The 56,144-nt window shown below is 60.2% G+C and carries 54 protein-coding genes and 1 tRNA gene (2 of these 55 cut by a window edge); 37 read left to right on the top strand and 18 right to left on the bottom strand.

All coding sequences use genetic code 11. The features are described from left to right. The 4 genes from gacA to VSQ83_RS10510 all read left to right on the top strand — a co-directional run. Positions 1-434 carry the 3' portion of a response regulator transcription factor GacA gene (gene gacA, locus VSQ83_RS10495; RefSeq protein ID WP_019826343.1) on the top strand. 205 nt of this gene lie to the left of the window's left edge, so the window shows 434 of its 639 coding nt (coding positions 206-639); its start codon lies off the left edge, out of view; its stop codon occupies positions 432-434. Between the two features lie 2 nt (positions 435-436). Then, positions 437-2,260: an excinuclease ABC subunit UvrC gene (gene uvrC, locus VSQ83_RS10500; RefSeq protein ID WP_219263131.1), complete on the top strand. Its 1,824-nt coding sequence runs from the start codon at positions 437-439 to the stop codon at positions 2,258-2,260. A gap of 32 nt (positions 2,261-2,292) precedes the next feature. Then, positions 2,293-2,850: a CDP-diacylglycerol--glycerol-3-phosphate 3-phosphatidyltransferase gene (gene pgsA, locus VSQ83_RS10505; protein ID WP_048361487.1), complete on the top strand. Its 558-nt coding sequence runs from the start codon at positions 2,293-2,295 to the stop codon at positions 2,848-2,850. 66 nt (positions 2,851-2,916) lie between these two features. Next, a tRNA-Gly gene (locus VSQ83_RS10510) sits at positions 2,917-2,992 on the top strand. A gap of 314 nt (positions 2,993-3,306) precedes the next feature. Here the strand turns inward: VSQ83_RS10510 and VSQ83_RS10515 are convergent. After that, a complete protein-coding gene (locus VSQ83_RS10515; protein WP_326426557.1) occupies positions 3,307-4,722 on the bottom strand; it encodes a purine-cytosine permease family protein in 1,416 nt (471 codons plus the stop codon). A gap of 249 nt (positions 4,723-4,971) precedes the next feature. Between VSQ83_RS10515 and VSQ83_RS10520 the strand changes: the two genes are divergently transcribed. Continuing rightward, positions 4,972-5,883 (top strand): LysR substrate-binding domain-containing protein, encoded by a 912-nt coding sequence (locus VSQ83_RS10520; protein ID WP_019826348.1) that lies wholly within the window; start codon positions 4,972-4,974, stop codon positions 5,881-5,883. A gap of 56 nt (positions 5,884-5,939) precedes the next feature. Here VSQ83_RS10520 and argE read toward each other — a convergent pair whose 3' ends face one another. Genes argE through VSQ83_RS10540 form a run of 4 tightly spaced genes read right to left on the bottom strand, consistent with a single transcriptional unit; the run spans position 5,940 to position 9,536 of the window. After that, on the bottom strand, positions 5,940-7,085 hold the full coding sequence (gene argE, locus VSQ83_RS10525; RefSeq protein WP_326426559.1) for an acetylornithine deacetylase: 1,146 nt from the start codon (positions 7,083-7,085) through the stop codon (positions 5,940-5,942). Continuing rightward, positions 7,082-7,759: a DUF1028 domain-containing protein gene (locus VSQ83_RS10530; protein WP_019826351.1), complete on the bottom strand. Its 678-nt coding sequence runs from the start codon at positions 7,757-7,759 to the stop codon at positions 7,082-7,084. The genes argE and VSQ83_RS10530 overlap by 4 nt, the downstream gene beginning before the upstream one ends. Before the next feature lie 11 nt (positions 7,760-7,770). Then, on the bottom strand, positions 7,771-8,181 hold the full coding sequence (locus VSQ83_RS10535; protein WP_133076929.1) for a RidA family protein: 411 nt from the start codon (positions 8,179-8,181) through the stop codon (positions 7,771-7,773). A 23-nt stretch (positions 8,182-8,204) separates the two neighbouring features. Beyond that, positions 8,205-9,536, bottom strand: coding sequence for a flavin-containing monooxygenase (locus VSQ83_RS10540; RefSeq protein WP_219263126.1), 1,332 nt, complete (start codon positions 9,534-9,536; stop codon positions 8,205-8,207). A gap of 359 nt (positions 9,537-9,895) precedes the next feature. On the opposite strand from VSQ83_RS10540, the gene VSQ83_RS10545 reads away from it, so the two are divergent. The 4 genes from VSQ83_RS10545 (at position 9,896) to VSQ83_RS10560 (ending at position 15,174) form a co-directional block, all read left to right on the top strand. Further along, positions 9,896-10,693, top strand: coding sequence for a helix-turn-helix domain-containing protein (locus VSQ83_RS10545; RefSeq protein ID WP_219263124.1), 798 nt, complete (start codon positions 9,896-9,898; stop codon positions 10,691-10,693). Positions 10,694-10,738: 45 nt separating this feature from the next. Then, the gene (locus tag VSQ83_RS10550; protein WP_019826355.1) at positions 10,739-12,121 is read left to right on the top strand and encodes an aspartate aminotransferase family protein; all 1,383 of its coding nucleotides are present in this window, start codon (positions 10,739-10,741) and stop codon (positions 12,119-12,121) included. A gap of 152 nt (positions 12,122-12,273) precedes the next feature. Then, complete coding sequence (locus VSQ83_RS10555; RefSeq protein WP_219263122.1) at positions 12,274-13,653, top strand: APC family permease; 1,380 nt, start codon at positions 12,274-12,276, stop codon at positions 13,651-13,653. Positions 13,654-13,683: 30 nt separating this feature from the next. After that, complete coding sequence (locus VSQ83_RS10560; RefSeq protein WP_219263120.1) at positions 13,684-15,174, top strand: aldehyde dehydrogenase; 1,491 nt, start codon at positions 13,684-13,686, stop codon at positions 15,172-15,174. On the opposite strand, the gene VSQ83_RS10565 is transcribed toward VSQ83_RS10560, so the two are convergent. Further along, on the bottom strand, positions 15,171-16,112 hold the full coding sequence (locus tag VSQ83_RS10565; RefSeq protein ID WP_219263118.1) for a LysR family transcriptional regulator: 942 nt from the start codon (positions 16,110-16,112) through the stop codon (positions 15,171-15,173). The two genes, VSQ83_RS10560 and VSQ83_RS10565, sit on opposite strands and share 4 nt — an antisense overlap. A gap of 143 nt (positions 16,113-16,255) precedes the next feature. Between VSQ83_RS10565 and VSQ83_RS10570 the strand changes: the two genes are divergently transcribed. The 10 genes from VSQ83_RS10570 to VSQ83_RS10615 all read left to right on the top strand — a co-directional run bounded on the left by VSQ83_RS10570 (position 16,256) and on the right by VSQ83_RS10615 (position 26,890). Further along, positions 16,256-17,083 carry an FAS1-like dehydratase domain-containing protein gene (locus VSQ83_RS10570; RefSeq protein WP_326426565.1) on the top strand — a complete coding sequence of 276 codons (828 nt, stop codon included), beginning with the start codon at positions 16,256-16,258 and terminating at the stop codon, positions 17,081-17,083. A gap of 22 nt (positions 17,084-17,105) precedes the next feature. Next, positions 17,106-18,269, top strand: a complete 1,164-nt coding sequence (locus VSQ83_RS10575; RefSeq protein ID WP_219263116.1) for an acyl-CoA dehydrogenase family protein — start codon at positions 17,106-17,108, stop codon at positions 18,267-18,269. Between the two features lie 44 nt (positions 18,270-18,313). After that, entirely contained in the window at positions 18,314-18,706 is a 393-nt protein-coding gene (locus VSQ83_RS10580; protein WP_219263115.1) for a VOC family protein, read from the top strand. Beyond that, a complete protein-coding gene (locus VSQ83_RS10585) occupies positions 18,703-20,085 on the top strand; it encodes an MmgE/PrpD family protein (RefSeq protein WP_326426567.1) in 1,383 nt (460 codons plus the stop codon). The genes VSQ83_RS10580 and VSQ83_RS10585 overlap by 4 nt, the downstream gene beginning before the upstream one ends. Continuing rightward, positions 20,082-21,287: a CaiB/BaiF CoA transferase family protein gene (locus VSQ83_RS10590; RefSeq protein ID WP_326426569.1), complete on the top strand. Its 1,206-nt coding sequence runs from the start codon at positions 20,082-20,084 to the stop codon at positions 21,285-21,287. Before VSQ83_RS10585 ends, VSQ83_RS10590 begins: the two co-directional genes overlap by 4 nt. A 50-nt stretch (positions 21,288-21,337) precedes the next feature. Further along, on the top strand, positions 21,338-22,165 hold the full coding sequence (locus tag VSQ83_RS10595) for an HpcH/HpaI aldolase/citrate lyase family protein (protein WP_326427701.1): 828 nt from the start codon (positions 21,338-21,340) through the stop codon (positions 22,163-22,165). A gap of 63 nt (positions 22,166-22,228) precedes the next feature. Further along, positions 22,229-23,221, top strand: a complete 993-nt coding sequence (locus VSQ83_RS10600; RefSeq protein ID WP_133076916.1) for a TRAP transporter substrate-binding protein — start codon at positions 22,229-22,231, stop codon at positions 23,219-23,221. Between the two features lie 96 nt (positions 23,222-23,317). Further along, positions 23,318-23,956, top strand: coding sequence for a TRAP transporter small permease (locus tag VSQ83_RS10605; protein ID WP_326426571.1), 639 nt, complete (start codon positions 23,318-23,320; stop codon positions 23,954-23,956). Continuing rightward, positions 23,953-25,233 (top strand): C4-dicarboxylate TRAP transporter large permease protein DctM, encoded by a 1,281-nt coding sequence (gene dctM, locus VSQ83_RS10610; protein WP_219263110.1) that lies wholly within the window; start codon positions 23,953-23,955, stop codon positions 25,231-25,233. The genes VSQ83_RS10605 and dctM overlap by 4 nt, the downstream gene beginning before the upstream one ends. A gap of 445 nt (positions 25,234-25,678) precedes the next feature. After that, positions 25,679-26,890: a YeeE/YedE family protein gene (locus VSQ83_RS10615; protein WP_326426574.1), complete on the top strand. Its 1,212-nt coding sequence runs from the start codon at positions 25,679-25,681 to the stop codon at positions 26,888-26,890. 96 nt (positions 26,891-26,986) lie between these two features. Here VSQ83_RS10615 and VSQ83_RS10620 read toward each other — a convergent pair whose 3' ends face one another. Next, on the bottom strand, positions 26,987-28,501 hold the full coding sequence (locus tag VSQ83_RS10620) for a nucleobase:cation symporter-2 family protein (protein WP_326426576.1): 1,515 nt from the start codon (positions 28,499-28,501) through the stop codon (positions 26,987-26,989). 126 nt (positions 28,502-28,627) lie between these two features. Next, a complete protein-coding gene (locus VSQ83_RS10625) occupies positions 28,628-29,986 on the bottom strand; it encodes an 8-oxoguanine deaminase (RefSeq protein ID WP_219263105.1) in 1,359 nt (452 codons plus the stop codon). 334 nt (positions 29,987-30,320) lie between these two features. Here VSQ83_RS10625 and VSQ83_RS10630 point away from each other — a divergent pair, with 334 nt between their 5' ends. Next, the gene (locus VSQ83_RS10630) at positions 30,321-31,184 is read left to right on the top strand and encodes a sensor domain-containing diguanylate cyclase (RefSeq protein ID WP_326426579.1); all 864 of its coding nucleotides are present in this window, start codon (positions 30,321-30,323) and stop codon (positions 31,182-31,184) included. Positions 31,185-31,543: 359 nt separating this feature from the next. Beyond that, on the top strand, positions 31,544-32,836 hold the full coding sequence (locus VSQ83_RS10635; RefSeq protein WP_219263103.1) for an MFS transporter: 1,293 nt from the start codon (positions 31,544-31,546) through the stop codon (positions 32,834-32,836). 51 nt (positions 32,837-32,887) lie between these two features. On the opposite strand, the gene VSQ83_RS10640 is transcribed toward VSQ83_RS10635, so the two are convergent. Next, positions 32,888-33,427, bottom strand: coding sequence for a DUF1523 family protein (locus tag VSQ83_RS10640; RefSeq protein ID WP_133076908.1), 540 nt, complete (start codon positions 33,425-33,427; stop codon positions 32,888-32,890). A 370-nt stretch (positions 33,428-33,797) separates the two neighbouring features. On the opposite strand from VSQ83_RS10640, the gene VSQ83_RS10645 reads away from it, so the two are divergent. Then, complete coding sequence (locus tag VSQ83_RS10645) at positions 33,798-34,823, top strand: GlxA family transcriptional regulator (protein WP_219263101.1); 1,026 nt, start codon at positions 33,798-33,800, stop codon at positions 34,821-34,823. A 110-nt stretch (positions 34,824-34,933) separates the two neighbouring features. After that, complete coding sequence (locus tag VSQ83_RS10650) at positions 34,934-35,590, top strand: MgtC/SapB family protein (protein WP_326426582.1); 657 nt, start codon at positions 34,934-34,936, stop codon at positions 35,588-35,590. A gap of 15 nt (positions 35,591-35,605) precedes the next feature. On the opposite strand, the gene VSQ83_RS10655 is transcribed toward VSQ83_RS10650, so the two are convergent. Next, a complete protein-coding gene (locus VSQ83_RS10655) occupies positions 35,606-36,814 on the bottom strand; it encodes an MFS transporter (RefSeq protein WP_326427702.1) in 1,209 nt (402 codons plus the stop codon). A 164-nt stretch (positions 36,815-36,978) separates the two neighbouring features. On the opposite strand from VSQ83_RS10655, the gene VSQ83_RS10660 reads away from it, so the two are divergent. Continuing rightward, positions 36,979-37,428, top strand: coding sequence for a winged helix-turn-helix transcriptional regulator (locus VSQ83_RS10660; protein WP_133076904.1), 450 nt, complete (start codon positions 36,979-36,981; stop codon positions 37,426-37,428). 64 nt (positions 37,429-37,492) lie between these two features. Here VSQ83_RS10660 and VSQ83_RS10665 read toward each other — a convergent pair whose 3' ends face one another. Continuing rightward, a complete protein-coding gene (locus VSQ83_RS10665; protein ID WP_219263100.1) occupies positions 37,493-38,152 on the bottom strand; it encodes a CoA transferase subunit B in 660 nt (219 codons plus the stop codon). 40 nt (positions 38,153-38,192) lie between these two features. After that, entirely contained in the window at positions 38,193-38,891 is a 699-nt protein-coding gene (locus tag VSQ83_RS10670) for a CoA transferase subunit A (RefSeq protein WP_219263099.1), read from the bottom strand. A 133-nt stretch (positions 38,892-39,024) separates the two neighbouring features. Between VSQ83_RS10670 and VSQ83_RS10675 the strand changes: the two genes are divergently transcribed. Further along, on the top strand, positions 39,025-39,966 hold the full coding sequence (locus VSQ83_RS10675) for a LysR family transcriptional regulator (RefSeq protein WP_219263098.1): 942 nt from the start codon (positions 39,025-39,027) through the stop codon (positions 39,964-39,966). 172 nt (positions 39,967-40,138) lie between these two features. On the opposite strand, the gene VSQ83_RS10680 is transcribed toward VSQ83_RS10675, so the two are convergent. Both VSQ83_RS10680 and VSQ83_RS10685 read right to left on the bottom strand, forming a co-directional pair. Beyond that, complete coding sequence (locus VSQ83_RS10680) at positions 40,139-40,966, bottom strand: alpha/beta fold hydrolase (RefSeq protein ID WP_219263097.1); 828 nt, start codon at positions 40,964-40,966, stop codon at positions 40,139-40,141. A gap of 17 nt (positions 40,967-40,983) precedes the next feature. After that, a complete protein-coding gene (locus tag VSQ83_RS10685) occupies positions 40,984-42,315 on the bottom strand; it encodes a spinster family MFS transporter (RefSeq protein ID WP_326426588.1) in 1,332 nt (443 codons plus the stop codon). Positions 42,316-43,062: 747 nt separating this feature from the next. Here VSQ83_RS10685 and VSQ83_RS10690 point away from each other — a divergent pair. The 10 genes from VSQ83_RS10690 (at position 43,063) to VSQ83_RS10735 (ending at position 51,340) form a co-directional block, all read left to right on the top strand. After that, positions 43,063-43,797 carry an SDR family NAD(P)-dependent oxidoreductase gene (locus tag VSQ83_RS10690; RefSeq protein ID WP_326426590.1) on the top strand — a complete coding sequence of 245 codons (735 nt, stop codon included), beginning with the start codon at positions 43,063-43,065 and terminating at the stop codon, positions 43,795-43,797. A 30-nt stretch (positions 43,798-43,827) separates the two neighbouring features. Next, the gene (locus VSQ83_RS10695) at positions 43,828-44,601 is read left to right on the top strand and encodes an SDR family NAD(P)-dependent oxidoreductase (RefSeq protein WP_133076896.1); all 774 of its coding nucleotides are present in this window, start codon (positions 43,828-43,830) and stop codon (positions 44,599-44,601) included. Positions 44,602-44,611: 10 nt separating this feature from the next. After that, positions 44,612-45,241, top strand: coding sequence for a nuclear transport factor 2 family protein (locus VSQ83_RS10700; RefSeq protein ID WP_019826411.1), 630 nt, complete (start codon positions 44,612-44,614; stop codon positions 45,239-45,241). A 9-nt stretch (positions 45,242-45,250) separates the two neighbouring features. Continuing rightward, positions 45,251-46,324 carry an alkene reductase gene (locus VSQ83_RS10705; RefSeq protein WP_133076895.1) on the top strand — a complete coding sequence of 358 codons (1,074 nt, stop codon included), beginning with the start codon at positions 45,251-45,253 and terminating at the stop codon, positions 46,322-46,324. Positions 46,325-46,354: 30 nt separating this feature from the next. Then, entirely contained in the window at positions 46,355-46,498 is a 144-nt protein-coding gene (locus VSQ83_RS10710; RefSeq protein WP_326426592.1) for a hypothetical protein, read from the top strand. A 241-nt stretch (positions 46,499-46,739) separates the two neighbouring features. Continuing rightward, the gene (locus tag VSQ83_RS10715) at positions 46,740-47,633 is read left to right on the top strand and encodes a VOC family protein (RefSeq protein ID WP_133076888.1); all 894 of its coding nucleotides are present in this window, start codon (positions 46,740-46,742) and stop codon (positions 47,631-47,633) included. A gap of 10 nt (positions 47,634-47,643) precedes the next feature. Beyond that, positions 47,644-48,519, top strand: a complete 876-nt coding sequence (locus VSQ83_RS10720) for a CoA transferase subunit A (protein WP_326426595.1) — start codon at positions 47,644-47,646, stop codon at positions 48,517-48,519. Positions 48,520-48,530: 11 nt separating this feature from the next. Then, on the top strand, positions 48,531-49,328 hold the full coding sequence (locus tag VSQ83_RS10725) for a CoA-transferase subunit beta (RefSeq protein WP_326426597.1): 798 nt from the start codon (positions 48,531-48,533) through the stop codon (positions 49,326-49,328). Positions 49,329-49,343: 15 nt separating this feature from the next. Further along, on the top strand, positions 49,344-50,249 hold the full coding sequence (locus VSQ83_RS10730) for an enoyl-CoA hydratase (RefSeq protein WP_219263090.1): 906 nt from the start codon (positions 49,344-49,346) through the stop codon (positions 50,247-50,249). Further along, positions 50,246-51,340 carry an NAD(P)H-dependent flavin oxidoreductase gene (locus VSQ83_RS10735; protein WP_326426599.1) on the top strand — a complete coding sequence of 365 codons (1,095 nt, stop codon included), beginning with the start codon at positions 50,246-50,248 and terminating at the stop codon, positions 51,338-51,340. Before VSQ83_RS10730 ends, VSQ83_RS10735 begins: the two co-directional genes overlap by 4 nt. Positions 51,341-51,433: 93 nt before the next feature. Here VSQ83_RS10735 and VSQ83_RS10740 read toward each other — a convergent pair whose 3' ends face one another. From VSQ83_RS10740 to VSQ83_RS10755, 4 genes are all read right to left on the bottom strand, one after another. Next, the gene (locus VSQ83_RS10740) at positions 51,434-52,201 is read right to left on the bottom strand and encodes an SDR family oxidoreductase (protein ID WP_219263087.1); all 768 of its coding nucleotides are present in this window, start codon (positions 52,199-52,201) and stop codon (positions 51,434-51,436) included. 23 nt (positions 52,202-52,224) lie between these two features. Then, entirely contained in the window at positions 52,225-53,292 is a 1,068-nt protein-coding gene (locus tag VSQ83_RS10745; RefSeq protein ID WP_219263082.1) for a phosphotransferase family protein, read from the bottom strand. 190 nt (positions 53,293-53,482) lie between these two features. After that, entirely contained in the window at positions 53,483-53,797 is a 315-nt protein-coding gene (locus tag VSQ83_RS10750) for an SCP2 sterol-binding domain-containing protein (protein WP_095000408.1), read from the bottom strand. Between the two features lie 57 nt (positions 53,798-53,854). Further along, positions 53,855-54,565, bottom strand: a complete 711-nt coding sequence (locus VSQ83_RS10755) for a histidine phosphatase family protein (protein ID WP_133076882.1) — start codon at positions 54,563-54,565, stop codon at positions 53,855-53,857. A 205-nt stretch (positions 54,566-54,770) separates the two neighbouring features. On the opposite strand from VSQ83_RS10755, the gene sohB reads away from it, so the two are divergent. Together sohB and VSQ83_RS10765 are read left to right on the top strand one after the other, a co-directional pair. Further along, positions 54,771-55,790 carry a protease SohB gene (gene sohB, locus VSQ83_RS10760; RefSeq protein ID WP_326426602.1) on the top strand — a complete coding sequence of 340 codons (1,020 nt, stop codon included), beginning with the start codon at positions 54,771-54,773 and terminating at the stop codon, positions 55,788-55,790. A 196-nt stretch (positions 55,791-55,986) separates the two neighbouring features. Continuing rightward, positions 55,987-56,144 carry the beginning of an NEL-type E3 ubiquitin ligase domain-containing protein gene (locus tag VSQ83_RS10765; protein ID WP_326426604.1) on the top strand. The gene runs 4,924 nt beyond the window's last position, so only the first 158 of its 5,082 coding nucleotides appear in the window; the start codon lies at positions 55,987-55,989; its stop codon lies off the right edge, out of view.

Genomic DNA, 56,144 nt, shown 5'->3' on the forward strand with positions numbered 1-56,144 from the left:
TGATGCGCAGCCACCCCGACATCAAGGTTGTCGCCGTGACGGTGTGTGAAGAAGACCCTTTTCCGACGCGCTTGCTGCAGGCAGGCGCCGCAGGCTACATGACCAAGGGCGCTGGTCTGGCCGAGATGGTCCAGGCAATCAGGCTGGTATTCGCCGGTCAGCGCTACATCAGCCCGCAAGTCGCACAGCAATTGGCACTCAAATCCTTTCAGCCTGCAAGTGACTCTCCGTTTGATGCCCTGTCCGAGCGCGAAATTCAGATCGCGCTGATGATTGTGGGCTGTCAGAAGGTCCAGGTCATTTCAGACAAACTTTGCCTGTCGCCCAAGACGGTCAATACCTACCGCTACCGCATTTACGAGAAGCTCTCGGTCAAAAGCGATGTTGAACTGGCCTTGCTGGCTGTTCGTCACGGCATGGTCGATGCTGGTTAACGATGACTGACGTGTTTGACGCAAGTGCGTTTCTTTCGACCTGCAGCGGTCGTCCTGGCGTGTATCGCATGTTTGACGGCGATGCACGGCTGCTTTACGTGGGTAAGGCCAAGAACCTGAAAAAGCGTCTGGCCAGCTACTTTCGCAAAACCGGTCTGGCGCCTAAAACAGCTGCCCTCGTGGCACGTATCGCGCAAATAGAAACCACCATTACCGCCAATGAAACCGAGGCGTTGCTGCTTGAGCAGACGCTTATCAAGGAATGGCGCCCGCCGTACAACATTCTGTTGCGCGACGATAAGTCCTATCCCTATGTGTTTCTGTCAGATGGTGAATTCCCGCGCCTGAGCATTCATCGCGGTGCCAAGAAGCTAAAAGGCAAGTACTTCGGGCCTTACCCCAGTGCGGGCGCTATTCGCGAGAGCCTGAGCATCTTGCAAAAGACCTTTCTGGTGCGTCAGTGCGATGACAGCTACTTCAAAAACAGAACGCGGCCTTGTTTGCAGTATCAGATCAAGCGCTGCAAAGCGCCTTGTGTCGGGTTGGTTGAGCCGCAGGAGTATGCCGAGGATGTTCGCCACTCGATCATGTTCCTTGAGGGGCGCAGCAGCGCGCTGACCGACGAGCTCAACAGTGCAATGGAGCAAGCCGCCAGCACCCTTGATTTTGAGCGTGCCGCTGAGGTACGTGACCAGATTTCGCTCTTGCGCAGGGTTCAGGACCAGCAAAGCATGGAAGGCGGGACCGGCGATGTGGATGTGATTGCCGCTTTCGTAAACCCCGGCGGCGCCTGTGTGCATTTGATCAATGTGCGCGGCGGGCGGGTATTGGGCAGCAAGAACTTCTTTCCACAGGTCGGTATCGAGGAGGAGGTGGCCGAAGTCATGGCGGCCTTTCTCGGTCAGTACTACATCAGCAGCCCTGAGCGCGACTTGCCGAGCGAGCTGATTGTAAACGTGGAGCACGAGAGTTTCGGCGCAATCATCGACGCCATCGAAGAGCTGCGGGGCCGAGAGCTGGCCATCAGCTACAGGGTGCGTGGCACGCGGGCGCGATGGCAGCAACTGGCGGTCACCAATGCCGAGCAGGCGCTGGTTGCCCGCCTGACAAACCGTCTGCATGTTGCGGCACGCTTTGAGGCCCTGGCCAAAGTATTGAAACTCGACGAAATCCCACAGCGTCTGGAGTGCTACGACATCAGTCACTCCAGCGGTGAAGCGACCGTTGCATCCTGCGTGGTGTTCGGCCCCGAAGGTCCGATCAAGTCGGATTACCGGCGCTTCAACATTGAAGGCGTCACCCCGGGCGATGACTATGCTGCCATGCACCAGGCGCTGATGCGCCGTTTCAGCCGGCTTAAAGAGGGGGAGGGCAAGTTGCCCGACATCCTGCTGGTCGATGGTGGCAAGGGTCAGCTCTCAATGGCCCGTGATGTGCTCAATGAACTGGCCGTGCCAGACTTGATCCTGCTTGGCGTGGCCAAGGGGGCAACACGCAAGGCGGGCTTCGAAACCCTCTATCTGAACGATGCTGCCCATGAATTCACGTTAAAGGGTGACTCGCCGGCCTTGCATTTGATCCAGCAAATCCGTGACGAGGCCCACCGTTTTGCCATTACCGGACATCGGGCGCGACGGGGTAAAACCCGTCGAACCTCAACCCTGGAAGGCATTGCAGGGGTGGGGCCGACTCGCCGCCGAGATTTATTGAAACATTTTGGTGGCTTACAGGAGCTATCTCGTGCCAGCATCGAGGAGATCGCCAAAGCACCCGGGATCAGTAAAAAGCTCGCTGAGTTGATTTATGCAAATCTGCACAGCGAGTAGAATGCCCCCTCACCTCGTAGCCAGTTGTGCCGATGAATATCCCTAATTTGATCACCGTACTACGCGTTCTACTCATTCCTTTCTTCATTCTGTTGTTTTACATGCCGTATAGCTGGAGTTATGTAGCCGCCAGCTCAGTCTTCGCGTTTGCGGCGGCGACGGATTGGCTCGACGGCTATTTGGCCCGTCGACTGGAGCAAAGCACGCCTTTTGGTGCCTTTCTGGATCCGGTAGCCGACAAGTTGATGGTTGCTGTGGCGTTGGTCCTGTTGGTGCAAGAGCACCACAACGTGTGGCTGACCCTGCCTGCGGCCGTGATTATTGGCCGTGAAATTGTCATTTCCGCGTTGCGCGAGTGGATGGCAGAGTTGGGAGCACGGGCTCAGGTTGCCGTATCGAACATGGGCAAGTGGAAAACTGCGGCGCAAATGCTGGCCCTGATCATCTTGCTGGCCAATCCATCGGACTTCAGCTTCTGGGTGTTGGTGGGTTACGGGCTGTTGCTGGTGGCGGCGGGGTTGACCTTGTGGTCGATGCTTCAGTATTTGCGGGCCGCCTGGCCGCATCTGAAGACGACCTCGGTAAAATAAATAAAACTTTTTGAATCAATGGGTTGACGCATTCTTTTATTGCTATAGAATGCCCAGCACCAAGACGCGGGAATAGCTCAGTTGGTAGAGCACGACCTTGCCAAGGTCGGGGTCGCGAGTTCGAGTCTCGTTTCCCGCTCCAAACATGGCTTTACGAATTCAGTGCAGTTCGATAGAGCAGAACAAAGGACCTTCGGGTCCTTTTTTCGTTTCTGGATTTTCATCAGGGAGCTTGTCCAGGCGCCCAACGATGATTTCTTTACGGCATCTCTCTCAAGTCATCACGCAATATGCTCAGGCTTTTCAGCGGTTGGAGGGCCAGGGTGTCTGGGTATTGCCAAATGCGCAACGCCAGACCCGCAAGTCGTCTAGTGACGAGACTTTCAGTATCTGGCGCTGCCTGTGGGGCGGGAGTTGCAGAGTCTTCAGCTCAAGATAAACAGCCTGGGTAGCCGATCAGACACTGGCGACCAATGCGCCCTCGTTCATCCTGCGTTTGTAGGCACTGTCACGATTCGCCAGCCAGAAATACAACGGCGAAGTCACCACCAGCCCGACGATCCAGGACAAGTCCGCTCCGTTGATGTGTTCTGAAATCGGACCCACATACAGCGGCGTGTTCATGAACGGAATCTGCACCACAATACCGACCGCATACGCCAGCAATGCCTGGGGGTTGTAGCGCCCGTAAATCCCGCCATCCACGCGAAAGATCGACGCAATGTCGTACTTGCCCTTATGGATCGCGTAGAAGTCGATCAGGTTGATCGCTGTCCACGGCACCAATACCACCAGCAACACCAGCACCATATCGACGAAGTGCCCGATAAAGTCCTTGGAGGCGAACACGGCTGCAGTTGCACACGTGGCCAGTACGATGATGGAGATCACCGCACGGCTTTTGGCCGTTGGAATCCAGCGATACGCAAAGGTCTGCACCAGGGTGATGATCGACAGTACCGCGCCGTACAGGTTGAGGGCGTTGTGGCTGATCACGCTGAGCAAAAAGAGCACCAGCATCAGGGGGCCGATGGAGCCCGTGGCGAGTTTGACCGCTTCCATGGTGTCCATCCCTGCCGGGGTGGCGAGGACGGCAACGGCGCCAAAGATGAAGGACAGACTGGAGCCCAGGACCGAACCCAGGTAAGTGGTCCAGAATGTGGACGCAACGGGGACGTCAGCCGGCAGGTAGCGGGAGTAGTCAGACACGTAGGGGGCAAAGGCGATCTGCCACAGGGCAGCCAGGGAAATGGTCGCCAGCACGCCTGCAATGTTGAACCCGCCGCGGGTCAGAAAGTCGGTGGTCTGTATGTGGGTGAAGATGTAGCCGAAACCGAGCACGATCCCGGCGCCCAGTACCCAGGTGCCAATGCGGTTGAGCACGTGGATAAAGCGGTAGCCGATGATGCCGATAATTCCGGAACCGATGGCGCCGATCACGATGCCGACCGGCACGGGCACCGAATCGACCACGCCGTGCAGGGATTTGCCCGCCAGCACGATGTTGGAAGCAAAGAAACCGATGTACATGACACCCGCGATCACCACCACCAGCAACGCGCCGAGGGAGCCGAACTGGGCACGGCTCTGGATCATTTGCGGGATGCCCATTTGCGGGCCCTGGGCCGAGTGCAGCGCCATCAGCACGCCGCCGACCAGGTGACCGATGAGGATGGCGACGATGCCCCACATCAGATTAAGGTTGAACAGTTGCACACCCAGTGCTCCGGTGACGATCGGCAACGGCGCGATGTTGCCGCCGAACCACAGGGTGAACAGATCTCTTACCTTTCCATGGCGATCTTCGGGGGGCACGTATCCAATCGTGTGTTTCTCGATGAGCGGGGCGTTGGCTGTTGCAGTGGTGACCATGACGAACTCCAAGGCAGGTGAGTACGTGGACGTACTTCGCAGTGCGCCGACAGGGCGGCGCTTTGTTGTTGGAGTGATCATCTGTAATGAGGGCAGGGAGGTAAATTAGTAAGTTTGTTGCTATAGACATTAAAAAAAGTATCTCCCGGGCTTTTTTGCTCCGGTATGTTGCATGCTCCGTGAACGCTGAATAAAACAGCTTTTTCTTGCACTGGTTTGGGGCGAAATCCCACGTTTCCCGAGGTTCCGATGGCTGCCTACAACCTGCGCCAACTCAGATATTTTGTGACCACGGCCGACTGCGGCAGCGTCGCCGAAGCGTCGCGCAAGCTTTACATCGCACAACCATCCGTCTCGACCGCGATCAAGCAACTGGAAGACAGTTTTGGTGTGCAGCTGTTTATCCGTCATCACGCCCAGGGCGTGTCACTGACACCCAGTGGCGCACGGTTTTACCGCAAGGCGCTGGAGTTGTTGCGAGTGGCACATGAGTTCGAACAAAACGCCCTGGCCGACAATGACGTGGTGGCGGGGCAGATCGATATCGGCTGCTTTGAAACCGTCGCACCGCTGTACTTGCCGCGTTTGATCGCCGGCTTCAAGGCGCGTTGGCCCGGGGTGGAGATCCGCATTCGCGACGGTGAGCAGCAGGAGCTGGTACAGGCGCTCACCGCAGGCACTATTGATGTGGCGATGCTGTTTGAACACGACCTGGGAACCGCCATCGAGACTGCGCCACTGATGCCGCCGCAGCAGCCATACGCCCTGTTACCGGCCGATCACCGCTTTGCACAGCAAGCCAGAGTGTCCCTGGCGGACCTGGTCCTGGAGCCGATGATTCTGCTGGATGTGCTGCCCAGCCGGACCTATTTCGTGAGCATATTCGAAGAGCGCGGGTTGACGCCGAATATCGTGTTCAGTTCGCCGTCGATCGAGATGGTTCGGGGGATGGTGGGCAGGGGGTTCGGCTTTTCGATACTGGTGACCAAACCGTTCACCGAGTACACCTATGACGGCCAGAAAGTCGTGTGTGTGCCGCTGGCTGAAACGGTCACGGGTTCAGGCTTGTCGGCTGTGTGGCTGCGTCGTGCACCATTGACCAAACCGGTGCAGCTGTTTGTCGACTACTGCCGTGAAGAACTGGCGCAGTTACTTGGCTAGAACTGTGGGAGCCGGGCTTGCCAGGCTCCCACAGTTGATGGGCATCGTTTGGGGTATCAGGTGCGGATCGAGTGCAGCATCCGCAGCAGCATGGCATCACATCCCGCCAACTGAGCCACACTCACAAACTCATCCGGCTTGTGCCCCTGGTCCATGCTGCCGGGCCCGCAGACCACCGTGGGAATGCCCACGGCATCGAACAGCCCCCCTTCGGTGCCAAACGCGACGGTGCCGAATTCCCGCGAGCCGCTGAACGCTGCAATCAACTCAGCCGCCTGGCTGCGCTCATCAGTCACCAGGCCCGGGTACGCGGACAACTCGGTAAAGCGGATCGCACTCTGCGCGCTGACGGCCTGCATGCGTGGTAACACCTGTTGCTCGGCGTACGCCTTCAACTGCGACGCCACCTCACTCGGGTCCTGGGACGGCAATGCGCGAATCTCGAAATCAAACCGGCAATCGGCAGGCACGATGTTCAGCGCTTTGCCCCCGGTAATCACCCCGGTTTGCACGGTGCTGAACGGCGGATCAAAACGGGGGTCCTGTGTCTCCTGTAATTGGTGTCCTATACGCCCCAACTCGCCAATCAACGCGGCGGCATGCTCGATGGCATTCACGCCATAGGGCGCATAGGCCGAATGACACGCCTCGCCCTGCACATCACAGCGCATGGCGAGCTTGCCTTTATGGCCGAGTACCGGCTTGAGCTGCGTTGGTTCGCCGATAATGCACAGCATCGGCTTCACAGGCCGCTGCTCCAGTACCTTGAGCAACGAGCGCACGCCCAGGCAGCCGACTTCTTCGTCGTACGACAGGGCGATATGCACCGGCATGCGCAACGGAGCCTGAATCAGCGCCGGGACCAACGCCAGCACACAAGCGATGTAACCCTTCATATCCGCCGTGCCCCGGCCAAACAGCTTGCCGTCGCGCTCAGTCAGCTCAAACGGTGGCACCGTCCATGGCTGGCCATCCACCGGCACCACGTCGGTGTGTCCCGACAGCACAATACCCGCCAGTCCTTGCGGGCCAATACTGGCGAACAGGTTGGCCTTGCTGCGTTCATCGTTGTAGACCAACTCACTGGCCACACCGAACCCGGCCAGGTAATCGCGCACAAAGTCGATCAGTTGCAAGTTGGACTCGCGGCTGGTGGTGTCAAACCCCACCAGCTTGTGCAGCAGATCGCGGCTGCTACTCATCGATCATCTCCGGCCACGCCGTAGCCGGGGGAACGGTCGGGAGCGATGGCGCGGTCGATGTAGTCCTGCACTTGCGGGCGATAAGCGTCCCAGAGTTTCTGCAGTTCAGTGATCGGGCGCTCATCGGCCCAGTCCACCCGCAGGTTGATGATCGGCCAGGTCAGTTCGCCCACCACCACCAGCGCGGCGGAATGCACCGGGCCGGCCTCGCCGCCAGCGTCGATGGCGGCATGCATGGCAGCCAGCAGCCGGTCCGCCAGTTGGCCTTCTCCTTGCTCGAACGCCAGGACCATGGCCTCGATCACTGCGCGGTCGGCCAGCATGTTGCCCGCCGCCACGCATTGTTCGCCCGCGACCCCATTGTGGGTACCCAGGGTCTCGCTGCCGCTGAAATGCACGGTGCGGCCCAGGTGATCAATCGCCGTCAGTTGCCGGTACTGGCTGTAGCCATTGCTCGTAAGCGCCTTGTCCAGCGCTGCGGCCGGGGCGAGGCCCCGTTCCAGCAAGTCCAGCACGTCCGGGCCCAGGGCCGGCAGGGTGATGTTCTGGGTTGAAACCGCGCCAACACCGGGGCGCAACCAGGGGCAGCGGGCACCCACGGCAATACTCGATGAGCTGATGGCGATGCCCAACTGGCCGGTGTCCGCGCAACGGCCAACGATTGAAAACGTCATGGGTAGCCTCCTTACTCCGGGATAACCGCGATCACATCGATTTCCATCAGCCACTGGGGCTGCCCGAGAGCCGACACCACCAGTCCGGTGGAGATCGGAAACACCCCCTTGAGCCATTTGCCGACTTCCTGGTAAACCGGCTCGCGGTAGCGCGGGTCGATCAGGTAGGTGGTGGTCTTGACGATATGGCTCAGGTCGCTGCCCGCTTCTTCGAGCAGTTGCTTGACGTTGCGCATGGCTTGCTCGGTCTGGGCCCTTGGGTCTCCCAGGCCAACGAGCCTGCCTTCGAAATCGGTGCCCACCTGACCGCGCACATACACGGTGTTGCCGGCGCGCACAGCCTGGCACAGGTCGTTGTCCAGGGTTTGGTTAGGGTAGGTTTCCTTGGTGTTGAACATGCGGATGCGAGTGTGAGTAGGCATCAAATAAACTCCGAAAAAAGTGATCAGGCACTGACAGTCGGTTGGCGAGCCACGGCAGGGGCTTGGCGGTAGTCGAGGTATTTGCGCTGGGTGGCGATGTGGTCGGCCACGTGCTTGGCGTCGTGCCAGACGCCCCAGATAAACGATGAACCTCGACGCGACTGCCACGGCAAGCCAAGGAAGTAGATCCCGGACTCGCTCGATACGCCGCGCTGGTGCTGGGGCTTGCCGGTGGCGTCGAACGCATCGACCTTCAACCAGCTGTAGTCCACGGCAAACCCGGTGGCCCAGATGATCGACGTGATACCCGCCGTGGCCAGGTCCAGTTCCAGGATCGGGTTCTTGATGCACGGCGCATCAGCAAACACGCGACGGGCTTGCGGTTCCGCAGGCAAGTCCAGGCCGTTGCGCTCTACATAGGCATCGGCCGCATCCAGCAGGGCCAGGTAGTTCTCATCACCGCGGGCCAGGTTTTCCAGCAGGTTGGGCTGGAAACGGGCGACGCTGCCATTGAACGATTGGGTCAGGCCAACCAGCGTCATGCCTTGCTGGGCCAACTCGCGAAAATCAATGGTTTTGCCACCCTGGGCGCCGCTTACCGCAATGGTCACGTGCTCGCGGCCAGGCTTCATCGCCGCCTGATCCCACTCGCCCAGCACACCCAGCCACCAGCAGAAATCGCGGTTGCGATAGGCGCGGGGCGGGCGGTCGTGGGCACCGACGGACAGGTACACCTGGCGACCGGAGCGTTGCAATTCATCGGCGATCTGCACGCCGGAAGAACCCGCGCCCACCACCAGAACGGCCCCAGCCGGCAGCTGCGAAGGGTTGCGATAGTCGGCGGAGTGAATCTGATGCAACGCGGTGTCTTGAGGTGCAATCGCCGGAATCACCGGTTTCTGGAATGGCCCGGTCGCCGCCACCACGCGGTTGGCTTCGATCACGCCTTCGCTGGTGTGCACGGTAAAGCCCGGGCGTCCGATATTGCGGGTTACAGACAGTACGTCCACGCCGGTACGGATCGGCGCATTGAACTTGCGTGCATAGGCTTCAAAGTAATCCGCCACCCGCTCTTTTGGCGCAAAGCCATCGTCGGCGACGTCATCGAATGCCATGCCCGGAAACCGGTCATGCCAGGCAGGTCCGTTGGCCACCAGCGAATCCCAGCGCCCGGTGCGCCAGCGTTCGGCAATACGACTGCGCTCCAGTACCAGGTGCGGCACGCCTTGCTTGCTCAGGTGCTCACTCATGGCCACGCCAGCCTGACCGGCTCCCACCACCAGGGTGTCTATTTTTGTTATCGCTACCGTCATGTCTCTGTCCTTGCGTAATGCAGTTGGATTCAGTTCGTGCATGACTTCAAGGCTAGGGGGAGGGCAGTTTTAAATAAAATATTATTAAGCTGGGAAGTGAGCATAAAAATTGAATGCAGAAGTTCTCGCCCTGATTACTCAATATTGCCCCTGTATCAACGCGAAAAAGGGTATGTACACGGTGCTCAGGACCCTTGTGCCAGACGGGCTGACGCCTTGGAAGTGGCCATGCCGGGGTGGCCAGGCTCCTCACCCTAACGGGTGATTTCGATGATTTTCAGGGTGTGGGAGTATCACTCCAATCCTTGGCGCCAGTGACGTGGTGTCGTACTCAACCGTACTTTCGGCGAGTCTTTGAAGTGGAAAACGACCGGCTTTCATCTGCGCAATGGTTCGAACAGATGGCCAGAGTGACCGAGAGCATCGGGCAGTCGGGCTTCACCGCTACGTTGTTCGAAGCCCTGGGATGTATCTGGCCCATTCAGGCGACAACGTTGTACCTGTACCCCCACGGGGGCATGCCCAGTGCGTTGTTCGAACTGGAAGGCCCCTGGTTGCCACAAGGCAATGTACGCCAGTACCTCTCCGGGTTCTATTTGCTGGACCCGTTCTACGGGGCCTGCATCGAAGGCGTCAGTTCAGGGTGTTACAACCTTGATGATGTTGCCCCCGATCACTTCGAACTCGGCGAATACTTCCAGTCGTTTTACCGTCACTCCCATCTGGAAGATGAGTTGAACTACATCCTGCAGTCCAGTGCCGGGCTGAGTCTGTCGGTGTCACTGGCGTTTACGCAAAAACTGGACGCAACCACCACTCAGCAGTTCAAGCGGATAGCGCCCTGGGTACTGGCGGTGCTGGGCAAGCATTTCGTCGGTCTGGATGCCCGGGGATCGCGCTTCGAAAACCTGCTGGAACAGCGAATCCATTCGGCCCTGAACAACTTCGGTTCGTCGCTGCTGACCGAGCGCGAATGCCGGATTGCCCAGCTGATCTTGCGCGGCCACTCCACACGTTCTCTGGCCGAACGCCTTGGGGTCACGGAAGACACCATCAAGTCCCACCGCAAGAACATCTACAGCAAGCTGGATATCGGTACGCAATCGGAACTGTTTTCCCTGTTTATCGATTCCCTGGCAGAAGCCCAGGGGGTGCTCAGCAAAGACCCCCTTGAAAGCTACATGAGCAAGAACCGCTGAGCGGTGCGCTTGCCCTTGTGTGACTCCCAACAAAAAGAGAAAACCATGAATTTACCATTCGAGTTGAAGCGCCAGACTGAGGATTACCAGCAGGCTGACGCGGCCCACCACATCCACGCCTTTGTGGATCAAAAAGCCCTGAATGCCGAAGGCCCGCGAGTGATGGTGCGGGGCAAGGGCCTGTATCTATGGGACAGCGAAGGCAAGCGCTACCTGGACGGCATGTCGGGGCTGTGGTGCACCCAGCTCGGCTATGGTCGCAAGGACTTGACCGCCGCTGCCGCCGCGCAGATGGACCAGTTGTCGTACTACAACATGTTCTTTCACACCACCCATCCGGCGGTGATCGAACTGTCCGAGTTGCTGTTCAGCCTGCTGCCGGGTCACTACAGTCACGTGATCTACACCAACTCCGGCTCCGAAGCCAACGAGGTATTGATCCGTACCGTGCGCCGCTACTGGCAAGTGGTCGGCAAGCCGCAGAAAAAAATCATGATCGGCCGCTGGAATGGCTACCACGGTTCCACCCTCGCGGCTTCTGCGCTGGGCGGCATGAAGTTCATGCACGAAATGGGGGGCATGATTCCCGACGTCGCCCATATCGATGAGCCGTATTGGTACGCCCAGGGCGGCGAGTTGACGCCGGCTGAGTTCGGTCGTCGCTGTGCCCTGCAACTGGAAGAAAAGATCCTCGAACTGGGCGCCGAAAACGTAGCGGGCTTTATCGCGGAACCGTTCCAGGGCGCGGGCGGGATGATTTTCCCTCCAGAAAGCTACTGGCCCGAGATTCAACGCATCTGTCGCCAGTACGATGTACTGCTCTGCGCCGATGAGGTGATTGGTGGGTTTGGTCGCACCGGCGAGTGGTTCGCTCACGAGTACTTCGGTTTTGAGCCAGACACCCTGTCGATCGCCAAGGGCCTGACCTCCGGTTACATACCGATGGGCGGCCTGGTGCTGAGCAAGCGCATTGCCGATGCGCTGGTGGAGCAGGGCGGGGTCTTCGCCCACGGCCTGACCTACTCCGGGCACCCGGTCGCGGCAGCGGTGGCGCTGGCCAACCTCAAGGCGCTGCGTGATGAAGGCATCGTACGCACGGTGAAGGACGACACCGGGCCATACCTGCAACAGATCCTGCGCGAAGTGTTCGCCCATCACCCGATGATCGGCGAGATCCAGGGCACGGGCTTGCTCGCGGCCTTGCAGTTCGCCGAGGACAAGAGCACGCGCAAACGCTTCGACAATGAAAACGACCTGGCCTGGCAGTGCCGCACCTTTGGTTTTGAAGAGGGCGTCATCATTCGCTCGACATTGGGCCGCATGATCATGGCACCCGCCCTGGTAGCAACCCGAGGCGAGCTGGACGAGCTGGTCGAGAAGACCCGCATTGCAGTAGACCGCACCGCACGGATCGCGGGAAAACTGTGAAGTGATCGGCCCACCACCCCGCGTCCGGGGTGGTGGGCGACATCGTTACATCGCCCTGCGTGCACATCACCACTTTCAACGAATGATTCACTAACGGTATCGATTTCATCGAATGCCGCGGCGCCCTGCATTCCAATTTCCAGGAGTCAGCAATGAATACAATAACAAACGTGGCCGATACTCCCTCCCATCATTCCCCCTCCAGCGCAACGTCGGCCCGCAGGTTTCGACAACCACTGGGCCTTGTCGGACTGGTTCTTTTCGGCCTGGCCTACATGGTCCCGCTGGCGGTGTTTACCACCTACGGCCTGGTCACTCAGATGACCAAGGGGCACCTGCCTACCGCCTACCTGTTGACGCTCGCGGCCATGCTGCTGACCGCCTACAGCTATGGACGCATGGTTCAGGCACACCCCTATTCAGGATCGGTCTACACCTATACGCGCAAGGCATTTGGTGCCTATTTCGGCTTTCTTGCCGGCTGGACGTTATTGCTGGACTACATCTTCCTGCCGTTGCTCAGCTATTTGCTGATCGGCATCTACATGTCCGAGTACTTTCCCGCAGTTCCGACCGCGGTGTGGGTGCTCGGCTCCATTGCCCTGGTGACGGTACTCAACCTGGTGGGTATCGAGTCCATCACTCGGGTCAACTGGATACTGATCGTTGCCCAACTGGTCTTCATCGTGGTGTTCGTGGCGTTGTCAGTGAACACCCTGAGCGGGCGTTCCGAACCGCTTTCGCTGCTCGAACCCTTCCACCATGAAGGCTTCAGCGTGCCGTTGATCATGACGGGGGCAGCCGTGCTGTGTCTGTCATTTCTGGGTTTCGATGCGGTGTCGACCATGGCCGAAGAAACCCCTGACCCCAAGCGTACGATCCCGCTCGCCATCATGGTGGTGTCGTTGGTCGGAGGGCTGCTGTTTCTGGTGGTTTCGTATTGTGCCCAAATGGTTTTTCCGGAATGGAACAGCTTCGCCGACCCGGATTCGGCGTCGGTGGACGTCATGCGTCGCGTCGGTGGCGAACTGTTGGTGACTGCGTTTACCGCGACCTATGTGGCGGGCTGTTTCGCCTCGGCAATGGTGTCCCAGGCCAGTGTCTCCCGTGTGCTGTTTGCAATGGGACGGGACGGAGCATTGCCCCGCGTACTCGGCAGGCTGGTCTCGAAAAAACGGGTGCCTGCCAACGCGATCATCCTGGTCAGTCTGTTCTCGCTGATTGCCCTGTTCATCACCCTGGATACCGTCGCCAACATGATCAGCTTTGGCGCGCTGTTCGCGTTCTCGGCGGTGAATCTGGCAGTGATCAAGCATTACCTGATTGATCAGAAGCTGCGCGGACGCCGCAACTACCTGATGTACGCCGTGTTGCCGGGGCTGGGGTTCCTCAGCACCCTCTGGTTGTGGACGAGCCTTTCGAGCATGTCGTTCCTCATTGGTCTGTGCTGGATGGGCCTGGGGCTCCTGTGTCTGCTGGGCGTCACCCGGGGGTTCCGGGTGGGCATGCCGGATTTGAAAATCGCGGAATAACTACAAAAACATCCACTTGGGAGTACTGACATGTTCAACCTTGACTACTGGCAGCAGCGTGTTGCCCGCCAAACCTTCATTGACACCGCCCTGATCGACGGCCAGCCAGTGAGCTCGATGTCCGGGGCGACCTTCGACGCCATCAACCCGGCGACCAATCAATTGCTGGCCCGTGTCGCCGCGTGCGGCGAACAAGAGGTCAACCTGGCAGTGCGCTCAGCACGGCGCGCCTTCAACACAGGCCCTTGGCGGCGCATGGCCCCGGGGGAGCGCAAGAAAATCCTGATCAGGTTGTCCGGGCTGCTGATGGACCATCGCGAAGAGCTGGCGCTGCTGGATTCGCTGAACATGGGCAAGCCGGTGATGGATGCCTACAACGTGGATGTACCCGGCGCCGCACACGTTTTTGCCTGGTACGGCGAAGCCCTCGACAAGGTCTATGATCAGGTCGCACCTACGGCTCACAACGCACTGGCCACCATCACCCGGGAAGCGCTGGGGGTTGTTGCCGCGGTGGTGCCGTGGAACTTTCCGCTGGACATGGCCGCCTGGAAACTGGCCCCCGCGTTGGCTGCCGGTAACAGCGTGGTGCTGAAACCGGCGGAGCAATCACCATTTTCTGCGTTGCGCCTGGCCCAGCTCGCCTTGGAGGCCGGTATCCCGGAAGGAGTGCTGAACGTGGTGCCCGGCCTGGGCGAGAGCGCCGGCAAGGCCCTCGGCTTGCATCCGGACGTTGATTGCCTGGTGTTCACCGGTTCCACCCAGGTCGGCAAGTACTTCATGCAGTACGCCGCGCAGTCCAACCTCAAGCAGGTCTGGCTGGAGTGCGGTGGCAAGAGCCCGAACCTGGTGTTCGAAGACTGCCAGGATCTGGACCTGGCTGCGGAAAAAGCCGCCTTCGGCATTTTCTTCAATCAGGGTGAAGTGTGCTCGGCCAACTCCCGGCTCTACGTGCAGCGCTCCATCCACGACGAATTCGTCGAGCGCCTGATCAGCAAGTCCCGCGCCTGGTTGCCCGGTGATCCCCTGAACCCTGGAAGCGCTGCGGGCGCCATCGTCGACAGCGAGCAAACAGCCCGCATCATGAAAGCCATCGGTCAGGCCACTGCGAGTGGTGCCACGCTGTTGAGCGGTGGGGAACAGCTGACCATCAATGGCTCTTCAAACTTTATCCAGCCGACGATATTTGCCAACGTGAACAGCGCCATGAGCATTTCCCGTGAAGAGGTGTTCGGTCCCGTCCTGGCCGTCAGCGCCTTTGATACTGAAGAGGAGGCCGTGGCGCAAGCCAACGACAGCATTTACGGGCTGGCGGCGTCGGTGTGGAGCGATGACCTGAATCGTGCCCACCGTGTGGCCCGTGCCCTGAATGCCGGTACGGTGTCGGTCAATACCGTCGACGCTCTGGATGTGGCGATTCCCTTTGGCGGAGGCAAGCAGTCCGGTTTCGGGCGCGATCTGTCGCTGCACTCGTTTGACAAGTACACGCAGCTGAAAACCACCTGGTTTCAGTTGCGTTAAGCCGGGGTGGGAGCGGGGTGATCGGACGGATTCAGAGGCTGGGCAGAACCCTCGTTTTGCGCCAGCAACCTATCTATCAAGCTGCGGATGACCTTTGGTAGCGCCTCAAGATCACGGACCAGAATGCTTCGCTCCCGCACGCGCCAGGGCTCGTCGAGCTCGATGACTGACAGGCCCATGGTCTGTTGATGTCGACGGGCCGAAGACTCCGGCAGGATGGCCAGGCCAACGCCCGCTTCGACCATCCGGCACATCGCTTCAAAGCTGTAGACCTTGATCCGCATGTTCAGCGTATTGCCGTGCAGGGCCACCTGTTCGCTCAAAAAACGCAGCAGGGTAGTGCCTTCGTGCAAACCGATGTGCGCATAGGCCAGGGTCTCCGCCAGCTTGATGGTTGTGCGCCCGGCCAGGGGATGGTCGAGGGGCGTGACCAGTACCAACTGGTCAGTACTGAAGTGTATGACCTGCAAACTGTCGGCCTCGACCGGGCCGGCAATGATGCCCATGTCCGTCGAGCCCTCCAGCACGCCCCGAACAATGTCGCGGCTCAACCGCTCCTGCAGGTCAACCGTCACCCCCGGACGTTCGGCGAGAAAGCCTGCAAGGATCTCGGGCAAGAACTCCGTGGCCGCCGTGGTGTTGGCAAAGATCCTGATATGCCCCGAGGACTCGGTGCCGTACTCGGTAAACTCGCTTTTCAGGTAGTCCACCTGCCGCATGATCACGCGGGCATGGTGCAGGAACAGTTCCCCCGCAGGTGTGAGTTCAACGCCCCGACTGTCACGGTAGAGCAGGCGGCTGGCGAGGTTTTCTTCCAGGCTTTTGATCCGGGCGCTGGCGGCTGCCGGGGAGATGAATGCCTTGCGCGCACCTTGGGTCATGCTGGGGGATTCGGCGATATGGATAAACAGGCGCAGGTCGACGAGATCAAAGTGCATGGCAGATTTTCCCAGGGCATGAATGCTGCTGTGTGGCTGCGGCGTTAAGCAAAACCGAACGCCCCCTTACCGAAACGCAGATTCACAGATCGCTGTGCTTTTGGCAATCATGGTCAAAATAACAAGCCACGGGGCAATCACCGATGAGCGATAACGCACTGTCTGCCTGGATCGGTCGCACTGAAGAGTGCCATGACTGTCTGAGCCTTAACCTGGTTACCCGCATCGCCGCGACCTTCGGCGAGCAGGCACCACTGGCCGGTGAGCCGCTGCCGCCATTGTGGCAGTGGTGTTTTTTCCAGAGCGCAGTGGCGCCGGGGGAGCTGGGTGGCGATGGCCATCCGGCACGCGGGGGCTTCCTGCCACCCGCCGACAATCGCAACCGCATGTGGGCGGGCGGTCGTATCGAGTTCCACATCCCGCTGAAGGTGGGCGCTCAGGCGACGCGCCTCTCCACCATCACCGATGTCCAGGAAAAACACGGCAAGACCGGCGCTCTGCTGTTTGTCACGGTGCAGCATGACTACCTTCAAGACGGCCAGCTGGCGATCCGTGAAGAACAGGACATCGTCTACCGCGAGCCGACGCCTCCCAAGCTGGCGAGCGGCGACCCGATGCCCGAAGGCGCCTGGCAGGAGTCCGTCACGCCTACCCCCACCTTGTTGTTCCGTTATTCGGCCGTGACCTTCAATGGGCACCGCATCCACTACGACTGGCCCTATGCGACCGAGGTCGAGGGCTACCCGGGGCTGGTGGTTCACGGCCCGCTGATGGCCACGCTCAGTGTGCGCGCGTTCTGCCGGGCCAATCCCGATGCACGGCTGCGCCGCTTCGCTTATCGCGGCCTGCGCCCATTGATTGCGCCTCATCCCTTTGACGTGAGCGGTCGCATTGCCGCGGCGGGCAGGGCTGAGTTGTGGGTGGGCAATGCTGAAGGTATTGCCCAAAAGAGCGAAGTGACCTTCGACTGAATAATGACAATAAGGATCTGCAATGAATCCGTATCTGAACGAAGACTACAACGCTATTCGCGAGGGTGTGCGCGCCCTGTGTGCCGACTTTGCGGCGCAGTACTGGCGCAGGATTGACGAAGAAAAAGGCTTTCCTGAAGCGTTTGTGGCCGCCATGACCGAGGCCGGCTGGCTGTCGGCGATGATCCCTGAACAGTACGGCGGCTCGGGCCTGGGGCTGGCCGAAGCGTCGATCATTCTGGAAGAAGTGAACCACTGCGGCGGTAACTCCGGCACCGTGCATGGCCAGATGTACAACATGTTCACTTTGCTGCGCCACGGCAGTGAAGCGCAAAAAAGCTATTACCTGCCCAAGCTGGCCAGCGGTGAGCTGCGCCTGCAATCCATGGCCGTGACCGAGCCCACCACCGGCACCGACACCACCAAGATCAAGACCACGGCCGTGCGCCAGGGCGACTCCTACGTGATCAACGGCCAGAAGGTCTGGATTTCGCGGGTACAGCATTCCGACCTGATGATCCTGCTGGCCCGCACCACGCCGCTGGCCGACGTGCAGAAAAAAGTCGACGGCATGTCGATCTTCCTGGTGGATTTGCGCGAAGCCATCGGCAACGGCCTGACCGTGCAGCCGATTGCCAACATGGTCAATCACGAAACCAACGAGCTGTTCTTCGACAACCTGCACATCCCCGCCAGCAGCCTGATCGGCGAAGAGGGCAAGGGCTTTCGCTACATTCTCGACGGACTCAATGCCGAACGCACCCTGATCGCTGCCGAGTGCATTGGCGATGGCCGCTGGTTCAATGAAAAGTCTGCGCAGTACGCCCGCGAGCGGGAGGTGTTCGGCCGTCCGATCGGGCAGAACCAGGGCGTGCAGTTCCCGATTGCCGAGGCCTACATCGAGCTTGAGGCCGCGGACCTGATGCGCTGGCGTGCGTGCGAGGAGTACGACAGCGGGCGCAGTGCCGGGGCTGCGGCCAACATGGCCAAGTACCTCGCGGCCAAGGCCAGCTGGGAAGCAGCCAACACCTGCCTGCAGACCCACGGCGGTTTCGGTTTTGCCAATGAATACGACGTCGAGCGCAAGTTTCGCGAGACCCGTCTGTATCAGGTGGCGCCCATCTCCACCAACCTGATCCTGTCCTATGTGGCCGAGCACCTGCTTGAGTTGCCGCGTTCTTTCTAAGCATTGACCCGAATTTACATCTGGAGCCTTAACGGAGATTAAGCATGCAGATCAGCCATCTCGACCATCTGGTACTGACGGTACGTGATATTCCCAGGAGTCTGGATTTCTACAGCCGTGTGCTGGGTATGCAGCCGGTAGTGTTTGGCCAGGGGCGCCATGCCCTGTCGTTTGGTCAGCAGAAAATCAACCTGCACCAGGCCGGTGCCGAGTTCGAACCCAAGGCTACGCATCCACTGCCGGGGTCGGCCGACGTGTGCTTCATCGTCAATGACCGACTGGACATCGTCATCGAGCAGTTGCACGCCCAGGGCGTGAAGATTTTGGAAGGCCCGGTCATGCGTACAGGTGCGCGGGGACCGATCCGCTCGATTTACCTGCTTGATCCGGACCTCAACCTGATCGAACTTTCGAATGCCATGGAGAACGCTGAATGAGTCAGCACACACAAGCGCTCACCGGGTTTTTGGCCAGCCTGCACTACGAGCAGTTGTCCGAAGCCGTGATCAGCCGTACCGAAGACCTGTTTCTCGACTGGCTGGGCTCGGCCCTGGCCAGCCAGGGCTCGCACCCCATCCCGTTGTTCGAGCGCTATGGCGCAATGATGGGCCCGGCCAGCGGACCGGCCACAATCCTGGTCAGCGGCAAGACCAGCTCCGCGTATTTCGCCGCGCTGATCAATGGCGCCAGCTCACACCTGGTGGAGCAGGACGACCTGCACAACAGCTCCGTGCTGCACCCGGCGACGGTGGTATTTGCGGCGGTGCTGGCCGCTGCCCAGGATCTGGGTAAAACGGGCCGCGACCTGATCGTGGCCGCCGTGGCCGGTTATGAAGCCGGCATTCGTATTGGTGAATTCCTCGGTCGTTCGCACTACCGCATCTTCCACACCACGGCCACGGTCGGCACCCTGGCGGCGGCAGTGGGGGTGGGCAAGTTGATGGACTTCAATCAGGAGCAGTTCACCCACCTGCTCGGCACTGCGGGCACCCAGGCGGCGGGCCTGTGGGAGTTTCTGCGCGATGCGGCAGACTCCAAACAGCTGCATACCGCCAAGGCAGCGGCCGACGGCCTGTTGGCGGCCTACCTCACCGCCGAGGGCCTGAGTGGCGCTAAAAATATTCTCGAAGGCGAGCAGGGCATGGCCGCAGGAATGTCCAGCGACGCCAATCCGGCATGCCTTTCCGACAGCCTGGGCAGCCGTTGGGCCCTGATTGAAACCTCGTTCAAGTTTCACGCCTCGTGCCGCCACACGCACCCGTCGGCGGATGCCCTGCTGGAGGTGATGCAGCGCGAGAATCTGCGGGCTGAAGACATTGCCAGCGTGATCACCCGAGTCCATCAGGGCGCCATCGACGTGTTGGGGCGTGTGCAGGTGCCACAGACCGTTCACCAGGCCAAATTCTCAATGGGCACGGTGCTGGGCCTGATCGCCGTTTACGGCAAGGCCGGATTGCCCGAGTTTCATCAACATGCACTGACCGATCCACGCATCGGGGCATTTCGCGACAAGGTAAGCATGGTGCTGGACGAGCACGTCGACGGCGCCTACCCGCAGCGCTGGCTGGGCCGTGTGGAGGTGACGACGGTGCAGGGCCGGACGGTGTCCGGCAGCATCGATGAGCCCAAGGGCGATCCGGGCAACACCCTGAGCCGCGCCGAGCTGGAGGACAAGTTTCGCCGCCTGCTGGCCTTCTCGGGAGCGTGCAGTGACGAGCAGGCGACGGGGCTTGTGGAGCTGGTGTGGCACCTGCGCCATCTGGACAACCTGGACGTGCTGACCCGCACTGCCGCTCCTGCAGGGACTGCATCATGAACGACACGGCATTCAAACCCCGCCCGCTGGACGGCATCACTGTTGTCAGTCTGGAACACGCCATCGCGGCGCCGTTTTGCACCCGTCAGCTGGCTGACCTGGGCGCGCGGGTGATCAAGATCGAACGCCCCGGCTCCGGTGACTTTGCCCGTGACTATGACGAGCGGGTCAATGGCCTGGCCTCGCATTTCGTGTGGACCAACCGCTCCAAGGAAAGCCTGACCCTGAACGTCAAGCAGCCGGACGCGGGAGAGGTTCTCGACAAGCTGCTGGCCACGGCCGATGTGCTGGTGCAGAACCTGGCGCCGGGTGCCGCGCAGCGTATGGGGTTGTCGTTCGAAGCCCTGCATGAGCGTTTTCCCAGGTTGATCGTCTGCGATATCTCCGGCTACGGCGAGGGCGGGCCCTACGAGCAGAAAAAGGCTTACGACTTGCTGATCCAGAGCGAAGGCGGCTTTTTGTCCGTCACCGGCGGGCCGGGGGAAAACGACATGGCCAAAGCCGGTTGCTCCATTGCCGATATCGCGGCGGGCATGTACGCCTACACCGGCGTGCTTTCGGCCCTGCTGTTGCGGGACAAGACCGGGGAGGGCAGCCGCATCGATGTATCGATGCTGGAAAGCCTGGTGGAGTGGATGAATTACCCGATGTATTACGCCTACGACGGCGCGGCACCGCCTCCGCGGGCCGGGGCCGCCCACGCCACAATCTACCCCTACGGACCGTTCCCTGCGGGGGACGGCGGTACGGTGATGCTCGGCCTGCAGAACGAGCGTGAATGGCAACAGTTCTGCGACAAGGTGTTGCTGCAGCCGGGGTTGGCGGACGACGTACGCTTTAATGCCAACGCGCGGCGCTCGGACAATCGTGCCGAGTTGCGGGCCATCATCGTTGACGAATTTGCCCGCCTGAGCGCCGATGAAGTCATCGCACGGCTCGACGGGGCGTCGATTGCCAATGCCCATGTCAACGACATGGCCGGGGTGTGGGCCCATCCGCAACTTCAGGCCCGTGACCGCTGGCGCGAGGTGGACAGTCCGGTCGGCAAGTTGCCCGCACTGCTGCCACCGGGACGCAACGTCGCTTTTGAACCGCGAATGGATGCTGTGCCGCGCCTGGGCGAGCACACCGACAGCCTGCTTGGCGAACTGGGCTATGGCGCCACGGACATCCAGCGACTCCACCAACAAGGAGCGGTGTGAGGCCCTCGCCTCACACTGCGGTACGGAGCATTGCCATGAATAAAATTGCCATGAATAAAACAGTCATTCGATCAGCGCTGTTTGTACCCGCCACTCGCCCCGAGCGTATTGCCAAGGCGCTGGCAAGCGGCGCCGATGCGGTCATCGTCGACCTTGAGGACGCCGTGGCGGAACACCTGAAGGTGCAGGCGCGGTCCAATCTGGAGGCGTTTCTGGAGGCCAATCCCGACGCTCGGGTGCTGGTTCGCATCAATGCGCCGCAGCATGAGCAACAGGCGGCTGATCTGGACCTGTGCCGTCGCCAGCCCGGTGTGGTGGCGGTATTGCTGCCCAAGGCAGAGAGCGCCGTGCAGGTCGAATTGGCGGCGGCTTGCGCCAAGCCCGTCTGGCCGATCATCGAAAGCGCCAGGGGCTTGCTTGAAATAAAAGCCATCGCCCGGGCAGCGGGGGTTGAACGACTGACGTTCGGTGCCCTGGACCTTGGCCTGGACTTGGGCTTGAGCAGCACGAGCGCCGCAGCGCAGCGCATGCTCGACCAGGCCCGCTATGCCATTTTGCTGCACAGCCGACTGGTGCAACTGGCGCCGCCGCTGGACAGCGTTTTTCCGGATATCAAAAACATCGAGGGCATGGCCCGAATGGCTGCCGATGCCCGGGACATGGGATTTGGCGGCCTGCTGTGCATCCATCCCAGTCAGGTTGCACTGATTCACGACACCTACATGCCGGGGGCTGAAGAGCTGGACCGGGCCCGGCGGATTCTGGCTGCGGTTGAGTCCGCAGGCGGGGTGTTCGTGGTTGACGGGCAGATGGTCGATGCGCCGGTGATCGAGCATTCACGGCGAATCGTGCGGCGGGCAGGGGCTGCGCCTGTCTGACTCAAACCGCACGAAGGCAACACCAGGCACTACCAAACTTATAACAACAAGAGGTATGTACCCATGTTCAAGCACACCCTTATGGCTTTGGCCTGCGCACTTCCACTCTTGACCGGTCATGCGGGCGCGGCCGATCCCATCAGTATCAAGTTCGCCCACGTCGTCGCCGAACACACCCCCAAGGGGCAGGGCGCGCTGCTGTTCAAGAAGCTGGCCGAGGAGCGCCTGCCAGGGCAGGTCAAGGTCGAGGTCTACCCGAACTCCTCGCTGTTCGGTGACGGCAAGGAAATGGAAGCGCTGTTGCTGGGGGACGTGCAACTGCTGGCGCCGTCGCTGGCCAAGTTCGAGCACTACTCCAAACCGATCCAGATCTTCGACCTGCCATTTCTCTTCGATGATATCCATGCGGTTGACCGCTTCCAGCAAAGCCCGCAAGGCCAGGCCCTGCTCACATCCATGGAAGGCAAGGGCATTACCGGCCTGGGTTATTGGCACAACGGCATGAAGCAGTTGTCCGCCAACAAGGCCCTGCAGGAACCCAAGGATGCCCGGGGTTTGAAGTTCCGCGTACAGGCTTCCGCCGTGCTCGATGAGCAGTTCAAGGCCCTGCGCGCCGCGCCGCGCAAGATGAGCTTTGCCGAGGTCTACCAGGGCTTGCAGACCGGGGTGGTCAATGGCACCGAGAATACCTGGTCGAACTACGAGAGCCAGAAAGTGTATGAAGTGCAGAAGTTCTTCACCGAGTCCAATCATGGCGCGATCGACTACATGGTGATCACCAACACCAAGTTCTGGAACAGCCTGCCACCGGATGTGCGCAGCACCCTGGATGAGGTCATGGCCGAGGTCACGGTGGAGGTGAACAAGCAGGCAGAGGTGCTGAACCAGGCCTCACGGCAGAAGATCGTCGATTTTGGCAACAGCGAAATCATCAGCCTGACCCCGCAACAACGGGAGCAGTGGCGTGAAGCCATGCGCCCGGTGTGGAAGAAGTTCGAAAGCGCCATCGGCCCGGATGTGATCGAAGCCGCCGAAAAAGCCAACCAAAGCAGCTAAGGCCTTGTATGTCGTTGGCGACCCCGGGTGGGGTCGCCCGCGTTTGCATCGGTTCCATGTGTCGCTTTGCGACCGCTTTTTCAAGGGAGATAACCCATGCACGCAGTTGTTCGTGTCTGGAACCACGCGGAAGAAATGCTGGTGGCGTTCCTGCTTGCAGGAATGACCCTGGTCACATTTTCCTATGTGGTGTTCAACAACCTCTACGGCATTTTCTACTCGCTGGGAGATTCACTTCCGTTTGGCAACGAAGCCTTGCTCAGCATCGGCGACGGTATTTTGTACATCGCCCAGGAGATGACCTGGAGCGTGGCGCTGACCAAGGCGATGTTCGGCTGGCTGATTTTTGTCGGCCTGGCCTGGGGCGTGCGGATTGGCGCGCACATCGGTGTCGACTTGCTGGTGCGCCAGTTCAATCCTGCCAACCAGCGCCGCGTGGCCTTGCTCGCCGTGGCCATCTGCCTGGGTTATTGCGCCTTGATGGCCTACTCCAGCGAGCAGTGGGTTGCCACCTTGTATCAAGTGGGGACCAGTGCCGAAGACCTGGACCGATTCGGCATTGCCCAATGGCAAATCGTAATGATCGTACCCATCGGTTTTGCCCTGATGTTCGTTCGTTTTCTACAGATTTTCATTCGTATCGCCCAAGGCAAGCAGCAGGGACTGGGCTTGCACAGTGAGCTGGATGACGCCGTCAAGCTGGCGGAAAACGACAAGCAGGGGACCGACCAATGACCATTACCTTCCTTTTTGTCGCCCTGTTCGTGCTGATGTTCATTGGCATTCCGGTGGCGATTTCCTTGGGTTTGTCCGGGGCCATGACCATCCTGTTCTTCAGCAACGACTCGGTGCGTTCCCTGGCGATCAAACTGTTTGAAACCAGCGAGCACTACACACTGCTGGCCATTCCGTTCTTTCTGCTGTCTGGCGCATTCATGACCAGCGGTGGCGTAGCCCGTCGCCTGATCGACTTCGCCAACGCTTGCGTCGGTCACATCAAGGGTGGCCTGGCCATCGCAGCGATCCTTGCCTGCATGCTGTTTGCCGCACTGAGCGGTTCGTCGCCGGCCACGGTGGCTGCGGTGGGTTCGATCGTCATCGCGGGTATGGTGCGTTCCGGCTACAAGCAAGACTTTGCCGCCGGTATTGTGTGCAACGCGGGCACCCTTGGCATTCTGATTCCACCGTCGATTGTCATGGTGGTGTACGCCACCGCGACCGAGACATCGGTGGGCAAGCTGTTCATGGCAGGCGTTGTGCCGGGGCTGTTGCTGGGCCTTGTATTGATGATCACCATCTACATCATGGCCCGCGTGAAAGACATGCCATCGCTGCCACGGGCCTCGTTCAAGGAAATCATGGTCGCGGGCCGAAGGGCCGGTTGGGGCCTGATGCTGATCGTGATCATTCTGGGCGGTATCTACTCGGGCATGTTCACACCGACCGAAGCGGCTGCCGTGGCCGCCGTCTATGCCGCGTTCGTGGCCATCTTCATCTACAAGGACATGACCGTACGCCAATGCCCGAAAGTAATTATCGAAGCGGGCAAGCTGAGTGTGGTGCTGATGTTCATCATTGCCAACGCCATGCTGTTCGCCCACGTACTGACTACCGAGCAGATCCCGCAGTCGATCACGGCCTGGGTGGTGGAGCAGGGTTTTACGCCGATTGAGTTCCTGCTGGTGGTCAACGTCGTGCTGCTGGTTGCGGGCACCTTTATGGAACCGTCCGCGATCATCCTGATCCTTGCGCCGATTCTGTTTCCGATTGCGATGCAACTGGGCATCGACCCGATCCACCTGGGCATCATCATGGTGGTGAACATGGAAATCGGGCTGATCACACCGCCGACCGGGCTTAACCTGTTTGTCACCTCGGCGGTGACGGGCATGCCGCTGACCCGCGTGGTGCGAGCGGTATCGCCGTGGCTGCTGGTGATGCTGGCGTTCCTGGTGCTGGTGACGTATGTGCCGTTTGTTTCCCTGGCGTTGCCGAACTGGTTGGGGATGTAGTTGTAGCCGCTTCGCGCTCGATCGACACGCGGGATGGGTGACGAATCTGTAGTCGCTGACGAGCCGTGCGAGGCTGCGATCGGCTGCGCAGCAGTCGTAAAGTCAGCTTCCACGGTTAATCAGGGATACCGCGCGTGCCGGTTTTGCGACCGCTTCGCGCTCGATCGCAGCCTTCGTTCCTCGTCAGCGACTACACGCGGGATGGGTGACGAACTCTGTAGCCGCTGACGAGCCGTGCGAGGCTGCGATCGGCTGCGCAGCAGTCGTATCAGGGATACCGCGTGTGCCGGTTTTTCGGCCGCTTCGTCGCAGTGGCGCACCATCTCGATCGCAGCCTCGTTCTACTCGTCAGCGACTACACGCGGCTGCACAGCAATTGACCGCCGCGCAGGTTTATACTCGGCACCTTCGCAATTCATCACTTCCCTGGGTATCGAGATTTCTCATGAGCCGTTCTCTTTCCATGTCTCCTGCGCGCAAGCCGGTCGCGCCACTGGTGGCTTTTGTCCTTTTGTTGTTTGGCGCAGCGTTCCTGCAAAACAGTGTCGGCTCGCGCCAGGTTCTGTTGCTGGTCGTCGGGGCCGCTCTGGGTTTGACGCTCTATCACGCGGCCTTCGGATTTACTTCGGCATGGCGGGTGTTTATCAATGATCGACGCGGCGCAGGTTTGCGTGCGCAAATGGTGATGCTCGCTGTGGCGGTGGTGCTGTTTTTCCCCGCGCTGGGAGCTGGCACTTTGTTTGGCCAGCCGGTGGTCGGTCTGGTGGCGCCTGTCGGGATTTCGGTGGTGTTCGGCGCATTCATTTTCGGGATTGGCATGCAACTGGGCGGCGGGTGTGCGTCCGGGACCCTGTTCACCGTCGGTGGCGGCAATGCACGAATGCTGGTCACGCTGTTGTTCTTTATCTGCGGCTCCCTGATTGCCACTCACCATGTCGACTGGTGGTTTGCGCTGCCCTCGTTTGCACCCGTTTCCATCGTCAAGAGCTTTGGCGTGGTTCCGGCTTTGCTCTTGAGTCTGGCCGTGTTCGCAGTCATTGCTGCGGTGACGGTGCGCCTGGAAAAGGGCCGTCATGGCACGCTGGAAGCGGGCGTTAGCAGCGAACATCAGGGGCTGCGCCGCTTCTTGCGGGGGCCGTGGCCGTTGGTATGGGGGGCGATCGGCCTGGCGTTGCTCAATTACGCCACGCTGGCCCTGGCCGGGCGGCCCTGGGGCATTACGTCGGCCTTTGCACTGTGGGGCGCCAAGGCCGCGAGCGGGTTGGGCGTCGATGTCGGCAGCTGGGCGTTCTGGCAGATGCCGGGCAATGCCAAAGCCCTGGCCGCGCCTGTCTGGGAAGACGTCACCAGCGTCATGAACATGGGCATTGTCCTGGGTGCGCTCTTGGCGGCAGGTCTGGCCGGGCGTTTCGCACCCAGCCTGAAAATCCCGGCCCGCTCGCTGGTGGCGGCGGTGATCGGCGGCTTGTTGCTCGGTTATGGTTCGCGTCTGGCCTACGGCTGCAACATCGGTGCGTATTTCAGTGGCATCGCGTCGGGCAGCCTGCATGGCTGGGTGTGGCTCGTGGCTGCTTTTATCGGCAATAGCGTGGGCGTGCGCCTGCGGCCATTGTTCTTTGAAGGCGAGCGTCGGCAGGTGGCGCTGAGCGGCTGCTGAGAAGGCGGGCGGTACGGGCGTGCTGATCCCTTCTCAGCAACGCCCGTATTGACGCGACAGGAAATCTTTACGCCGATTTCCTGGGTTCAAGGTTGATCAGTGTTCTTGCTCGAAGTGCTTTTTACGGGGTGACGAGGCGTGCTCATGGTGCTCGTCGGTCTCCACAATCGGCACTTCCTTGCCGTTGCAGTCGAACAGCTTGCCATCGCGGAACACGTCACCGTCGTTGAGCCGGCTGATATCCCGTGAGTGCAGGATGCGATCGCTGGCGGCGACGAATACCGACTGTTGGTCGGAGTTACCGGCCCGCAGGTGGTTGAACAGCAGGTTGAGCAGGATGGCCATGATCGCTGCCGAGCTGATGCCGGAGTGGAAAATGGTCTCGAACCAGGTCGGGAAGTGGTGATAGAAGTTGGGCGCCGCAATCGGGATCATGCCGAAGCCGATCGATGTCGCCACGATGATCAGGTTCATGTTGTTGCGGTAATCCACTTGGGCCAGGGTGCGGATGCCGCTGGCCGCGACGGTGCCGAACAGTACCAGGCCAGCACCACCGAGGACGGCAGTGGGTACGGCCGCCACCAGTCTGCCCATGACCGGCAGCAGGCCCAGCGTCACCAGGATCAACCCCGCCGTCGCCACCACGTAGCGGCTCTTCACGCCGGTGACGGCTACCAGGCCAACGTTTTGCGCAAAGGCACTCTGGGTGAAGGAGCCAAACAGTGGCGCCAGTGCGCTGGAGATCATGTCCGCCCGCAGGCCGTTGCCGAGGCGTTTCGAGTCGACTTTGGTTTCGATGATCTCTCCGACGGCGAGAATGTCCGCGGAGGTTTCGACCATGGTCACGATGATCACGATCAGCATCGACAGGATGGCGGCAAGCTTGAACTCAGGCATGCCGTAGTGCAGGACTTCGGGCAGTGCGACCAGTGAGCCTTCCAGCACATTGGAGAAGTCGGTCATCCCAAAGGCCCATGCGACCAGGGTGCCGATGACGATCGCCAGCAGAATCGACAAGCGAGAAATACTGGCGCTCCCCAGCTTGCTCAGCAGCAGTACGGTCACCAGCGTGAATGCCGCCAGGCCGATGTTGGCCGTGCTGCCAAAGTCTGCGGCCTGACTGTTGCCACCCATGGCCCAGCGGGCCGTGACAGGCATCAGGGTCAGGCCGATGGTGACGATGACGATACCCGTCACCAGCGGCGGAAAGTACTTGATGATGCTCGAAAACAACGGCGTGATCAGCAAGCCCACCAGCGACGCCACAATCACCGCCCCGAACACCACAGGCAGCCCGCCAGCGCCGTTGCTGCCGATAATGGCGACCATGGTGGCGACACCGGCGAAGGACACCCCCTGAACCAGCGGCAGGCGACAGCCGAAGAAGGGAATGCCAAGGGTTTGCAGCAATGTGGCCAGGCCTCCTGCGAACAGGGATGCCGCGATCAGCAGGCCAACATCGGCTGAAGAAAGGCCGGCAGCCTGACCGATGATCAGGGGGACAGCGATGATGCCTCCGTACATGGTCAGCACATGCTGAAGTCCGTAGGCCAGGTTGGCGCCAATACCGAGGTTTTCGTCCTCTGGACGAGATGAAGCGGAAGAAGTCATGGTGAGTAGCTCGCTTTTGTTATTTTAGATGCGTCTAACAGCACGTTCTCAGTCGCATTCGACGAGTTTTGGGCTCAGTAGCGGCCCGTCGTTGCCCTCAGTGCAGAGCGCAACGGTTTGAGCGGATCATTCGCCGCTGACCAACTGACGGGCCAACTGGTTGTGGCGCTCCAGCACCCGGGGCAGGTCGACGGTGGTGAGGTGGCCGTCCTTTACCACCACACGACCATTGATCACGCTGGTGTCGACGTGGGTCGGGGTGCAGAACACCAGGGCAGCCAGTGGATCGTGAAGGGCGCCGGCATAGGCCAGGTGACCAAGGTCGAAGGCCACGAAGTCCGCCACCATGCCGGGGGCCAGGGCACCAATGTCATTGCGGTTGAGTACTTTGGCGCCGCCCAGTGTTGCGATCTCCAGTGCTTCGCGGGCGGACATCGCGTCGGGGCCAAAACCGACACGCTGCAACAGCAGCGCCTGGCGTACTTCGCCGATCATGCTGGCGCCATCGTTGGAGGCCGAACCGTCGACACCCAGGCCCACCGATACGCCGTGGTCGCGCATCGTGCGGATCGGCGCGATCCCCGAACCCAGTCGCATGTTCGAGCACGGGCAGTGGGCGACCCCGGTACCGGTGCGGGCGAACAGTTCGATGCCGTGCTGGTCCAGTTGCACACAGTGGGCGTGCCACACGTCGGGGCCGACCCAGCCCAGGTCTTCGACGTATTGGGCGGGGGTCATGCCGAACTTCTCGCGGCTGTAGGCGATGTCGTTGATGTTCTCCGCAAGGTGCGTGTGCAGCGACACACCGTACTGGCGCGCAAGAACGGCTGATTCGCGCATCAGGTCGCGGCTCACTGAAAAAGGTGAGCAGGGCGCCACGACCATGCGCAGCATCGAGCCATGACGGGCGTCGTGGTAGTCCTCGATCAGGCGCTGGGAGTCCTTGAGGATGTCGCTTTCTTTTTCCACCACCGAGTCGGGCGGCAGACCGCCCAGGCTTTGGCCCACACTCATGCTGCCGCGGGCAGCGTGAAAGCGCATGCCAATCTCTGCCGCTGCATGGATGCTGTCGTCGAGCTTGCAGCCGTTGGGGTAGATGTAGAGATGGTCACTGGATGTGGTGCAGCCGGACAAAATCAGTTCGGCCATCGCGGTTTGGGTCGAAACGGCGATCATTTCAGGCGTCAGTCGCGCCCAGATTGGATACAAGTTTGTCAGCCAGTTGAACAATTCGCCGTCCTGCGCCGCCGGTACTACACGGGTCAGGCTCTGGTACATATGGTGGTGGGTATTGACCAGCCCCGGGATCACCACTTTGCCGGCCATGTCCAGAATCACGTCGGCGTGTTGGGGCAGGGTGTCGGTCGGACCGACCTGCCTGATCAGGTTGTCTTCGATGAACAGGCCACCGCGCCTGATCTCCCGACGTTCACCATCCATTGTCACCAAAAGTTCTGCGTTTTTGACCAGTAAAGTTTTGGGCATGGTTTTTCCTCTTCCGTGATGGCTCAAGCAAGCATCGGTGTGCGTGTTGAATGACATGTCTGGATGACGCTCGATGGGTTCGAGCCGCTGTGGAGGTTGCATGGTTATTAACCGTCGCAGTACGCACCGGCGACTGCCGGGGTCGTAGGCGCGAATTTATGTAAACAGAATTCAAATAGATTGTATACAAGTAAAGTGGGTGCGCTGATTTACCCGGTAACAGCGGGCGCCCGTTCCACCCGTCCAGTTCTTGGGTCGGAAAAAGGGAATGTTTTGCCATTACATTGCCATCACTCTATGATCAAAATGCGCTATTTACCGGACGCACAACCCTATGCCCGTTGACCTGGACGCTCTCTACCCCAAGCTGATTCATTTGATGCTGGACACGGTTTTTGTGGTCGACAGGGACAACCGGATTGCATTTGTCAGTAATGCCTGCGAGGCGCTGCTCGGCTACTTTGCCGAGGAACTGACCGGAACCGTTATTACGGACTACATGCATCCTGAGGATCTGGCGACCACGCGGGCCTCCATTGCCCGGGTCATGAACGGCCAGGCTCACGTTGATTTTCGCAACCGCTACATCCGCAAGGATGGAAGCATCGTGTATATCCTCTGGGCTGCCTTTTGGTCCGAGGATGTGGGCGCGCGGATCGGCGTTGCGCGGGACGTGACGGCCCTCAGGGATGCCGAAGATGAATTACGCTTCCTTGCCCATCATGATCCGCTGACAAAGTTGACCAACCGCTCGCTGTTCAATGATCGGCTGGACCTGGCCCTGCGGGCGGCGAACCGGCGCAAAAGCACTCTGGCCCTGCTGTTCGTGGACATGAATGACTTCAAGGGCATCAATGACATTTACGGGCATGCCATGGGCGATCGTGTGTTGTGCATGGCGGCTCGACGGCTGGAGAGCTGCGTGCGCGAGACGGACACCGTGGCACGGATGGGCGGCGATGAGTTCACGGTCCTGTTGACGGATATTGGCTCGCAGGACGTCGTGCTCGATAAAGTCACACAGATCAACGCGGTCATGGCTCAGCCGCTGGGCGCCGAGTTTGGCGGGATGTACATGCCGTCCTGCAGTATCGGCGTGGCCTTTTATCCGGCAGACGGGGTGGATGCCGATACGCTGCTCAGCCATGCCGATGGCGAGATGTACCGGGTCAAGCGAAGCCGTTCTCTGGCCGGTTGAAGGCCCGTGCGGTGGCTTCGCCTGCGCCTTTTCGTGGCCGGATACAGTGTCGTTGGCGTTTTGCTCTCCGGGGAGGGCGTTTTTTGGCGCTATGGGTTGAAAAATCAGATCGCCGTCTCTTCAACTTGCACGTCTCAGCGGCTACCATGCGCGCCCTGGTTTTGCATGCCCGGTCAGTGCCAAGGTTTGCGCCCAGCCTGCCTTGAACCTTTCCTGTAACTCGCCAGCCACGGCTGTGGCGTCGAACGAAGCTCAATCACACATACCTGTTTTCTTATCCCGCCCCGGTCTTTGCCCGTGCCGGGCTGCACCTGCCTGTCGCGGGTTTTTCCATTGATCAATGAGGTCGTGAGTTAATTATGTCTGTGCAACTGCTGGCGATGGCGCTGGCACCTTTACTTGGGCTGTTTATCATCAGCATCGGCAACGGCATGCTTGCGTCACTGACGACATTGCGACTCGATACCCTCGGCGAGTCAGCCACCATGGTCGGCATCGTCTCTTCGGCTTATTTCATCGGCCTGACTCTGGGCTCGATTTTCAATGACCGGTTGATCGTGCGGATCGGCCATATCCGCGCCTACAGCTGCTTCGCTGCCCTGATTGCCACCATGATTCTGTTCCAGGGGATGAGCTCTGATCCCTGGACCTGGTTCGTGTTGCGGCTGATCACAGGCTGGGCCAGTGTCGGCGTGTTTCTTGTGGTGGAAAGCTGGTTGCTGATGGCGGCCGACCCCAAGATCCGCGGGCGCCTGCTGGCGCTGTACATGATTGCCCTCTACGGCGCAGGCCTGCTGGGGCAAGTCAACCTGGGTGCCATCGCGCAAACCGGTGACACCATTCCCTTCATGATTGCGGCCATCCTGGCCTCGCTGTCCCTGTTGCCCATTGTCATGATTCCCCGTGCAACGCCCATCGTGGAGCGCGCCGAACCGCTGATGCCGCTGCAGCTACTGCGCACAACGCCGACCGGGGTCATCGGCTGCTTTGGTTCGGGCATTGCCATTGCGGCGGTGTATGCACTGCTGCCGCTGTACCTGCAACGCATCGGCATGGACGTGACTGAAGTCGGACACATGATGGCCAGTGTCATCCTTGGCGCCATGCTGTTGCAGTACCCGGTCGGGCGCTGGTCGGATCATCAGGACAGGCATCTGGTGCTGATCGTGCTGGGGGCTGCCTGCGCGGTGTTGTCGCTGATCATCCTGTTCCTGCCGCCTGGGTCGCCCTTGCTGGTCGTGGCGTTTTTCCTGCTGGGGGGCGGCATTTTCGCGATTTACCCGGTGGCAGTCAGTCACGCGGCGGATCGGGCATCGTCGGGGGCGATCGTGCGCATGATCCAGGGTTTGTTGTTGATCAACTCCCTGGGTTCTGCCGTCAGCCCGCTGGTGATTTCACCGTTGATGACCAAAGTGGGCGAAGGCGGGCTGTTCTGGGCGCTGGCTGCGCTCAATGTGTGCCTGGTGCTGTTGTTTGTGTGGCGGCGCGGCAAGCGTTCTGAGCCTGTCACGGCCGCACCGTTCACTGCAGCGGCACAGATGTCGGCGGTGGGCGTGGAGATGCGCGTCACTGAAGACCTGGCCCAGGCCGTGCTCGATCACGAGCGCGATGCCGACGGTGATGACGAGCACAGGGCGCAGCGTCAGGCCTAGGGGGCGCGCACGATGGTTGAAAGGAAATGCGCCCCGGCAGGGGCGCATTGATCAGCTCACCGGCATTTGCGGGCGGCGTTTGACGCGGCGTTTTACAAACACGGCAATAAACAGCACCACCAGTGCCATTACGCTGAAGAACACCGTGTTGAACCAGGGGAAGGGTTCATCGCGGGTCTTGGTGGCTTCGATCGCGGTAATGTTCGGGAACACCGAGAAGATCTTGATGCGCCATCCGTAATATCGAATCAGTGCCAGCTGCTCGGCATCGCGGGAGTATCCCTGGGCCTTGGCCTGGATGTCAGCGGAGTCGAACTTGAAATACCAGGGGAAGGACCAGCCGGTATCCTCGTTGCGATAAACCATGACTTCCTTGGTCACCGGGTCTTCAGTGTTGATGAAGTACACATCGCGGGTCGGGCCGTCAGCCGGATTTTCAGCGTTGATGACGCCATTGTGATCGACCCGTTTGACTTCAACCCCGGTGACCATCACCACATCGTGTTGAGGTAGAAAGTAAAACAGCCCCAGCGCTACAGCGCCGACTGCAAGCAGGATCGCGCCCAGAATGATGCCCTTGAGCCACTTCATGCAAAAACCCCGTACATATTGATAATTCCTGATTGCTGTTGATTGAACCACTGGCGGAGCTTATCGCAGCCTACGTAAAGGACTACAAGTTCCGAGTGAGTTGCCTACATGATTTGTAGCAGTTTAGTTGTTCCGCTACACCATATGCCGCTGTTGGGGCGCGGGGGCACGAGAGATGTAGTCGCTGCCGCAGGCTGCGATCGGGCCCGAAGGGCTCGCGCTGTGCAAAAGCCGAAGGTCCTTCGGACCTTATCGCAGCCTGCGGCACCGGCTACAGGTTGTGTGCACAAGTACGGCAGCTGTGCCCCATGGCAGGAGGAGCTTTTTAGCCTGCCGGGGGGTAGCATTGGGCCTTATCACTGCATAAGAAATGGATCGAACCTTGATCGAGCGACGTCAATTCAGCACTGGCATGAAGGGCAAGAACCTTCGCTATCTCAACGACAGCCCCGCCGAGGCTGGCCCGGTGGTCCGCACGGGTTTTGTGCTGCTCGAGCATTTTTCGCTGCCCGCGTTTACCCAGGCGCTGGACACCCTCATCACCGCCAACCTGCTGCGAGCCGGTTTGTTTACATCGCGCACCTATGGCTTGAGCGACGGTGAGGTCATCAGCGATCTGGGCCTGGTGATCCGCCCCGATGCGCGCATTGATCCGGGGATGATCGATGAACTGGACCTGCTGGTCATTTGCGGTGGCTACAGAACCGAACTCCACATCAGCGACGAACTGGTCAGTCTGCTCAGGGCCGCTTCCAGCGCGGGCATTACTCTTGGCGGGTTATGGAACGGTGCCTGGTTTCTGGCCAGTGCCGGGCTGCTGGACGGTTACCGTTGCGCTATTCACCCCGAACACCGGCCCGCACTGGCCGAAGTGGCGAAGGCAGCCCAGGTCACCAGCGAGCCGTACGTCATTGACCGTGACCGCCTGACGGCCTCAAGCCCTGCGGGGGCGTTCCAGATGGCGCTGGGCTGGATCAAGGGCTTGCATGACAAGGCGCTGGTGGAGGGTATCGAGGATATCCTGGCGTTCGAAGAGTCCCGCTATCGGCGGATCAAGCCTGCGCAGAACATCTGCGTGAGCGCCCCACTGCGTGAAGTGGTCATGCTGATGGACGCCAACCTTGAGGAACCCCTGGAGCTGGAACAACTGGCGGTCTATGTCGGCCGTTCCCGTCGCCAGCTGGAGCGCCTGTTCAAGGAGCAGTTGGGCACCACGCCGCAACGCTATTACCTCGAGCTGCGCATCACCGAAGCCCGTCGCCTGCTGCAACACACCGAGCTGTCACAGGTGGATGTGCTGGTGGCCTGCGGGTTCGTGTCGCCCAGCCATTTCAGCAAGTGTTACAGCGCCTATTTCGGCTACCGGCCATCCAGGGAAGTGCGCCTGGTCAAATAACGTGGATGCATGGCGGCGCTGCACACGGCTGATCCTTGGCTATGCTGTTGGCATTCACTGCGCAGGCAGGTGCTCTGGCTAGAGGGACTGGAATGATTTCAGAATGGGAAATGATCGCGCGTCTGCTGTTGGCCTCGGTGTTGGGCAGCATGATTGGTTTGCAACGGGAGCATCAGTTTTGGACCGCAGGTTTGCGCACCCATATGCTGGTGGCGACCGGGGCGTGTCTATTTATGATCGTATCGGCCTTTGGTTTTCAACAGGCGCTGACCCAGCAGGGTACGCAACTCGATCCTTCGCGGATCGCCGCGCAGATCGTCACCGGTATCGGCTTTCTCGGTGCCGGCTCGATTATGATGCGCGGTGAAGTGATCAAGGGGCTGACAACGGCCGCAAGCCTGTGGGCGGTCGCGGCCATCGGTATGACCATCGGAGGCGGGCTGTATTTGCTGGGGGTGGCCGCGACCCTTCTGATTCTGCTTATCCTGATTACCATCGGGCCGATTGAGCACCGGTATCGCGATTACATAAAGGTGCATGTCATCAAGCTGGTAGCGCCGATCGGGGTGCTGAATCGCCAGAGCCTCGAGGACTTTCTCGGTGCCGATGCTGGCCGTCTCAAGCAGGTGGTGGTCGAGCAGGGGCCTGACATGGGCACCGAAAGCATCACGGTCGAGTTCAGGAAAACCAGCCGGGTGGAAACCGCAGAGCTGTTGAAAAAGATTCTGACGATCCCGGATGTCCGTGAGGAACCGCCTCCTCACTGACAGCCGTTGGCGTTGTTATCCGGTATGCCGGGTGACTGTTCCCGTGTGCTGAACAGTGCCCGGCATCTGGTTCAGTGTGACGGCCCAGAAAACGAGGGCCGTCAGGCTGACACCGGCGCCGAGCAGGCACACGCCGGTCCAGCCCCATGCCGCGTATAGGGCCGTGGACGCCAGTGAGCCGAACCCGCTGCCAATGGCATAAAACAGCATGTAGCAGCCCACGACACGACTGTGTGCATCGGGGCGTGTGTTGAAAATCATGCTCTGGTTGGTGACATGAATGGCCTGGGCGCCGAGGTCGAGGATCACGACGCCGATAACCAGCCAAACCATCGAGTAAGTCGTAAGCCAGAGTGCAACCCAGGCCGGTATCAGCAATCCCAGGGATATGCCGGTTGTCCATTGCCCCAGCCCTTTATCCGCCCAGACCCCGGCGCGGGTGGCCGCCAGTGCGCCCACTACGCCCACCAGGCCAAATGTGCCGATGGTTGTGTGCGAAAACCCGTAGGGCGCGTGGGTCAGGAGAAACACCAGCGCACTCCAGAAAATCCCCAGCACCGCAAAAATGAACAAGGCGAGCATCCCGCGGATTTGCAGCACGGGATCTTCCCTGAGCAATGTAAACATCGAGAGCACCAGCCGCGCATATCCAGTGGGTGTGGCTGACGGTCGCTGTGACGGCAAGACTTTGTAGAGGATCAAACCGAGCGCCATCATCACCAGTGCTGAACCCAGGTAAACCCAGCGCCACCCGGCCAGGTCCGCAATCAGCCCGGCTGCCAGCCGTGACAGTAACAGGCCAATCACAACCCCGCCCTGGACCGTGCCCACCACCCGACCGCGTTCTTGCGGCAAGGACGCGGTGGCGGCGAAGGCGATAAAGCCCTGGGTCATGGCGGTTCCCAGCAGGCCTATCCCGAGCATGGCCAGCAGCATGATCAAGGGGGAGTGGGTCATGGCCACGCAAAAAAGCCCGGCGATCAGTGCGCCGATCTGGGCCAGCATCAAGGTCCGGCGGTTTACCTGGTCGCCCAGGGGCACGATCAGCAGCAAGGCCAGCACACTGCCGACCTGAGTGGCGGTAATCACACCGCCGACCGCGCCAGGGCTGATGGCAAAATCTTCGGCCACCTGGTCAAGCAACGGCTGGGCGTAATAAACGTTCGCCACACTCAGCCCGCTGGCGCAGGCAAACACCCCGACCAGCCCTCGCGGTGTGCGCATCGGGACCGACGCAGTAACGGGATAGAGTTGATTGTTGGGCACGGGTAAACCTCTCGGTAATCCAGTCTTGAAATAAGACTTGTTTCATTCTAGGTCAGCCAGTCTTAAAATGAAACTTGATGCGGGAACTCACCCGGATTTCCAGGACAAACAAAGGAGCGAGCATGGCCAGGCAGCATATGGATCCAGCCCCAACGTGTCCGGTGGCACGGACTGTGGACTTGATCGGCGATCGCTGGTCGTTATTGATCGTGCGCGACGCGTTCGATGGGGTCAGGCGATTTGGAGACTTCCAGAATGGTCTGGGGGTGGCACGCAGCGTGCTGACCCAGCGTCTAAAGGGGCTGGTCGAGGCCGGTATTCTGCAGGTGCAGCCAGCCTCTGACGGGACCTCGTATCAGGAGTACGTCTTGACGGCGAAGGGTGAGGGGTTGTTCCCGGTGGTCGTGGCTTTGCGCCAATGGGCAGAGCAGCATGCGTTCGAGCCGCACGAGGCCCGCTCGCAACTCGTGGATACAGCCACAGGGCAGCCGTTGGGGTTGATGCAGCCCATAAGCGCCCAGGGACAGGTTATTGCCCCTGAGCAGACCCGGGTCATCAAAAAAACGCTGTGACTGACAATGCTGTTCACTCAGGTTTTTTTTGGCTCTGTGGGAGCGTTGCTCTTGAGTGAACGGTTCAGACGAATTGCATTTCCGGGACGTGGTCCGGGACGATCAGCTTGCCTGCGGTTTTGCGAACGATTTCGTCGACGCTGACGCCGGGTGCGCGTTCCTTGAGGATGAATGCACCGTTGTCTATTTCCAGATAGGCAAGGTCGGTCAAGACACGCTTGATGCAACCCGCGCCGGTCAAAGGCAGGCTGCAACGGGACAACAGCTTGGACTCTCCGTCCTTGGACGCGTGGGTCATGGTGACGATGATGTTTTCCGCGCCGGCCACCAGGTCCATCGCGCCGCCCATGCCCTTGACCAGCTTGCCGGGGATCATCCAGGAGGCGATGTTGCCGTGTACGTCGACTTCAAAGGCACCGAGTACGGTGAGGTCGATATGGCCGCCGCGAATCATCGCGAACGACTCTGCCGAGGAGAAAATCGACGCCCCGGTGCGCGCGGTGACGGTTTGCTTGCCGGCGTTGATCATGTCGGCGTCCGCTTCACCGACGCGGGGGAATGCACCCATGCCGAGCAGGCCGTTTTCCGATTGCAGCATGACTTCCATGCCTTCGGGAATGTAGTTGGCGACCAGGGTCGGGATGCCGATGCCCAGGTTTACATAGAAGCCGTCCTGCATTTCGCGGGCGACGCGCTGAGCCATTTGTTCGCGGGTAAGAGCCATGGTTGTTCTCCGTGCTCGGGTTCAGGAGTTGGGCAGGGGATCAGGAACGCTCGGTGAGCTGTTCGATGCGTTTTTCGAAGGTGCCGCAAATGATCCGGTCGACGTAGATGCCCGGGGTGTGGATCTGGCTCGGGTCCAGCTCGCCGGGCTCGACGATTTCTTCGACTTCAACCACGGTAATCCTGCCGGCAGTGGCGGCCAGCGGATTGAAGTTCTGCGCGGTGTGGCGGTAGATCACATTGCCGAAGTGGTCGGCTTTCCAGCCTTTGACAATGGCGAAATCGCCCGTGATGGACTCTTCCATCAGGTAGGCGCGGCCCTTGAACTCGCGGGTTTCCTTGCCGTCGGCAACCGGAGTGCCGACGCCGGTTGCGGTAAAAAATGCCGGAATGCCGGCACCGCCAGCGCGCATTTTTTCGGCCAGGGTGCCTTGGGGCGTCAGTTCGACTTCGATTTCACCGCTCAGCAGCTGCTTCTCGAACAGGGCGTTTTCACCCACGTACGAGGCGATCACTTTGCTGATCTGGCGGTCTTCGAGCAGCACGCCCAGACCGAAACCGTCAACGCCACAGTTGTTCGAAACCACGGTCAGGTCGCGGATGCCCTGACGCTTGATCTCGTTGATCAGGTTTTCGGGGATGCCACACAGGCCAAACCCGCCAGAGATAACGGTCATGCCGTCCTTGAGTCCGGCCAGAGCCTCCTCGTAGGAGCCCACACGCTTGTCGAAACCTGCCATACGCACCTCTCTTGTTTTTAGTGGGCTGTCGTTAGCCGTATGAAGCGAGTGTTACCGGATGCAATTGATTTGTTAAGTTGATTTTTAAGGTGGATTGATAGATAAAACAAATTAATAAGCGGGAGGCAAAACCATGACCGTGAAACAGATCCGCGCCTTTCTTGCCGTGGCCCAAAGCCTGAGTTTTGCCGTGGCCTGTGAACGCCTGCATTTATCGCAGTCGGCCTTGAGCCTGACCATCAAGGCGCTGGAGGAGGGGCTGGGTGGTCGCCTGTTCAGCCGCACCACGCGCCATGTGGCACTGACACCCGAAGGCGAGTCGTTGTTGCCGTTGGCTCGACGCCTGATCGCTGACTGGGACAACGCCGAGGATGAACTGCGCCAGCGCTTCACCCTGCAACGTGGCCGTGTGACCCTGGCGGCGATCCCGTCGTTCTCGGGCAATCAGTTACCGTCGATCCTCAAGGGTTTTCGCGTGCGCTACCCCAAGGTCAACGTCACGGTGAACGACGTCATCAATGAGCAAGTGCTGGAGATGGTGCGCGATCGCCTGGTGGAACTGGGTGTGGCTTTCGAACCGGCACCCGGTTCATCGCTGACTTTCACCCCGTTGTACCTCGACCGTTTTGTCGCGGTGGTGCCCCGTGATTCCGGGCTGGCCGGGCATTCGTTGATTGACTGGAAGACCCTGCTGCAAGAGCCCTTTATTACCCTTCAACGGCCTTCTGCCGTGCGGGTGATGCTGGAGGAGCACCTGCAGGCGCGGCAGATGAAATTGCCGGTGGCATTCGAGAGTCATCAACTGGCCACGGTCGGGCGGATGGTCGCCAGCGGGCTGGGCGTCAGCGTGGTACCGGCGCTGTGCGCCGAGCAGATGCGTGAGCTCGGCGCGTGCTGCATCACCTTGCATGAGCCCGTGGTGGAACGTGCCATAGGCGTGCTGACCAAACCCGGCCATGAGTTGTCAGCGCCAGCCCAGGCCATGTTTGACTGCCTGCTTGAGAGCGGCGGGGTCTTTCAGGTAGGTCGAGGTGATGCCATCGCGAGCAAGCCCGCTCCCACAGTGAGGGTGTAATCATCACTGTGGGAGCGGGCATGTGGAAGCTGGCTTGCCTGCGATGTCGACGACGCGGGCTTCTGGAGCCCATGGGCGCCAGCAACTGAGGGTTCAGCCCGAGCGGGTGTTTGAAGAAGGGAAGGCCGCCCGCAGGCAGCCGTCAGTCATGGGGTGTAAACGGTGATGGCGTTCAGCCGCGTAAAAATTCCAGGCATGCCTTGTTGAAGAGTTCGCGATGTTCTACCTGCACCCAGTGGCCGCACTGGTTGAGCATGATAAAGCGCGCATTGGGCGCGTGGTTCAGCACTTTGAGCGCGCCACTGGCAGGGTTGAAGTTGTCATCGGTGCCCCAGAAACCCAGGATCGGTGCTTGCAGCTCTTCAAGGCGCTCGGTCATGTTCGGCACCAACATGGTGGTGAACAGATTGCGCGGCTGGTGCACGGCCACGGCCACACGTTCTGCCAGAAGGCTGTCGTCCAGCTGCGAGCTGTCGAACAGTTGCAGGCTCATGATCCGGCGCATTTGCTCGATGCCCAGGGGGCCTGCGTTGTACAGTTCGACCATGCGTTGAATGCCGACCATCTTGAAGTAGGTTTCACGATCTTCAACACCGCCGGGGGCCATCAGGACAAGTTTCTCGACGCGCTCGGGTTCTGCCAGCGCCAGGCCCAGGGCAATGGCCCCGCCCAGGGAGTTGCCGAGCAGGGTCGCTCGCTTGACCCCCACCGCCTTGAGAAACCCCGACAGGGCGCTGACGAAGAACTCCAGGTTGTACTGGGCGTCCTCAGGCTTGTCGGAGCGGCCGAACCCCGGCAAATCCAGCACCAGATTGCGAAAACCTGCGGCCACAAACTGCGGGTAGTTGCCTTTGAAGTTGCTGTAGCCGCTGGCGCCCGGTCCGCTGCCATGCAGCCACACCACCACCGGGCCGCTGCCTTCATCGAGAAAGTGCAGGCGCAGGCCGCTGTCCAGTGTCACAAAGTGGCCGATGGGCAGGGGAAGGTCTTGTTCGGTCATCACTCAATCTCCAAAAGTCAGGCTGTGGCCGCGTCAGCCAGCGATGCTGGGGTCGGGGTCTTGTTCATCAGGTGGTTGCGATAGCGCGGCAAGGCCAGGGCCAGGAAAAACGAAGCCAGCACCAGCAGCGAGACACAGGAGGCCAGGGCATAGCGCAGGCCTTCGTTGCCCAGGCGATGGGCGAAGCCGTCACTGAGCATGCCGATCAGCAGCGGGCCGACGCCCACCCCGAGCAGGGTCATGGACATCACGAAAATCGCGGTGGCCTGGGCCAGTCGGGTAGCCGGGAACAGATGGGAAATGGCCCCCAGGCAGGGTGTCGCCCACCATGTGCCGAAAAAGCTGAACACGCTGTAGAAAATAAAGGCGGTCGGTACAGGCGTGCTGCCCACATAAAATGCGGTACCAACCGGCCACAGGAAGTAAGCCAGCGCGAACGGTATGCTGATCAGCGTGCCCAGCAGCGGCACTCCGATCTGCCAGCCCTTGTCACGGCGGGCCAGGCGGTCACACAAAATACCGCAGGTGAGGGTGCCAAAGGTGGCCCCGGCACCGCCCGCCACCCCGGCCAGCAGCCCGGCGTCCTGCAGGCTCAGACCGTGGGAGCGGATCAGAAAGCTGGGGCTCCAGGTGCCGATGGCATAACCGGCAATGGCCGCAGAGCCGCCGGTGAGCACAATCCAGAGGAAGGACGGGGTCTGGAACAGCTCGCGCACCGTGACGGCCCAGTTGGCCTGCGCCACCTGACTGGGGTTGACCAGCATCGCGGGTTTTGGCGCCCGTACGGTGAGCAGCAACAGCAGCCCTAGAAAAATCCCCGGTGCGCCGATCACCACAAATGCAAAACGCCAGCCGTAATGCTGCGCGATCCAGCCCCCCAGCCCCAGCCCGAAAATGGCCCCCAGGCTTGAGCCCAGCATCAGTACCGACAAGGCGGTGGAGCGGCGTTCGGGCGGATACAGATCCGAGACCATTGCCATTGATGGAGCGGTGCCACCGGCTTCACCGATCGCCACCCCGATCCGGGCCACCACCAGCATCGCAAAACTGGCTGCGAAGCCGCAGAAAATGGTCATGACGCTCCAGGCAATACAGCTGAAGGCGATGACTTTCTTGCGTCCGATACGGTCAGAGAGCCGCCCCAAAGGAAAGCCGAAGAGGGTGTAAAACACCGCAAAGGTCACACCTGAAAGCAGGCCGATACCGGTGTCTGAAATGCCGAATTCTGCTTTTACCGGCTCGATCAAAATGGCCATCAGCAGCCGGTCGATGTAGTTGAAGACATAGATGGCAGCCAAAACGCCTAATGCGTAATGAGTTCGCCAGGTGGGGCGCAAGGGTATGGACACGACGGGTTCTCCCGATTTTGTTCTAGTGAATTCGTTATTCCACAAAGTGCTTGACGGGTACATCGTCCATTCAGACCAGCCGGTCATCTTGTGATCGCTGACGAGCGCCGCGGGCCCACGGAGCGGGACCGGAGTGAGGGACACCTGAGCGCAGCGAGGGCCGTACGCTGGGGCAAGGCCTTTTTGGGTACTTTTGTGGCTGTTTGACAAAAGTGCCTCGCTGTAAAAGCGAAACCATCATTTCAGTTAACCGCGAATGCCGGATATGTACCCCGTATGCCAGTTGTTTTGCGATGCGCCCGGCGTCCTGCCGCGCCACCCCCATAACAGCACCTGCATTCGGCCTTCTGTGATGGGCATTCGCGTCGTCTGGACATGGGTGTGGCTCCAGCAAAAGCAAAAATGCATTGCAGTTGCCACAGAACCTTGCGCAAAACGCTATAGCGCCAACATATAAGCCGCTGACGAGCGCCGCGAGGCTGCGTAGCCGTCGTAAATCCGGATGTTGCGATGAATCAGGAAAAGCCGGGGGGCCAGGTTTTGCGGTCGCTACGTCGCAGTGGCGCACCAAACCGATCGCAGCCTCGTTCTACTCGTCAGCGACTACAAGGCGGGTAATGCGCCAACACGGTGTAAGTGCTGCTTAGTCCCATCGGACGATGTTCAGCTTTTTTCTCCAGTCAATGATTGTTCCCATACACCGCCCCGGCTTCAGGGCGGCCGGAATCGGGCAGGCGGGAGAACTCTATGAAATTGCTGAATAAAGTGGCGTTTGTAACGGGCGCTGGTCAAGGCATGGGACGGGCAATCGTTCGTCATTTTGCCGAGCAGGGCGCAAAGGTTGTCGCAGCTGACATCAATCTGGAAGCCGCGCGCCAAAGCATTGAAGGACTGGGCGAAAACGCGCTTGCCGTCAGTTGCAACGTGGCCGACAGCGATTCGGTTGCCACCGCAATGGCCGCCGTTCACGCGCATTTCGGCAGCCTCGACGTACTGGTCAATAACGCGGGCATCGGTTCGATTGACGCTTTCGCGCAGACGCCGGACGAGAACTGGCAGCGTGTCATCGGCGTCAACCTTACCGGTACGTTTTTCTGCAGCCGTGAAGCGGTAAAACTGATGCTGCAGGCCGCCACCCCCGGGGTGGTGATCAATATCTCCAGCACCGCAGCCCTGACCGGTGAAGGTCCCAGCCATTACTGCGCGGCCAAGGCCGGTGTCATGGGGCTGACCCGCAGCATGGCCCGGGAACTGGCAGGCAATGGCATTCGCGTCAACACCATCGTTCCCGGTCCCACCAACACGCCGATGATGGCTGATATTCCGGAGGACTGGATGCAAAGCATGCTCAAGGCCATCCCTCTGGGCCGCATGGGTGAAACCGATGAAATTGCTCGCGTTGCGGCCTTCCTGGCCAGTGATGACGCGGCATTCATTACCGGCCAGAACCTCGCGGTCAACGGCGGCATGGCGTTTATCTAAACGCCGGGCGCAGCAATGGGAGAGCAGATCATGGGTACTCGTTTACACGACAAGATTGCATTTATCACCGGCGCCGGTTCCGGCATCGGTGCTGCTACCGCACTGCGGTTTGCCGAAGAGGGCGCCCTGGTGGTGCTCTGCGGGCGTCGCATCGAGCCGCTGCAAGCGGTCGCCGCACAGATCCGTGACAGCGGCGGTCGCGCCGAGTGCGCGGTGGCCGATGTCAGCAATGAAGCGGCCTATGTCGCAGCCATCAGTGAGGCGGCGCAGCGCCACGGTCGACTGGATATTCTGGTCAATAACGCGATGGCCTACAGCTGGGGCGCGATTGACAGCACTTCGACAGCTGACTGGCATTCCAACTTCGCGACCACCGTGGACGGCACCTTCTGGGGGACGCGCACGGCACTGGGCCTGATGCGCGCTCAGGGCAGCGGCTCGATCATCAATCTGGCCTCGATCTGCGGTCAGTTCGGTACGCCCTGGATGGCGGGCTATTCCGCCGCCAAGGCCGCCGTGATCAATTTCAGTCGCGCCGCCGCCAGTGAGGGCGCGAGCCACAACATTCGCTGCAACGTGGTCAGCCCGGGCGTGGTCGAGACACCCGCCACGGCCGGCATGCTCACCGACGACAAGACCCGCACCAATACCGAAAAACTGATCCCGCTCAAGCGCGTCGGCCAACCCGTAGAAGTGGCCAACGCCATTCTGTTTTTGGCCAGCGATGAAGCCTCGTATGTCACCGGCGCCTGTTTGCCGGTCGATGGCGGGCGCAGCAGCGAGCTGTACACGGTATTGGAATAAGGACCCTTTTATGGAACAGAACGCCTTGCTTGCCCGTCTTGATCGGCTGGAGTCGATTGAGGAAATTCGCCAGTTGGCCGGCAAATACTCGTTGTCGCTGGACATGCGCGACCTCGATGCCCACGTCAATCTGTTTGCCGAAGACATCCGTGTCGGTCGCGAAAAAACCGGGCGTGCGCACCTCAAAGCCTGGGTCGATGACACCCTGCGCGACCAGTTTCATGGCACCTCCCATCACCTTGGTCAGCACCTCATCGAGTTCACCGACCCTGATCACGCCGTGGGCGTGGTGTATTCCAAGAACGAACACGAGACCGGCCCCGAGTGGGTCACCATGCAAATGCTGTATTGGGATGACTACGAGCGGATGCAGGGGCGCTGGTATTTCCGCCGTCGCCTGCCGTGCTACTGGTACGCCAGTGACCTCAACAAACCGCCGATCGGCACGCAAAAGATGCGTTGGCCGGGGCGCGAACCCTATGCCGGTACTTTCCACGACCTGTTCCCGTCCTGGACCGAGTTCTGGGCCCATCGTCCTGACAAGGACCAACTGCCCCAGGTAGCGACAGCAGCCCCGGTCGAACACTTTCTTGCCACCCTGCGCCGAGGGGCTGGCGCACCGAAAATTCGCGTGCGCTGAGGACTGACCATGAGCATTTTGTTTGAACCTGTGCGCCTCGGTGAGCTTGAACTGGCCAACCGTATCGTCATGGCACCGATGACCCGCAGCCGTGCTGACCAGCATGGCGTACCCACTGCCGAGATGGTCGAGTACTACCGCCAGCGTGCGTCTGCCGGGTTGATCGTTGCCGAAGGCACTGCGCCTTCAGCCAGCGGCCTGGGCTATTGCCGTACACCGGCGATTTATAACGCCGGGCAGATCGCTGCCTGGAAGGCCGTGACCGACGCGGTACACGCCGAAGGCGGTCTGATTGTGCTGCAACTGATGCACGTAGGCCGCGCTTCCAGCGCTCACAACAAACCGGCCGGGGCCGCGACGGTTGCGCCGTCGGCCTTGCGCGCACGCACCCAGTTGTTTACCGACACCGCCGGGATGGTCGATACCGACGAGCCCCAGGCCATGTCGCTGCAGGATATAGCCCTGGTGATCGAGGAATACCGCCAGGCTGCTTTGAATGCACGCCAAGCCGGATTTGACGGGGTCGAGTTGCACTGTACCAGCGGTTATCTGCCGATGCAGTTCATGGCGTCGGGCAGCAACCTGCGTGAAGACGAGTACGGTGGCAGCGTCGAGAACCGCGTGCGCTTCCCGGCACAGGTGCTGGCGGCAATGGCTTCGGCCATTGGTGCCGGGCGTGTGGCGCTGCGCTTGTGCCCGGGCAATCCGTTCAATGACATCGATGACGCAGACCCGTTGGCCACCGCCGTGGCGCTGTGCAAGGCCGCCGAGCCTATGGGCCTGGCGTACGTGCATATCATGCGTTCGCCCCTGACTGAGCTGGATGCCTTTGCCCTGGCCCAGCGCCATTGCAGCAACGGCCTGATCCTCAATGACGGTTTCGACGGTGAGTCGGCCGAGGCTGCACTGCAGGCCGGGCAGGGGGATGCAGTGTCGTTTGCCCGTCACTTTATTGCCAATCCGGATCTGGTGGAGCGTCTGCGCAAGGGGCTGCCGCTGGCCCGTTTCGATCGCAAGACCTTGTACTCCCCAGGCCCTGAAGGCTACAGCGATTACCCTCGGGTCGAGGCGGTGGCGCCATGAACGACATGTCACGCATCCGGTTAAGAGTACGTGGCCAACCTGCTGGGCACTGAAGGTTGGCCGGGCGTGCCGCTGTGGTTGGTCGAAGACCCGTCAAATCCGTTTGACGGTGAGTTGTCCGCGTTTGTCGACCGCCAGTCTGGCGAGCACATTGCCGATGCTCCGGGCACTTAGTTTGCTCGTGAAAGTGTCGCGCACCCGCTCATCAAGCGCTTACACAGTGGGAGCCTCGTTCAGTTATCCGGGGATGTTCCAGGGCTGCGACCGACTGCGAAGCGGTTGCAGCCTTCGTTCCTCGTCAGCGGCTAAAGGTTCTCGGTGGTGACACGCTTTAGTCTCAACGGACGATGAGCCCCGCCCCCTTCCTTCCCATACTGCCCTCAGCCAATAAATACAGGCATTGAGGAGCAGGCACATGATCGACATTCGTGGTTTGAGCTACTTCGTTGCAGAGTCTGCAGATCCCGTTCAATGGCAGCGTTACGCCGAGGACGTGCTCGGGATGATGGTCAGCGAAGCCCCCGGCGGCGGCATGTACGTGAAAATGGATGAGCGTCCGTTTCGCATGCTGATCGTGCCTGGCGGCGAGTCGCGCTATCTGGCCTCCGGTTGGGAACTGGCCAGCGAAAAGGCATTCAATGCGGCCATCCAGGTGCTGGATCAGGCCGACGTGAGCTGGCGCCACGGTACGGTCGAGCAGTGTGATCAGCGCGGGGTGCAAGCGCTGCTGCACGTGACCGACCCTTCGGGCAATCGCCACGAATTGAGCTGGGGCCATCGCTCCGATTGCCAACCCTTTGTCTCGCCTCAAGGCGTGCCGGGTTTTATCACCGGCGACATGGGCCTGGGGCACACGGTGCTGCCCGCGCCGAATTTCGACGCCACCCTGGCGTTTGCCAAGGATGTGCTGGGCTTTGAGTTGTCGGACATTTTCAACTTTCGCCCCGACCCTTCGGCACCGCCGATTCGCATCCACTTTCTGCATTGCAAAAACAGCCGCCACCACAGCCTGGCCCTGGCCGAATACCCGGTGCCATCAGGCTGCGTGCATGTGATGGTCGAGGTCGAGTCCATGACCGAAGTGGGCCGCGCCCACGACCGGCATCTGGCCCACGACGTGCAGCTGTCGGCCACCCTTGGCCAGCATCTGAACGACCGCATGACGTCGTTTTACATGAAGACTCCTTCAGGTTTTGACCTGGAATACGGCTATGGGGGCTTGCTGGTGGATTGGCAGGAACACAGCGCTTTTGAATTCACCCGGGTCAGTCTGTGGGGCCATGACTTTTCCGTCGGCCAGCAGCAGTAAGGAGCACTAGATGAACAAGCAAATGACAGCGGCAGACGTGGTCGGCCAATTGCGTGACGGCATGACCATCGGCTTTGGCGGCTGGGGTCCGCGACGCAAACCCATGGCGATTGTGCGCGAGATCCTGCGCTCGGACGTCAAGGACCTGACCGTGGTGGCCTATGGCGGCCCGGAAGTCGGCATGCTCTGCGCTGCCGGTAAGGTCAAGAAACTGGTTTTTGGTTTTGCCACCCTCGATGCGATCCCCCTCGAAGCCTATTTTCGCAAGGCCCGCGAGGCCGGTGAGCTGGAGCTGATGGAACTGGACGAGGGCATGCTGCAATGGGGCCTGCGCGCCGCCGGCATGCGCTTGCCGTTTTTGCCGACCCGTTGCGGCCTGGCCACCGATGTCAGCCGGCTGAACCCCGAGATCAAACAGGTGCAGTCGCCGTATGACGATGGCGAGGTGCTGCTGGCGATGCCGGCGCTGAATCTGGACATCGCTTTCTTGCATGTCAACGTTGCCGACCGCCTGGGCAATACCCTGGTCACCGGTCCCGATCCGTATTTCGACCATCTGTTCGCCCGTGCCGCCAAGCAGTGCTTTGTGTCGTGCGAGCGGATTGAGCAGCGCTTGAGCCTGGATGCTGCCCAGGCCCGCTTCAATACCTTCGAACGCTATCTGGTCAGCGGTGTGGTGCATGCACCGTTTGGTGCACACCCGACGTCGTGCCCGTCCGATTACGGCTGGGACATGAGCCATTTGAAACGCTACAGCGCCAGTGCCGCCGAGGAAGGTGGCTGGGAAGGCTATGTAGCCGAGTATGTGACCCCGGGCGAAAGTGCCTATCAGGCCAGCAATGGCGGTGTCGATCGATTGAGCGCTTTGCCGCTGCCCGTGTTTTAAGGAGCTTGGACATGACTGCTACTAACGAATTTACCCTGGCTGAATTGTTGATCGTGGCTGCCTGTGAAGCCTGGCGTGGCAACGGCGAAGTGATTGCTTCGGGCCTGGGCGTGATTCCGCGCCTGGGGGCGAGCCTGGCCAAACTGACCCACAGCCCTGAACTGTTGATGACCGACAGCGAGGCATTTCTGGTGGAAGAGCCTATCCCGCTGGGGCCGCGTGGTGATTATGTACCGCGCTACTCGGGCTACCTGTCGTTTGAGCGGGTGTTCGAATGCGTATGGGGTGGACGCCGCCACGCCATGATCGGCCCGACCCAGATCGATCGCTGGGGCCAGACCAACCTGTCGTGCATTGGCGACTATCAGAAGCCCAAGGTGGCGATGCTGGGGGTGCGCGGCTTGCCGGGCAACAGCATCAACCATATCAACTCGTTTTTTGTTCCGGCCCATAACACCCGGGCATTTGTGTCGGGTGAAGTGGACATGGTCTCGGGTGTCGGCTTCAAGCCAGAACGCTGGGAAGAAGGCATGCGCCGCAACCTGATGGACATTCGCCTGATCGTGACCGATCTGTGCGTGATGGACTTCGGCGGGCCGGATCGCGCCGTACAGGTGCGCTCCCTGCACCCGGGTGTGAGCTTTGAAGAAGTGCAGGAAAAAACCGGTTTCCCGCTGCTCAAGGCCGCCGATATCAAGCAAACCGTGGCGCCTACGACAGAGCAACTGGCCCTGATCCGCCGCCTGGACCCCCATGACTATCGCGCAGCCGCGCTCAAGGGCAATCCGCCCGGCATTCGTCAGGCCTGAAGGCAAGGAACTCACATGAGCCGCGACAGCGAATTTGTACAGCGGGCTGATACCGCTGTGTATGAAACCGAAGAGCCGGTGCTGTATGGAGTGGCCGATGGTATTGCCACGCTGACCATGAATCGGCCTACCGTGAACAATGCGCAAAACTCGCAGATGACCTATGCCCTGGACGATGCCTTTCGCCGCGCCGTGAATGACGACGCGGTGAAGGTCATCGTGCTGCGCGGCAATGGCAAGCACTTCTCGGCGGGGCATGACATCGGCACCCCTGGGCGCGATATCAACAAACAGTTCGACCGCGCCAGCCTGTGGTGGGATCACACTAACAAACCGGGTGGCGAGTACCTGTATGCCCGGGAGCAGGAGGTGTATCTGGGCATGTGTCGGCGCTGGCGCGAATTGCCCAAGCCGACCATCGCCATGGTGCAGGGCGCGTGCATTGCCGGTGGTTTGATGCTGGCGTGGGTCTGCGATTTGATCGTGGCCAGTGACGATGCCTTCTTTCAGGATCCGGTGGTGCGCATGGGCATTCCGGGGGTGGAGTATTTTGCCCATCCCTACGAACTCAATCCGCGTATAGCCAAGGAATTTTTGTTCACCGGGGATCGCATGAGCGCAGAGCGCGCCTATCAGATGGGCATGGTCAATCGCCTCTTTGCCCGCGAAGCACTGGAGGCGGGCACCTATGCGCTGGCAGCGGCGATTGCCAGGCAGCCGCGCATGGGCCTGGCGCTGACCAAGCAGGCGATCAATCACGTTGAAGATTTGCAAGGCAAGCGCACGGCGATGGATGCGGTGTTTGCCTGGCATCACTTTGCCCATAGTCATAACGAGTTGCTGTCGGGTGACAAGCTTGGGGGCTACGACGCCAAGGCCATGATTGAAGCGAACAAGACGGCTGCGGGAGAGGGTCGATGAGCGAGTACCTGAAAACGGCGTTGACCGATGGGTTGGGCTGTCGCTACCCCATCGTGCAAACCGCGATGGGCTGGGTGGCAGACGCCAATCTGGTGATCGCCAGTACCCGGGCCGGAGCCTTCGGGTTTCTGGCGGGTGCGACCCTTGCTGCGGATCAGCTGGAGGCTGAAATCAAGCGGGTGATCGAGGCCACGGGGGGCAGTAACTTCGGTCTCAATTTCCATATGTTCCAGGAAAACGCCGCGCAGTGCGTGGACCTGGCCATTGAGTACCGCTTGCGCGCCGTCAGTTATGGACGTGGTCCGGACCGCCAGACCATCGACCGTTTCAAAAAAGCCGGGGTGCTGTGTATCCCGACCGTGGGCGCGCTCAAGCACGCGATCAAGGCCGTTGAACTGGGCGCGGACATGATCACGGTGCAGGGCGGCGAAGGCGGCGGGCATACCGGAGGCGTGCCGAGTACCATTTTGCTGCCGCAAGTGCTGGATGCGGTGCGGGTACCGGTGATTGCGGCGGGCGGCTACTCCACCGGGCGCGGACTGGCTGGCGCCCTGGCCAGCGGTGCGGCCGGGATTGCAATGGGCACGCGGTTCCTGATGACCCAGGAATCGCCCACACCCCTTGCCACCCTGGAGCGCTATGTAAAAGTCGCCGATCCCCAACGTATCCGCGTCACCACCGCGGTGGACGGCATGCGCCACCGGATGATCGAGAACGCGTTCATCAATCGTCTGGAAAAGGCCAGCGCCTTTGGCCGTCTTCGAATTGCCCTGGGCAGTGCCTGGCACTGGAAGCAACAGACCGGCATGAGCCTGGGGCATATGCTTGGCGTGTTCGTTCAGTCGGTGAAGGAAGACCCCGGTGCCCTGTCGCAAACCGTGATGGCGGCCAACCAGCCGGTACTGCTGCAGCGCTCGATGGTGGATGGCGTACCGGATGAAGGAATTTTGCCGTGCGGGCAAGTGGCGGCGGCGATTGGCGATCTGAAAAGCTGCCAGGACCTGATCGACGAGATGGTGCAAGAGGCAGAGCGCTGCCTGATGGCGGTAAACATGCGTCATCAGGGATTGGGCGACCGGTATCAGCGTTGAGTGACACAAACTGGCTTGCCTGCGATGCAGGTGCTGCGTTCTGGCAGGCAAGCTGGGTGGATGCCATCGCGAGCAAGCCCGCTCCCACAGGGATCAGGACAGAAACCCGCCATCCACATTCAGCGAAACCCCGGTGGTGTAGCTCGAGGCATCGCTGGCCAGGTACAGCACTGCACCGGCCATTTCACTGGGGGCGGCAACGCGTTTTAGCGGAATATGTTGCAGGACTGACTTGAGGATGGCGTCATTGCTGACCAGTGCCGAAGCAAATTTGGTGTCGGTCAGGCCCGGCAGCAGTGCGTTGCAGCGGATACCGTAGGCGGCACATTCCTTGGCAAACACTTTGGTCATGTTGATCACCGCGGCCTTGGTCATCGAGTACACCCCCTGGAACTCACCCGGTGTGACGCCGTTGATCGAGGCCACGTTGATGATGCTGCCACCGCCGTGCTCGCGCATCAGCTTGCCGGCTTCGACCGACATGAAGAAATAACCCCGAATGTTCACGTCGACGGTTTTCTGGAAGGCCACCGGGTCGGTGTCCAGTACGTGGCAGAACTGCGGGTTGGTGGCGGCGTTGTTGACCAGGATATCGATGCGCCCAAAATCTTCGCGGATGCGCGCAAAGGTGCGGGTGATGTGTTCCATTTCGCCGATATGGCAGGCAATGGCCGTTGCCTTGCCGCCATCGGCGATGATTGCGTCGGCTACAGGCTGGCAGCCTTCGAGTTTGCGGCTGGAGACAATAACGTGGGCACCTTGCTGGGCCAGCAGCCGGGCAATGGCCTCGCCGATACCGCGGCTGGCACCGGAAACAAAAGCGATTTTTCCATCAAGGTCGAACAGTTGAGTCCTGGACATGCTGATTCCTTGTGATCTCGGGCTTAGAGGCTGGAGCGGCCAATGACGTTGAGGCTCATGTGCTCAAGCAGGGCGTTCATCTGTACGAACTGCGCGAAACGTTTGTCCCGGGTCTGGCCGTGGAAGTAGCGGTAGTAGATCTGCTGGACGATACCCGCCAGACGGAACAGGCCGTAGGTGTAGTAGAAATCGTAGTTGTCGATCTCGATTCCCGAGCGCTCAGCGTAGTAATCAACGAACTCGCGGCGGGTCAACATACCGGGGGCGTTGCTCGGCTGGCGCCGCATTCGTTGGATCGGGGCCGGGTCGTCGGCTTCAATCCAGTAGGCGAGGGTGTTGCCCAGGTCCATCAGCGGATCACCCAGGGTGGTCAGTTCCCAGTCCAGCACGCCGATGATCTGCATCGGGTCGGCGGGATCGAGGATCACGTTATCGAAGCGGTAGTCGTTGTGGATGATGCCTGGGGTCGGGTGATCGGCTGGCATGTTGGTCTGCAGCCAGTCCTTGACCGCCTCCCAGCGCGGCGCATCGGGGGTCAGGGCTTTTTCGTAGCGCGCGCTCCAGCCGCTGATCTGACGTTGCACGTAGCCCTGGGGCTTACCCAGATCACCCAGGCCACAGGCGTTGTAATCAACGCGATGCAACTCGACCAGCGTGTCGATAAAGCGCTTGCACAGTGTTCGGGTGGCGTCGGCACCCAATGCCAGCTCCTGGGGCAGATCCGAGCGCAGGATGATGCCCTTGACCCGCTCCATGACATAGAACTCGGAGCCGATCAGGCGTTCGTCGGTGCAATGGGCATAGGCCTTGGGGCAGTAGGGGAAAGCGTCCTTGAGCTGATTAAGGATGCGGAACTCGCGGCCCATGTCGTGGGCAGATTTGGCTTTGTGCCCAAAGGGCGGGCGGCGCAGCACCAGCTCTTTGCCCGGGTAGTCAATCAGGTAGGTGAGGTTGGAAGCACCGCCGGGGAACTGGCTGATCGTGGGTGTCCCCTCAAGATCCGGGATATGGCCCTTGAGGTAAGGATCAATGCGGTTGGCGTCGAGTTCTTCGCCAGGGCGGATGCGGGTGGACGAGTCGGTAAGCGCCATGTTTATCTCTTCTGCTTATATTTGTGGCCTGACAACATTCGTTAATTTAATGGGCAACCAGGGCAGGCGCAGCCTTAATAGGCAGGGGTGTTAATGGGGGATCAGCTCCCTTGATAACCATTGCCTGAGTGAAGCACAGGACAAAAAAAACCGAAGCGCGTGGGCTTCGGTTCTGGGTGTTTCCGGTGGCTTAGGCCGGGAACAGTTCGCTCAGCTTCATGGCCAGCATCATGTCGCCTTCAGCGCGCAGCTTGCCGCCCATGAAAGCTTGCATGCCGTCGGTTTCGCCGCTGACGATGCCTTCCAGGGTTTCGCCGTCCATGACCAGAGTGACCTGGGCGTCCGGGTTTTCACCTTCCTTCAGTTCACAGGTGCTGTCTTTGACGATCAGCGAGAAGTGTTTGTCTTCATCAATGCGAAAACCAAATACCAGGTCCAGGCCTGCAGCAGCGGCTGGGTTGAATTTGGCTTTCATTGCTTGAACGGCATCAGCTACAGAAGTCATGGTTCGATCCTTATATAGGGTGGTTTACAGCGGCCCGAGGGCCGCGGTTGCCGGCGCTCATCGATAGGTGATGAGTGACGGCGTCTTCAACAGTTGCAAATGCACATGACTGTTGAAGGAAGCCAGGGTTGCCTCGTTGCCATGGAACTTGAGCTGGCTGAGCGAGGTATTGACAATTTGCCAGCCGAGCTTGAAGGCATCGGTGGGCGCAATGCGGGTCAGGCTGTGGATCAGGGCGGTAATGGTGCCGGCAGACGTGAACACGACAATGTTCTGCTGGCTCTTGGCAAGTTCAAGAATGCGGTTCAGCCCTGCTTGAACCCGCTCGACAAACCCCATCCAGGTTTCCAGACCGGGGGTGTCCCAGCTACCGCTGAGCCAGCGGTCGATGATCCGTTCAAAGATGCGCTGGAACTCGGCCGGGTTGCACGCGGCATCGCTCATGATCGCCAGCGCCTCAGGCTCCTCTGGCAGCAAGCCGGGAAGCAGGGCTTCGAGTATGGCGAATGCATCGAATTCGTTGAATGAGGCGTCGGTTTCAAGTTCAGGGATGGGCAGCCCGGCTGCATTGATCTGTGCCAGGGCATGGCGCGCGGTGTCCTGCTGGCGTGAAAGGTCGCCTGACAGGCAGCGGTCAAAGCGCAGGCCCAGGTCGGCCAGATGCCGACCGGCAATTTGTGCCTGCAGCACGCCCAGTGGTGACAGCACGTCGTAGTCGTCTGCACCGAAGGAGGCCTGGCCATGTCGTATCAAATAGATGCTGCCCACGTCCGCGTCATTCCGGTCCGCTGAAAGTCAGGCGAGGTTAGGAGGATGGCAAGTGGCTGTCAATGAAAAAACATACGCTTGTTTGAATTCCTCCTGTGACTGAATGCGAGGCGTTTCACGGCTGGCAGGCCCCGGTTGGCGCCGGTATGCTGGTTGCCATTGCGCAGCCCTGACCCGAGGGCTGCAGACGTTTTAAGGAGAGGCTGTGGAATTTCTTGCCGAGTACGCCAGTTTTCTGGCCAAGACCGTGACCCTGGTGGTTGCCATAGTGGTGGTCCTCGTGACCCTTGCGGCATTGCGTGGCAAGGGGCGCCGGGCCACCGGGCAATTACAGGTGATCAAGCTCAATGACTTTTACAAAGGCCTGCGTGAGCGTCTGGAGCAGTCGTTGTTGTCCAAGAGCCAGCTCAAGGCACTGCACAAGCAGACCGTTAAAGCGGACAAAAAGCAGAAAAAACAGCCGGATGACAAACCTCGGGTCTTTGTTCTGGACTTTGTCGGTGACATCAAGGCATCTGCCACTGAAAGCCTGCGTCACGAAATCACCGCGTTGCTGACCCTGGCAAAGCCGACTGATGAAGTGGTCGTGCGCCTGGAAAGCGGTGGCGGCATGGTGCACAGCTATGGCCTGGCATCGTCGCAACTGGCGCGTATTCGCCAGGCAGGCATCCCGTTGACTGTCTGCATCGATAAAGTCGCCGCCAGTGGCGGTTATATGATGGCGTGCATCGGGCAGAAAATTATCAGCGCACCGTTTGCGATTCTCGGCTCCATTGGCGTCGTTGCGCAGTTACCCAACGTCAATCGCCTGCTGAAAAAGCACGACATCGACTACGAAGTGCTGACCGCAGGCGAGTACAAGCGCACGCTGACGGTGTTTGGTGAAAACACCGAAAAAGGCCGCGAGAAGTTCCAGCAGGACCTGGACATTACCCATCAGTTGTTCAAGAACTTTGTGGCCAAGTACCGTCCGCAACTGGCAATCGATGAAGTGGCCACCGGTGAAGTCTGGTTGGGTGTTGCAGCGGTCGACATGCAACTGGTCGATGAGCTCAAGACCAGCGACGAGTACCTGTCCGAGCGGGCCAGGGATGCCCAGCTCTATCACCTGCACTATGCCCAGCGTAAAAGCTTGCAGGAGCGAGTGGGGCTGGCGGCCAGCACGTCGGCTGAAAAGGTGGTTGATTCACTCTGGGCACGTCTGACTCAACAGCGTTTCTGGTAATTGTCCCCCCGGCACTGTTGCAGTTGCAGCAGTGCCATTTGTTTGAAACTTGTTCTGGTTTTCAAGTGCGGTAATTATTGATTGTTTTAAACCTGTTTTTAACTCAGTTGCTGGAAGTGTGATCAAGTAATTAACGGACTTTATTAATGTGCGCTCTATAAGCTGACGGTATCAACACCTATGCCGAGCTTGAACCATGACACACACTAGTGCATCACAGACAGAATACTCCGTTATTGAACGCGCCAGCCAACTGGCCAACACCCGGGCCGACCATCAACATGGTGCTTATATCGCTGCCTTGTTGGCGCCCTGGTTTATTCAGGCAGACCCCGGTTTGCGTGAGGCATTGCG

The sequence above is a fragment of the Pseudomonas sp. DSV-1 genome, from assembly GCF_035830915.1.
Classification (GTDB): Bacteria; Pseudomonadota; Gammaproteobacteria; order Pseudomonadales; family Pseudomonadaceae; genus Aquipseudomonas.

What these genes read in the sequence shown, in the direction of transcription:
- uvrC (WP_219263131.1), top strand. Translation starts at nt 437, where the DNA reads ATGACTGACGTGTTTGACGCAAGTGCGTTTCTTTCGACCTGCAGCGGT.
- pgsA (WP_048361487.1), top strand. Translation starts at nt 2,293, where the DNA reads ATGAATATCCCTAATTTGATCACCGTACTACGCGTTCTACTCATTCCT.
- VSQ83_RS10515 (WP_326426557.1), bottom strand. Translation starts at nt 4,722, where the DNA reads ATGGTCACCACTGCAACAGCCAACGCCCCGCTCATCGAGAAACACACG.
- VSQ83_RS10520 (WP_019826348.1), top strand. Translation starts at nt 4,972, where the DNA reads ATGGCTGCCTACAACCTGCGCCAACTCAGATATTTTGTGACCACGGCC.
- argE (WP_326426559.1), bottom strand. Translation starts at nt 7,085, where the DNA reads ATGAGTAGCAGCCGCGATCTGCTGCACAAGCTGGTGGGGTTTGACACC.
- VSQ83_RS10530 (WP_019826351.1), bottom strand. Translation starts at nt 7,759, where the DNA reads ATGACGTTTTCAATCGTTGGCCGTTGCGCGGACACCGGCCAGTTGGGC.
- VSQ83_RS10535 (WP_133076929.1), bottom strand. Translation starts at nt 8,181, where the DNA reads ATGCCTACTCACACTCGCATCCGCATGTTCAACACCAAGGAAACCTAC.
- VSQ83_RS10540 (WP_219263126.1), bottom strand. Translation starts at nt 9,536, where the DNA reads ATGCACGAACTGAATCCAACTGCATTACGCAAGGACAGAGACATGACG.
- VSQ83_RS10545 (WP_219263124.1), top strand. Translation starts at nt 9,896, where the DNA reads ATGGCCAGAGTGACCGAGAGCATCGGGCAGTCGGGCTTCACCGCTACG.
- VSQ83_RS10550 (WP_019826355.1), top strand. Translation starts at nt 10,739, where the DNA reads ATGAATTTACCATTCGAGTTGAAGCGCCAGACTGAGGATTACCAGCAG.
- VSQ83_RS10555 (WP_219263122.1), top strand. Translation starts at nt 12,274, where the DNA reads ATGAATACAATAACAAACGTGGCCGATACTCCCTCCCATCATTCCCCC.
- VSQ83_RS10560 (WP_219263120.1), top strand. Translation starts at nt 13,684, where the DNA reads ATGTTCAACCTTGACTACTGGCAGCAGCGTGTTGCCCGCCAAACCTTC.
- VSQ83_RS10565 (WP_219263118.1), bottom strand. Translation starts at nt 16,112, where the DNA reads ATGCACTTTGATCTCGTCGACCTGCGCCTGTTTATCCATATCGCCGAA.
- VSQ83_RS10570 (WP_326426565.1), top strand. Translation starts at nt 16,256, where the DNA reads ATGAGCGATAACGCACTGTCTGCCTGGATCGGTCGCACTGAAGAGTGC.
- VSQ83_RS10575 (WP_219263116.1), top strand. Translation starts at nt 17,106, where the DNA reads ATGAATCCGTATCTGAACGAAGACTACAACGCTATTCGCGAGGGTGTG.
- VSQ83_RS10580 (WP_219263115.1), top strand. Translation starts at nt 18,314, where the DNA reads ATGCAGATCAGCCATCTCGACCATCTGGTACTGACGGTACGTGATATT.
- VSQ83_RS10585 (WP_326426567.1), top strand. Translation starts at nt 18,703, where the DNA reads ATGAGTCAGCACACACAAGCGCTCACCGGGTTTTTGGCCAGCCTGCAC.
- VSQ83_RS10590 (WP_326426569.1), top strand. Translation starts at nt 20,082, where the DNA reads ATGAACGACACGGCATTCAAACCCCGCCCGCTGGACGGCATCACTGTT.
- VSQ83_RS10595 (WP_326427701.1), top strand. Translation starts at nt 21,338, where the DNA reads ATGAATAAAACAGTCATTCGATCAGCGCTGTTTGTACCCGCCACTCGC.
- VSQ83_RS10600 (WP_133076916.1), top strand. Translation starts at nt 22,229, where the DNA reads ATGTTCAAGCACACCCTTATGGCTTTGGCCTGCGCACTTCCACTCTTG.
- VSQ83_RS10605 (WP_326426571.1), top strand. Translation starts at nt 23,318, where the DNA reads ATGCACGCAGTTGTTCGTGTCTGGAACCACGCGGAAGAAATGCTGGTG.
- dctM (WP_219263110.1), top strand. Translation starts at nt 23,953, where the DNA reads ATGACCATTACCTTCCTTTTTGTCGCCCTGTTCGTGCTGATGTTCATT.
- VSQ83_RS10615 (WP_326426574.1), top strand. Translation starts at nt 25,679, where the DNA reads ATGAGCCGTTCTCTTTCCATGTCTCCTGCGCGCAAGCCGGTCGCGCCA.
- VSQ83_RS10620 (WP_326426576.1), bottom strand. Translation starts at nt 28,501, where the DNA reads ATGACTTCTTCCGCTTCATCTCGTCCAGAGGACGAAAACCTCGGTATT.
- VSQ83_RS10625 (WP_219263105.1), bottom strand. Translation starts at nt 29,986, where the DNA reads ATGCCCAAAACTTTACTGGTCAAAAACGCAGAACTTTTGGTGACAATG.
- VSQ83_RS10630 (WP_326426579.1), top strand. Translation starts at nt 30,321, where the DNA reads ATGCCCGTTGACCTGGACGCTCTCTACCCCAAGCTGATTCATTTGATG.
- VSQ83_RS10635 (WP_219263103.1), top strand. Translation starts at nt 31,544, where the DNA reads ATGTCTGTGCAACTGCTGGCGATGGCGCTGGCACCTTTACTTGGGCTG.
- VSQ83_RS10640 (WP_133076908.1), bottom strand. Translation starts at nt 33,427, where the DNA reads ATGAAGTGGCTCAAGGGCATCATTCTGGGCGCGATCCTGCTTGCAGTC.
- VSQ83_RS10645 (WP_219263101.1), top strand. Translation starts at nt 33,798, where the DNA reads ATGGATCGAACCTTGATCGAGCGACGTCAATTCAGCACTGGCATGAAG.
- VSQ83_RS10650 (WP_326426582.1), top strand. Translation starts at nt 34,934, where the DNA reads ATGATCGCGCGTCTGCTGTTGGCCTCGGTGTTGGGCAGCATGATTGGT.
- VSQ83_RS10655 (WP_326427702.1), bottom strand. Translation starts at nt 36,814, where the DNA reads ATGCGCACACCGCGAGGGCTGGTCGGGGTGTTTGCCTGCGCCAGCGGG.
- VSQ83_RS10660 (WP_133076904.1), top strand. Translation starts at nt 36,979, where the DNA reads ATGGCCAGGCAGCATATGGATCCAGCCCCAACGTGTCCGGTGGCACGG.
- VSQ83_RS10665 (WP_219263100.1), bottom strand. Translation starts at nt 38,152, where the DNA reads ATGGCTCTTACCCGCGAACAAATGGCTCAGCGCGTCGCCCGCGAAATG.
- VSQ83_RS10670 (WP_219263099.1), bottom strand. Translation starts at nt 38,891, where the DNA reads ATGGCAGGTTTCGACAAGCGTGTGGGCTCCTACGAGGAGGCTCTGGCC.
- VSQ83_RS10675 (WP_219263098.1), top strand. Translation starts at nt 39,025, where the DNA reads ATGACCGTGAAACAGATCCGCGCCTTTCTTGCCGTGGCCCAAAGCCTG.
- VSQ83_RS10680 (WP_219263097.1), bottom strand. Translation starts at nt 40,966, where the DNA reads ATGACCGAACAAGACCTTCCCCTGCCCATCGGCCACTTTGTGACACTG.
- VSQ83_RS10690 (WP_326426590.1), top strand. Translation starts at nt 43,063, where the DNA reads ATGAAATTGCTGAATAAAGTGGCGTTTGTAACGGGCGCTGGTCAAGGC.
- VSQ83_RS10695 (WP_133076896.1), top strand. Translation starts at nt 43,828, where the DNA reads ATGGGTACTCGTTTACACGACAAGATTGCATTTATCACCGGCGCCGGT.
- VSQ83_RS10700 (WP_019826411.1), top strand. Translation starts at nt 44,612, where the DNA reads ATGGAACAGAACGCCTTGCTTGCCCGTCTTGATCGGCTGGAGTCGATT.
- VSQ83_RS10705 (WP_133076895.1), top strand. Translation starts at nt 45,251, where the DNA reads ATGAGCATTTTGTTTGAACCTGTGCGCCTCGGTGAGCTTGAACTGGCC.
- VSQ83_RS10715 (WP_133076888.1), top strand. Translation starts at nt 46,740, where the DNA reads ATGATCGACATTCGTGGTTTGAGCTACTTCGTTGCAGAGTCTGCAGAT.
- VSQ83_RS10720 (WP_326426595.1), top strand. Translation starts at nt 47,644, where the DNA reads ATGAACAAGCAAATGACAGCGGCAGACGTGGTCGGCCAATTGCGTGAC.
- VSQ83_RS10725 (WP_326426597.1), top strand. Translation starts at nt 48,531, where the DNA reads ATGACTGCTACTAACGAATTTACCCTGGCTGAATTGTTGATCGTGGCT.
- VSQ83_RS10730 (WP_219263090.1), top strand. Translation starts at nt 49,344, where the DNA reads ATGAGCCGCGACAGCGAATTTGTACAGCGGGCTGATACCGCTGTGTAT.
- VSQ83_RS10735 (WP_326426599.1), top strand. Translation starts at nt 50,246, where the DNA reads ATGAGCGAGTACCTGAAAACGGCGTTGACCGATGGGTTGGGCTGTCGC.
- VSQ83_RS10740 (WP_219263087.1), bottom strand. Translation starts at nt 52,201, where the DNA reads ATGTCCAGGACTCAACTGTTCGACCTTGATGGAAAAATCGCTTTTGTT.
- VSQ83_RS10745 (WP_219263082.1), bottom strand. Translation starts at nt 53,292, where the DNA reads ATGGCGCTTACCGACTCGTCCACCCGCATCCGCCCTGGCGAAGAACTC.
- VSQ83_RS10750 (WP_095000408.1), bottom strand. Translation starts at nt 53,797, where the DNA reads ATGACTTCTGTAGCTGATGCCGTTCAAGCAATGAAAGCCAAATTCAAC.